The sequence below is a fragment of the Desulfovibrio sp. 6_1_46AFAA genome (assembly GCF_000224635.1).
Classification (GTDB): Bacteria; Desulfobacterota; Desulfovibrionia; order Desulfovibrionales; family Desulfovibrionaceae; genus Desulfovibrio; species Desulfovibrio fairfieldensis.
This window is the reverse complement of the sequence record NZ_JH114300.1, coordinates 567200-623411: the sequence shown is the minus strand read 5'-3', so window position 1 is coordinate 623411 and position 56212 is coordinate 567200. Positions and strand designations below refer to the sequence as shown.

Annotated in this window: 49 protein-coding genes and 1 tRNA gene; 22 read left to right on the top strand and 28 right to left on the bottom strand. The window is 61.3% G+C overall.

The genetic code is table 11. From position 1 onward, the window contains the following. Window positions 1–9 precede the first annotated feature (9 nt). Together HMPREF1022_RS02555 and HMPREF1022_RS02550 are read right to left on the bottom strand one after the other, a co-directional pair. Window positions 10–1746 carry a YcaO-like family protein gene (locus tag HMPREF1022_RS02555; RefSeq protein ID WP_008684384.1) on the bottom strand — a complete coding sequence of 579 codons (1737 nt, stop codon included), beginning with the start codon at window positions 1744–1746 and terminating at the stop codon, window positions 10–12. Next, the gene (locus tag HMPREF1022_RS02550; RefSeq protein ID WP_008684382.1) at window positions 1743–2462 is read right to left on the bottom strand and encodes a class I SAM-dependent methyltransferase; all 720 of its coding nucleotides are present in this window, start codon (window positions 2460–2462) and stop codon (window positions 1743–1745) included. Before HMPREF1022_RS02550 ends, HMPREF1022_RS02555 begins: the two co-directional genes overlap by 4 nt. Window positions 2463–2702: 240 nt before the next feature. On the opposite strand from HMPREF1022_RS02550, the gene HMPREF1022_RS02545 reads away from it, so the two are divergent. Beyond that, entirely contained in the window at window positions 2703–3551 is an 849-nt protein-coding gene (locus tag HMPREF1022_RS02545) for a 50S ribosomal protein L11 methyltransferase (protein WP_009301706.1), read from the top strand. Between the two features lie 112 nt (window positions 3552–3663). After that, window positions 3664–4167, top strand: a complete 504-nt coding sequence (gene tpx / locus HMPREF1022_RS02540; protein ID WP_008684378.1) for a thiol peroxidase — start codon at window positions 3664–3666, stop codon at window positions 4165–4167. Window positions 4168–4282: 115 nt separating this feature from the next. On the opposite strand, the gene HMPREF1022_RS02535 is transcribed toward tpx, so the two are convergent. The 16 genes from HMPREF1022_RS02535 to HMPREF1022_RS02465 form a co-directional block, all read right to left on the bottom strand. After that, window positions 4283–5131: a hypothetical protein gene (locus HMPREF1022_RS02535; protein ID WP_008684376.1), complete on the bottom strand. Its 849-nt coding sequence runs from the start codon at window positions 5129–5131 to the stop codon at window positions 4283–4285. A 73-nt stretch (window positions 5132–5204) separates the two neighbouring features. Further along, the gene (gene rho / locus HMPREF1022_RS02530) at window positions 5205–6500 is read right to left on the bottom strand and encodes a transcription termination factor Rho (RefSeq protein ID WP_008684374.1); all 1296 of its coding nucleotides are present in this window, start codon (window positions 6498–6500) and stop codon (window positions 5205–5207) included. 242 nt (window positions 6501–6742) lie between these two features. Next, window positions 6743–7258: a CarD family transcriptional regulator gene (locus tag HMPREF1022_RS02525; RefSeq protein ID WP_008684373.1), complete on the bottom strand. Its 516-nt coding sequence runs from the start codon at window positions 7256–7258 to the stop codon at window positions 6743–6745. Window positions 7259–7564: 306 nt separating this feature from the next. Next, window positions 7565–8182: an aminoacyl-tRNA hydrolase gene (gene pth, locus HMPREF1022_RS02520; RefSeq protein WP_008684372.1), complete on the bottom strand. Its 618-nt coding sequence runs from the start codon at window positions 8180–8182 to the stop codon at window positions 7565–7567. A 48-nt stretch (window positions 8183–8230) separates the two neighbouring features. Beyond that, a complete protein-coding gene (locus HMPREF1022_RS02515) occupies window positions 8231–9109 on the bottom strand; it encodes an alpha/beta hydrolase (protein WP_008684371.1) in 879 nt (292 codons plus the stop codon). A gap of 585 nt (window positions 9110–9694) precedes the next feature. Continuing rightward, window positions 9695–10312 (bottom strand): 50S ribosomal protein L25/general stress protein Ctc, encoded by a 618-nt coding sequence (locus HMPREF1022_RS02510; protein WP_008684370.1) that lies wholly within the window; start codon window positions 10310–10312, stop codon window positions 9695–9697. A 105-nt stretch (window positions 10313–10417) separates the two neighbouring features. After that, window positions 10418–11365 carry a ribose-phosphate diphosphokinase gene (locus HMPREF1022_RS02505; protein ID WP_008684369.1) on the bottom strand — a complete coding sequence of 316 codons (948 nt, stop codon included), beginning with the start codon at window positions 11363–11365 and terminating at the stop codon, window positions 10418–10420. Window positions 11366–11569: 204 nt separating this feature from the next. Then, window positions 11570–11644, bottom strand: a tRNA-Gln gene (locus tag HMPREF1022_RS02500). After that, the gene (gene ispE / locus HMPREF1022_RS16925) at window positions 11635–12537 is read right to left on the bottom strand and encodes a 4-(cytidine 5'-diphospho)-2-C-methyl-D-erythritol kinase (RefSeq protein WP_009301705.1); all 903 of its coding nucleotides are present in this window, start codon (window positions 12535–12537) and stop codon (window positions 11635–11637) included. Before ispE ends, HMPREF1022_RS02500 begins: the two co-directional genes overlap by 10 nt. After that, window positions 12534–13067, bottom strand: coding sequence for an ATP-dependent protease subunit HslV (gene hslV / locus HMPREF1022_RS02495; RefSeq protein WP_008684366.1), 534 nt, complete (start codon window positions 13065–13067; stop codon window positions 12534–12536). Before hslV ends, ispE begins: the two co-directional genes overlap by 4 nt. After that, window positions 13067–14479 carry a beta-barrel assembly-enhancing protease gene (locus tag HMPREF1022_RS02490; RefSeq protein ID WP_008684364.1) on the bottom strand — a complete coding sequence of 471 codons (1413 nt, stop codon included), beginning with the start codon at window positions 14477–14479 and terminating at the stop codon, window positions 13067–13069. The genes hslV and HMPREF1022_RS02490 overlap by 1 nt, the downstream gene beginning before the upstream one ends. Before the next feature lie 50 nt (window positions 14480–14529). Further along, window positions 14530–15981 (bottom strand): cysteine--tRNA ligase, encoded by a 1452-nt coding sequence (gene cysS / locus HMPREF1022_RS02485; protein ID WP_008684362.1) that lies wholly within the window; start codon window positions 15979–15981, stop codon window positions 14530–14532. 151 nt (window positions 15982–16132) lie between these two features. After that, window positions 16133–16567, bottom strand: a complete 435-nt coding sequence (gene rpiB / locus HMPREF1022_RS02480; RefSeq protein ID WP_008684360.1) for a ribose 5-phosphate isomerase B — start codon at window positions 16565–16567, stop codon at window positions 16133–16135. A gap of 26 nt (window positions 16568–16593) precedes the next feature. Next, window positions 16594–17382, bottom strand: a complete 789-nt coding sequence (locus tag HMPREF1022_RS02475) for a hypothetical protein (protein ID WP_009301704.1) — start codon at window positions 17380–17382, stop codon at window positions 16594–16596. Further along, window positions 17379–19157: a tetratricopeptide repeat protein gene (locus HMPREF1022_RS02470; RefSeq protein ID WP_009301703.1), complete on the bottom strand. Its 1779-nt coding sequence runs from the start codon at window positions 19155–19157 to the stop codon at window positions 17379–17381. The genes HMPREF1022_RS02475 and HMPREF1022_RS02470 overlap by 4 nt, the downstream gene beginning before the upstream one ends. A 150-nt stretch (window positions 19158–19307) precedes the next feature. Next, complete coding sequence (locus tag HMPREF1022_RS02465) at window positions 19308–20456, bottom strand: sigma-70 family RNA polymerase sigma factor (RefSeq protein ID WP_009301702.1); 1149 nt, start codon at window positions 20454–20456, stop codon at window positions 19308–19310. Between the two features lie 418 nt (window positions 20457–20874). Here HMPREF1022_RS02465 and HMPREF1022_RS02460 point away from each other — a divergent pair, with 418 nt between their 5' ends. The 5 genes from HMPREF1022_RS02460 to HMPREF1022_RS02440 all read left to right on the top strand — a co-directional run bounded on the left by HMPREF1022_RS02460 (window position 20875) and on the right by HMPREF1022_RS02440 (window position 25630). Further along, window positions 20875–23271 (top strand): homocysteine S-methyltransferase family protein, encoded by a 2397-nt coding sequence (locus tag HMPREF1022_RS02460; protein ID WP_009301701.1) that lies wholly within the window; start codon window positions 20875–20877, stop codon window positions 23269–23271. An 81-nt stretch (window positions 23272–23352) separates the two neighbouring features. Next, window positions 23353–23814, top strand: a complete 462-nt coding sequence (locus HMPREF1022_RS02455) for a TlpA family protein disulfide reductase (RefSeq protein WP_008684347.1) — start codon at window positions 23353–23355, stop codon at window positions 23812–23814. Continuing rightward, a complete protein-coding gene (locus HMPREF1022_RS02450; protein ID WP_008684346.1) occupies window positions 23814–24332 on the top strand; it encodes an N-acetyltransferase in 519 nt (172 codons plus the stop codon). The genes HMPREF1022_RS02455 and HMPREF1022_RS02450 overlap by 1 nt, the downstream gene beginning before the upstream one ends. Window positions 24333–24340: 8 nt before the next feature. Beyond that, the gene (gene hpt, locus HMPREF1022_RS02445; RefSeq protein WP_008684345.1) at window positions 24341–24883 is read left to right on the top strand and encodes a hypoxanthine phosphoribosyltransferase; all 543 of its coding nucleotides are present in this window, start codon (window positions 24341–24343) and stop codon (window positions 24881–24883) included. A 45-nt stretch (window positions 24884–24928) separates the two neighbouring features. Continuing rightward, window positions 24929–25630 carry a zinc-ribbon and DUF3426 domain-containing protein gene (locus HMPREF1022_RS02440; RefSeq protein WP_009301700.1) on the top strand — a complete coding sequence of 234 codons (702 nt, stop codon included), beginning with the start codon at window positions 24929–24931 and terminating at the stop codon, window positions 25628–25630. A gap of 119 nt (window positions 25631–25749) precedes the next feature. Here HMPREF1022_RS02440 and HMPREF1022_RS02435 read toward each other — a convergent pair whose 3' ends face one another. The 3 genes from HMPREF1022_RS02435 to HMPREF1022_RS02425 all read right to left on the bottom strand — a co-directional run bounded on the left by HMPREF1022_RS02435 (window position 25750) and on the right by HMPREF1022_RS02425 (window position 29606). Beyond that, entirely contained in the window at window positions 25750–26583 is an 834-nt protein-coding gene (locus tag HMPREF1022_RS02435) for an amidohydrolase family protein (RefSeq protein WP_009301699.1), read from the bottom strand. 70 nt (window positions 26584–26653) lie between these two features. After that, window positions 26654–28513, bottom strand: a complete 1860-nt coding sequence (locus tag HMPREF1022_RS02430; RefSeq protein ID WP_008684342.1) for a TRAP transporter large permease — start codon at window positions 28511–28513, stop codon at window positions 26654–26656. An 82-nt stretch (window positions 28514–28595) separates the two neighbouring features. Further along, the gene (locus HMPREF1022_RS02425) at window positions 28596–29606 is read right to left on the bottom strand and encodes a TRAP transporter substrate-binding protein (RefSeq protein WP_008684340.1); all 1011 of its coding nucleotides are present in this window, start codon (window positions 29604–29606) and stop codon (window positions 28596–28598) included. Between the two features lie 563 nt (window positions 29607–30169). Between HMPREF1022_RS02425 and hpsG the strand changes: the two genes are divergently transcribed. The 8 genes from hpsG (at window position 30170) to aat (ending at window position 40854) form a co-directional block, all read left to right on the top strand. After that, the gene (gene hpsG / locus HMPREF1022_RS02420; RefSeq protein WP_008684339.1) at window positions 30170–32665 is read left to right on the top strand and encodes a (2S)-3-sulfopropanediol dehydratase; all 2496 of its coding nucleotides are present in this window, start codon (window positions 30170–30172) and stop codon (window positions 32663–32665) included. Window positions 32666–32753: 88 nt separating this feature from the next. After that, window positions 32754–33722 carry a (2S)-3-sulfopropanediol dehydratase activating enzyme gene (gene hpsH / locus HMPREF1022_RS02415; protein WP_009301698.1) on the top strand — a complete coding sequence of 323 codons (969 nt, stop codon included), beginning with the start codon at window positions 32754–32756 and terminating at the stop codon, window positions 33720–33722. Window positions 33723–33748: 26 nt separating this feature from the next. Beyond that, entirely contained in the window at window positions 33749–35143 is a 1395-nt protein-coding gene (locus HMPREF1022_RS02410; protein ID WP_009301697.1) for a sigma-54 interaction domain-containing protein, read from the top strand. 77 nt (window positions 35144–35220) lie between these two features. After that, complete coding sequence (gene radA, locus HMPREF1022_RS02405) at window positions 35221–36588, top strand: DNA repair protein RadA (RefSeq protein ID WP_009301696.1); 1368 nt, start codon at window positions 35221–35223, stop codon at window positions 36586–36588. Between the two features lie 23 nt (window positions 36589–36611). Next, window positions 36612–37259: a class IV adenylate cyclase gene (locus HMPREF1022_RS02400; protein ID WP_008684335.1), complete on the top strand. Its 648-nt coding sequence runs from the start codon at window positions 36612–36614 to the stop codon at window positions 37257–37259. A gap of 22 nt (window positions 37260–37281) precedes the next feature. Continuing rightward, complete coding sequence (locus HMPREF1022_RS02395; protein WP_008684334.1) at window positions 37282–37602, top strand: ATP-dependent Clp protease adaptor ClpS; 321 nt, start codon at window positions 37282–37284, stop codon at window positions 37600–37602. A 121-nt stretch (window positions 37603–37723) separates the two neighbouring features. Then, window positions 37724–40063, top strand: coding sequence for an ATP-dependent Clp protease ATP-binding subunit ClpA (gene clpA, locus HMPREF1022_RS02390; RefSeq protein WP_009301695.1), 2340 nt, complete (start codon window positions 37724–37726; stop codon window positions 40061–40063). A gap of 8 nt (window positions 40064–40071) precedes the next feature. Continuing rightward, entirely contained in the window at window positions 40072–40854 is a 783-nt protein-coding gene (aat, locus tag HMPREF1022_RS02385) for a leucyl/phenylalanyl-tRNA--protein transferase (RefSeq protein ID WP_009301694.1), read from the top strand. Here the strand turns inward: aat and HMPREF1022_RS02380 are convergent. Then, the gene (locus HMPREF1022_RS02380; protein WP_008684327.1) at window positions 40815–41309 is read right to left on the bottom strand and encodes a hypothetical protein; all 495 of its coding nucleotides are present in this window, start codon (window positions 41307–41309) and stop codon (window positions 40815–40817) included. The two genes, aat and HMPREF1022_RS02380, sit on opposite strands and share 40 nt — an antisense overlap. A 65-nt stretch (window positions 41310–41374) precedes the next feature. On the opposite strand from HMPREF1022_RS02380, the gene uvrB reads away from it, so the two are divergent. The 3 genes from uvrB (at window position 41375) to dapB (ending at window position 46416) form a co-directional block, all read left to right on the top strand. Then, on the top strand, window positions 41375–43414 hold the full coding sequence (gene uvrB / locus HMPREF1022_RS02375) for an excinuclease ABC subunit UvrB (protein WP_009301693.1): 2040 nt from the start codon (window positions 41375–41377) through the stop codon (window positions 43412–43414). A gap of 78 nt (window positions 43415–43492) precedes the next feature. Then, complete coding sequence (gene ligA, locus HMPREF1022_RS02370; protein ID WP_009301692.1) at window positions 43493–45628, top strand: NAD-dependent DNA ligase LigA; 2136 nt, start codon at window positions 43493–43495, stop codon at window positions 45626–45628. 8 nt (window positions 45629–45636) lie between these two features. Then, a complete protein-coding gene (gene dapB, locus HMPREF1022_RS02365; RefSeq protein WP_008684324.1) occupies window positions 45637–46416 on the top strand; it encodes a 4-hydroxy-tetrahydrodipicolinate reductase in 780 nt (259 codons plus the stop codon). Window positions 46417–46582: 166 nt separating this feature from the next. Here the strand turns inward: dapB and HMPREF1022_RS02360 are convergent, their stop codons facing one another. Further along, window positions 46583–47464, bottom strand: a complete 882-nt coding sequence (locus HMPREF1022_RS02360; RefSeq protein WP_008684322.1) for a DMT family transporter — start codon at window positions 47462–47464, stop codon at window positions 46583–46585. A 658-nt stretch (window positions 47465–48122) separates the two neighbouring features. Between HMPREF1022_RS02360 and HMPREF1022_RS02355 the strand changes: the two genes are divergently transcribed. Both HMPREF1022_RS02355 and HMPREF1022_RS02350 read left to right on the top strand, forming a co-directional pair. Then, window positions 48123–48545, top strand: coding sequence for a hypothetical protein (locus HMPREF1022_RS02355; protein WP_008684318.1), 423 nt, complete (start codon window positions 48123–48125; stop codon window positions 48543–48545). Window positions 48546–48682: 137 nt separating this feature from the next. Next, window positions 48683–49102, top strand: a complete 420-nt coding sequence (locus tag HMPREF1022_RS02350; RefSeq protein ID WP_008684313.1) for an aspartate 1-decarboxylase — start codon at window positions 48683–48685, stop codon at window positions 49100–49102. A 24-nt stretch (window positions 49103–49126) separates the two neighbouring features. Here the strand turns inward: HMPREF1022_RS02350 and HMPREF1022_RS02345 are convergent, their stop codons facing one another. The 3 genes from HMPREF1022_RS02345 to HMPREF1022_RS02335 are packed head-to-tail and all read right to left on the bottom strand — an operon-like array spanning window position 49127 to window position 51006. Continuing rightward, window positions 49127–50104 (bottom strand): J domain-containing protein, encoded by a 978-nt coding sequence (locus HMPREF1022_RS02345; protein ID WP_009301691.1) that lies wholly within the window; start codon window positions 50102–50104, stop codon window positions 49127–49129. A 5-nt stretch (window positions 50105–50109) separates the two neighbouring features. Next, window positions 50110–50562, bottom strand: a complete 453-nt coding sequence (locus HMPREF1022_RS02340) for a YkgJ family cysteine cluster protein (RefSeq protein WP_008684309.1) — start codon at window positions 50560–50562, stop codon at window positions 50110–50112. Window positions 50563–50574: 12 nt separating this feature from the next. After that, window positions 50575–51006 (bottom strand): CoA-binding protein, encoded by a 432-nt coding sequence (locus HMPREF1022_RS02335; protein WP_009301690.1) that lies wholly within the window; start codon window positions 51004–51006, stop codon window positions 50575–50577. 208 nt (window positions 51007–51214) lie between these two features. Between HMPREF1022_RS02335 and HMPREF1022_RS02330 the strand changes: the two genes are divergently transcribed. After that, window positions 51215–52918 (top strand): hypothetical protein, encoded by a 1704-nt coding sequence (locus HMPREF1022_RS02330; protein WP_009301689.1) that lies wholly within the window; start codon window positions 51215–51217, stop codon window positions 52916–52918. 63 nt (window positions 52919–52981) lie between these two features. Here the strand turns inward: HMPREF1022_RS02330 and HMPREF1022_RS02325 are convergent, their stop codons facing one another. Next, on the bottom strand, window positions 52982–54994 hold the full coding sequence (locus HMPREF1022_RS02325; protein ID WP_008684301.1) for a cation:proton antiporter domain-containing protein: 2013 nt from the start codon (window positions 54992–54994) through the stop codon (window positions 52982–52984). A 141-nt stretch (window positions 54995–55135) separates the two neighbouring features. On the opposite strand from HMPREF1022_RS02325, the gene HMPREF1022_RS02320 reads away from it, so the two are divergent. Next, entirely contained in the window at window positions 55136–55645 is a 510-nt protein-coding gene (locus HMPREF1022_RS02320) for a nitroreductase family protein (RefSeq protein WP_009301688.1), read from the top strand. A 106-nt stretch (window positions 55646–55751) separates the two neighbouring features. Here HMPREF1022_RS02320 and HMPREF1022_RS02315 read toward each other — a convergent pair whose 3' ends face one another. Beyond that, entirely contained in the window at window positions 55752–56171 is a 420-nt protein-coding gene (locus HMPREF1022_RS02315; protein WP_442852256.1) for an IS5 family transposase, read from the bottom strand. Between the last annotated feature and the right edge of the window lie 41 nt (window positions 56172–56212).

Sequence of the window (56212 nt, the reverse complement as noted above, 5' to 3'; positions counted from 1 at the left end):
CAATCCTGTTCAGCTCTCCAGCTCCGCCAGATGCTTGCGGGCGAAATCCAGGGAGGGGTCCAATTCCAGCGCGGTGCGCAAATGCCGGGCCGCTTCTTCCTTTTGGCCCAGGAATTTCCGGCAGAGGCCCAGGTTGGCCAGATCCAGGGCCGAGCCCTTGTCCACTCTGAGCACCGCCGCAAAGGCTTCGGCGGCTTCGGCGTAACGCCCGGCCTTGAAGCGGGCAACGCCCAGAAGATTGCCGTATTCCTTCATTTCCGGGCAGAGTTCCACGGCCCGGACCAAGGCGGGCAGGGCTTCCTGCCAGCGGCCCTGCAAGGTCTCCGCGTACCCGGCATAAAAAGCGGCCAAGGCGGCGGCGTCGTTGTCCGGCTGCAAGGGCAGGGCGGCGTTGAAGAGATCGCGCGCCGCATCCCACTGTTCCGCGCGCAGGGCCAGCATACCCCGGAAAAAAGGCAGGAAGTGCGCCTGCGGATAGCATTCCTCCAGCACCGCCAACCCGGCCAGGGCCTGATCCGCGTCGGCTTCCTCGGCCAACTTGCGGCCCACAAAGAGCCCCAGGCTCTGGTTGCGGTCCCGTTCGCGAAAGGACAGGCCCGGCGCAATGCTGTAATGGGCCGGAATGCCCAGATCGGGGTGGGTCGTCTCCACCGCATAGACTTCCAGCGGCGCAAGGCCGCGCAGGGCTGCCAGCAGCTCATCGCGGATATCGCCGCTTTCCACGCCGGGCAGGCTGCTCAGCGCCGCTACCGGGCCTTCCAGCAGCCAGGCGGCCTGCTCCAGGCTGGTGAACTTGGGCAGGCCCGAGGCTTCATAGCAGGCCTGGGTACAGAAATCACCGGCCAGCTGGGCCACTTCGGTAACCGCGCGGATGGCCGCCTTGGCCGGAGACGCCGCTGTGCCCGCCGTAAAAATAATTTCCGAACTCTGCGGAAAGGTGGCCGGATCCCAGGCCAGGGCCGCCACAGTGGGCAACGGCATGCCCAGGGAAAAATCTTTGAGGACCAGGCGCACGCCTTCCCGTTCGAAGGAGGAGAGCAGTTTCTTCAAAATCGGGTCGTCGCAACCGGCCGGGTCAATGGTCGGCGTTCGCGGGCGCTCGCGGTCCGCCCGGCAGCAGGCGTGCCGCTCCACCAGTTCGCTCAGGCCCTGCAAAAGGGACTCCTCGGCGCTGTTGCCCGCCGAGGTGCCGTTGAATTCGCTGAGCAGCTTGAACCAGTCCAGGGGCAGCCAGACCGTGCGCCCGCTCAGCAGATGGGTGGCCGGGTAGAACTGCCAGGGCGTCAGGTCCAGCACACGCCGGGCCTGTTCCGGGGCAAGCCGGTCGTCCACGGAGCGGAGCATGGCTTCCAGAGGCAACATTCGGTCGCCGAAACGGGCTTCGGCTTCGCTCCAGGTGGCCCGGATCATGTGCGGGCGCTCCTGCCAGAAGCTGAAAAAGGCGAAACGCTCCATAAGCTCCATCAGGGCCGACGCCCGCGCCTGTTCCGGCGAGGATCCCTTGCCCATTTGCTTGCGGGTGGGCATGATCTCGCGGGCGTCCGCGCCGCAGACGCTGAGATAGACCGGAATGCCCAGACGGCCCACGTCCACCCGGCGGGTTTCCGCCAGAATGTCCAGATTCACGGCGGCCAGGCGCTCCTGCACATGGGCGATGGTCTGGGCCGGGCTGACGGCTTTGTCCAGATCCTTGGTGTAGCCCTTGGGGCAGGGGGTCAGTCGGATGATCGGCAGGGTTTCGCTCATGGCCGCTCCAGAATCAGGATGCTGTAGATGCGCCGTTGTTCCTCGCCGTCTTCGTCGCGGCTTTTGACGCCGATACGGCCTTCCATGAGTTTGAAGGATTTGGTCGCCAGTTTGGCGAAATGGGGCTTGGCCCGGGCCAGGTCCGTGCAGAACAGGGCTTTGCCGCCGGGGGCCAGATGACGGTCCACGAATTTAAGCAAAGGCCGGTGCAGTTCGTCCAGATAAAGGAGTTCCGAGGCGGCGATCAGATCAAAGCCCTCGCTGAAGCGCGGGTCGCGGCCCGGCGTGGTCACATCCACAAAACGGACTTCCACCTGATCCTGAAGGTTGTTGCGCAGTACATTGGCCTTGGCGAAGCGCAGGGCGTCCTCCACAATGTCGCTGAGGACGATGCGCTTGAAACCGTAGCGCGCGGCCACCATGCTGAGGATGCCGCAGCCCGCGCCCAATTCCAGCAGATTTTTGCCCTCGGGTTCATACTTGCGCAGCAGACGGCCCAGTACAAAAGAGCCCGGCCAGACTTTTGCCCAGAGCGGCAGATCCTTGAGCGGATTATGGATGGCCTTGCGTTGCAGCAGACCGTCCAGATGGGCCTGCATATTGCGGATGGTCAGCACTTCCAGAGCGCCGTCGTCCACCTGGAGGGGCTCGAAATCCACATCAAACGTCGTGCGGATGGCCGCAAGAAGGCTGTCGAGATCGTCAGTCTGGGGCATGGGTATTCCTTGGCGCTGTGATTGTAATATGCGGTGGGATGAACTGGGTATGTACAGCGAGTTCGGCCACAAATCAATCCGTGGCGGCGCGACGGACAGGGCGGCCGCGGCTCCGGCGTGAGCCCGTCCTTGTTTTTCCGCACGGTGGCGGCTACCATGGTTTGTCCGTAGCGGGCAGGGGACGGCCCCGGCCTGGCGCGGAGGCGGACAAGCCGCGCACGACAGAAAGGAATGGATCGGATGAAACAGATTTTCCGTCTGGATATTGTGGCTCAGGAAGGGGATTTTGACCGCATCAGCGGTCTGCTGACGCTTGGGGTGTCTTTCGGCTGGGCGGAGGAAAGCTTGGCCACAGGTGAAACGCGCTTCCGCGTGCATTGCGAACAGGAAGACTTTCTCCAAAAATTGCGCGAAAGCGTGTCGCGCGCCGCGCCCGAGACGCGTTGCACCCTGGAGGCGCTTGAGGTCCAGGACTGGCTTTCGGCTTGGCGGCAGTTTTTCACGCCGGTCTGCTGCGGCTCGCGTTTTGTGGTATTGCCGCCCTGGCTGGCCGAAAGTCCGGACTTTCCGGGCCGCACGCCCGTTCTCATCGAGCCCAAAAGCGCCTTCGGCACCGGACATCACGCCACCACGGCCCTGTGCCTGGGGGTTGTGAGCGATCTGCTGGATCAGGGACGTATCGCGTCCGGCCAGACCTTTCTGGATCTGGGTACAGGTTCCGGCGTGCTGGGCATAGCCTGCTGCAAAAGCGGGCTCAGCGGCCTGGGTTTGGACATTGATCCGCTGGCTGTGGACAATGCCTTGGAAAACCGGGAACTCAATCAAGTGCGCGGTTTTGACGCGGCACTCGGCGGCATAGAGGCTGCTGTGGGCCACAGCTTTGACCTGGTGCTGGCCAATATCCTGGCCCGTCCCTTGATGGAACTGGCTCCGGCCGTGGCCGCCGCCCGCAAGCCCCACGGCTGTCTGGTGCTTTCCGGTCTGCTGGAGATCCAGGCCGACGGCGTGGAGGCCGCCTACAAGGCGCAAGGCCTGCCGACAGCCCGGCGGGTCATTGAGGGAGAATGGTGCGCCCTGGTCTGGGAGTAATCCGGGGCCGCTGGCTGCCGTCAACTTCAACTTGTCAGGAATAATTATTGACAAATTAAAGGGCCTGAGGCAGGCTGGTCTCATCTAAAGTATAATATAAGGAGTTCTTCATATGAATACTGTCACGTTTCAGGGCAATCCCCTGCATCTTGAGGGCGAACTGCCCGTCGTGGGCCAGAAAGCTCCGGATTTTGTTCTGGCCGCCAATGACTTGAGCCCGCGCGGGCTCAAGGATTATGCCGGTAAAGTGCTGGTTCTGGTCAGCGTGCCTTCGCTGGACACGCCGGTCTGCGATATGGAAGTGCGCCGCTTCAACACGGAAGCCGCCGGACTTTCCGACAAGGTGCGCATTGTGGCCGTAAGCTGCGATCTGCCTTTTGCCCAGGCCCGCTGGTGCGGCGCCGCCGGTGTCAAGTCCGTGGAAACTCTTTCCGATTACAAGGACACGAGCTTCGGAAAAAATTACGGCGTGCTGATCAAAGAATTGCGTCTGCTGGCCCGCGCCATCTTCGTGGTGGCTCCTGACGGCAGTCTGGCGTACAGCCAACTTGTGCCCGAAGTGACCAATGAGCCCGATTACGATGCCGCCCTGGCTGCGGTAAAGAAGCTGGTTTAAGACGGGGAAAGTTCATCCGTCCGTGCAAAAAAGCCCCGCATCAAGCGGGGTTTTTTTGCGTCAGTCTGACAAAAAAGGCTTCTCCGTTCAGGAAAACGGCTTTGGGTGAAGCGTTTCAGGAGCGCTTGTCGCGCCCGCATGTCGTGTCCCGCAACTCTCCGGCACGCCGGATTTCCGGCTGCCGGGGCGCCGGACGGTTGACGGCTTCCGCCGCCTGACGCCGGGCGGCAGGGCCGGGTGAATCCCCGTCATCCAACGTTTCGTCCTTGTTTCGCGCCGGAGCGACGTAGCTGGGGCTGCCTCTGAAAGATGCGGGCCGCGCCCAGGCCTCCACTTCCGGCGGAAGCTCCCTGCCGTTGAGGGCCGCCGTATATTCCTCCGCGTCGCCGGACTCCGGAGCTGAACCGTGCCGCAGCCATGCACGCAGCATATCTGAAATAGGCCCGGCGTCGGCGCGGCAGGTCAGAAGCATGCCCGCCTGCCAAGCTTTATCCGAAACGTCCAGAGGATGGCTGCTGCCGTTCACAAGCGAACGCCCGCCGGCGCTGTTTCCAAGGCGCGGAACAATTCGCAAGCGGCAGAATGAACCATTCCGTTCGGCGCGCAGATCAATTTGGTCCGCCGGAAAAGCGCGGAATTTCAAACGGCCCAGCCAGCGGCGGGACAGCAGGATTTCTCCTTTTTCCCGGTTCAGCAGCAAGACCGGACGCGCCGGACGGGAAGCGGCAAAACAGGACGCGGCGGCCAGCAGAAATCCGCCTGCCCCGGCCAGTGCCGCATGGTGCCGCTTGGACAGGCCCACCAACAGAAACAACAGGGCCAGAGCCAGAAATGACGCGGCCAGAAAACGCGCCAAGCCGGCGGATCGGGAGGAGCCGGCGGCCACAATGCGCAATGTGGCCTTGTCCGCCATAGACGGCCAGGGCAGTTCCCTATCGGCCATATTCTGTGTTTGCTCGTCCATGCCCGTTCAGTGATGAAAAAGCCTTTCTCCGGTACCGGGAAAGGCTTTTGCGTTGTTGCGGGAACGTGGGCCGCTATTTGCCCATGGCGTTCATAAAATCCTTGTTCGACTTGGTGCCGCGCATCTTGTCCAGTAAGAATTCCATGCTGTCGATGGGCGACATGGGAGCCAGGATCTTGCGCAGAATCCAGACCCGGTTGAGCACGTCGTCGGCCAGCAGCAGGTCTTCCTTGCGGGTGCCGGTGCGGTTGATGTCGATGGCCGGGAAGACACGCTTTTCCGAAAGGTGGCGGTCCAGGTAGATTTCCATGTTGCCGGTGCCTTTGAATTCTTCAAAGATCACCTCGTCCATGCGCGAGCCCGTGTCGATGAGGGCAGTGGCAATGATGGTCAGGCTGCCGCCTTCCTCAATATTGCGGGCCGCGCCGAAAAAGCGCTTGGGACGTTGCAGGGCGTTGGCGTCCAGACCGCCGGAAAGCACCCGGCCCGAGGAAGGCGTTACCGCGTTATAGGCCCTGCCCAGGCGGGTGATGGAGTCGAGCAGAATGACCACGTCACGCTTGCGCTCCACCAGGCGTTTGGCCTTTTCCAACACCATTTCACAGACCTGCACATGGCGCTGCGGCGGTTCGTCGAAGGTGGAGCTGATGACTTCCGCCTTTTTGACCGTGCGTTCCATGTCCGTGACTTCTTCCGGGCGCTCGTCGATGAGCAGCACGATGAGGTAGACTTCGGGATTATTGGCGTTGATGGCGTTGGCCAGAGCCTGGAGCAGAATGGTTTTACCGGTGCGCGGCGGGGCCACGATAAGGCCGCGCTGGCCGCGTCCGATGGGGGCCATGAGGTCGATGACCCGGTTGGAAAGATTTTTCTCGCCATTTTCCATGACGAGCTGATTATCAGGATAAATGGGGGTGAGGTTGTCGAAAAGAACCAGGTTTTTGGCGTGTTCCGGGGGTTCAAAGCCTATTTCGGTCACCTTGAGCAAGGCGAAATAGCGTTCCCCCTCTTTGGGCGGCCTGATCTGGCCGGAAACGATATCCCCCTTGCGCAACGAGAAACGGCGGATCTGGGAAGGAGAGACATAGATGTCATCCGGCCCCGGCATGTAACTGCACAGAGGCGAACGCAGAAAACCGAAACCGTCGGGCAGTATTTCCAGCACGCCGTCGCCGTAAATGGCGCCGTTTTGCGAAGCGCAGGTCGATAGGAGCGCGAAAATAAGCTCCTGTTTGCGCATGGAACTCGCATTTTCGATTTCAAACTGTTCGGCCAGCTCCATGAGTTCCTGCATGCTGCGGGTCTTTAAATCCGTAAGACTCATGACGCTGTCGGTCAACAGTGCGGGGGTCGTTTTCTTTTTACGCATAACGGTCCGATTTTTTGAAGCAACTACGTGAAAAAATATCTACAATGTCAAAAGGCATTGTAGTACTGCAGGCAGAGTGTAAGGGAACGAAAAAGACGTGTGCCAATGCGATTAGCGTATCTTTGGCATTATGGCAAGGAAAAAATATAGGATATGCCGCTCAAACCTTGCGCCTTGCTTGTGCCCGTGAGGGAAAAAACCGCTTTAACGGCTGCGGTTGCCATATGCTGCCGCAACGCCCGTCAGTTGGCTGCTGCCTCGGCTTGGGGCGGCGGTGCATAGCGTTCAAGCAATTCCTCGCGCAGGGAGTCTTCCGTCAGATGCAGCACTTCGGCCAGTTCACCGGTCACCAAGCCCATTGCCTGTTCCTGCAGACGGCGTTCGCCGAAGGAGAGCTCCTTGCTGCGGCTGATGAGCAGCAACTCGCGCAGGACTTCCGTAACAACGGCAAGGTCCGGACTTTTGAGGCGCTCGGAATATTCGCGGAAGCGTCGGTTCCAGTTCTGTCCGGTATAGATTGTCTTATCCGTGTCGCCGCGCAGGGTCTCAAGAATGCCTTGAGCGTCGGCCTCGGGAGTGAGGGTGCGCAAACCCACATTGGCGGCGTTGTTCACTGGGACCATCAGCGTGATATTATTGGCGCGGATGCGGACAATATAGAATTCGCACGCGATGCCGCCGATATTCTGGCGGTCGATGCGCTCTATTTTGCCCACGCCCTGGGCCGGATAAACCACGAGATCGTCCGGTGCGAACATTATTTCACCACGCGTCCCACGGGGACGCCGTTGCGCAGGGTTGCTCAACTACTTGAGAAGCCTCACAGACGAGGCAAAATACGCGCGGAAAGCGGATTTCCGGCGAATTTCCGCCGCCTTGGGCAATGCGCTGGCTGCGCCCGGCCTGCCGATTCCCACAGGGAAAAGGGCGGAAAAGAGAACGAAATATGCATGAAGAGGCATGGATATAAATATCCACTCTCCAAAACAGATATCCCATTTGCGAACGGGTGTCCAGAGAAAGGGAAATTTTACTTGTCGCCGTGTCAGCCTCAGCGGGTGGATTCAGTCTTTGGCTGCCTTGGGCGGATTTGCCGCGCGGGCCTCGCGCACGGCGGCTTCCAGCCCCTTGTCCGCAAAGGCAAAAAGAGTATCAAGAGCTTTGGGCAGAACAGCGCGCAGGCGTTCGGCGTCCTCCGCGTCGGGGCGCCCAAGAACCCAGTTGATGACGTCGCCCTTGTGGGGCGGGCGGCCGATGCCCAGGCGGAGCCGGTAAAAATCGGGCGTGCCCAGCAGTTCGGTGATGGATTTGAGGCCGTTGTGCCCGGCATTGCCGCCGCCGCGCTTGAAGCGAAGTTCTCCGGCCGGGATGTCCAGTTCGTCGTGGGCCACCACCAGTTGTTCCGGCTTGAGTTTGTGCCAGACCAGCAGCGGCTGCACGCACTGGCCGCTGAGGTTCATGAAGGTCTGGGGCATGGCCGCGAGCCAGGTCCCATTCAGTTGGGACAGGCGGACCCGCCAGAGTTCGCAGGAAAATTTGCCGCCGTTGAGAGAACTGAGGCCGCCCTCCTTGTCCGCCAGCTCCAGCAGGGCGGAAACCAGGGCGAAACCGCAGTTGTGGCGGGTGCCTTCATAGCGTGGGCCGGGGTTGCCGAGGCCCACCAGAACGCCTGTATATTCCATGAGAGAGTTCCTCTTAATGGTTGAGACGCAAAAACCGCGGCAGCCTCTTCAGGGCGCGTCCGTGGCTTCCAGCCGCAGGGGCAGGCCCAGGCCCGAGCAGGCCGCAGCGGTCGTCCGGGCTATATAGCGGCAGAGCAAAGGGTTCATGGCGGCCAGATGGCCGCCGTTGGGCAGCCAGATCAGGCGTTTGTACGGCGCGCGCAGCAGGTCGAAGGTGGACAGGGCCAGCGTCGGGGTGAACAGGGCGTCGTCCTCGGCGTTGAACAGGTACAGCGGGCAGTGCAGGCGCGGGGAAAGGCGGGCGTTGAACAGGCTGGCCAGGAAGGCCAGAGGATAACTTGAACGGCTTTTGCGCCGGTTGACGCGGATATGGCGCGCTCCGGCACTGATCCGGCACAGGGAAAGATAGGCAGGCACCGGCAGGGGCAGGCGCGGCACGCGGCGGGCCAGGGCGTTGATGGCGGCCATCAGCTTCTCGCGCCGTGCGGCCAGCGGACGGAACAAGGTCAGACTGATGGCTTCGTCCTGCTGGGGCAGAACGCCGCAGATGGGAAAAGCAGCGGCCAGCCGCCGGGAGGACGCTGCATGGGCCAGGGTCAGGATGCCGCCCTGGCTGTGCCCACAGGCCGCCAACGGTCCCAGACCGGCGTCGTGCAGCCATTGCTCGGCTTCCAGGCCGTCGTGCAGCAGGTCGTCAAACGTGAAGCTCACATTGTGCGGATTAAGACCGTGCCCGGTCAGATGCAGGGCGGCCACGGCAAAGCCCGCTTCGCGCAGGGCGGCCAGCAAAGGCCGGTACTGAAAGGGCGAGAGCATGGTGCCGGGGTAAAACAGCATGGTTCCGGCACCCGGATTGGGCCAGAGCTCAAGAATCAGGCCCCGGCGGCCGTGCCGCAGCCGATGGTATTGGATTGCATAGTTGCGCATAAAAGATCACTGCCGGTAAAGCGCGCGGCGTACAGGACGACGGCTCTCCCGAATAAAGGGAACGCTGAGTAGTGAGGATTTTTGCCAAGACCGCTGCCGTTGCCGCCCCGGCAATTTGTTTGAGCGGCTCACGACGGAGTTGTATTGCGGATCAAGACAGCGGCATTATGGATGGCGACAGCGATTATATGGAGCGAGCTGTGTCGCTATCCATGCTTGTCCCCAAGCATGATTTTCCGTCGCACAGCTCAAAGGCATTCATGCGGCCCACAAGCTCGCCTTACCAGTGCTTCCTAGAGCAGATTAGCTTTGAAATCGTGCCAATTTCAAAGCTAACGCTGCCCTCAACCTATCGTTGCTGTCGTCATCCGTAGCGCTGCTGTCCTTATCTGTACGGATCCTGCGTCGCCTACAGCTAAAGCAACCCTCGCTTTGCTCACGAGCGGCTAAAGGCACCTCGGCTTCAGGCGCAGGCGTCCGCTTTCGCGGCCGCCAAGGCATTTCAACATTTTCAAAGTTGAAATACCCTAAAAATGAGGCCGGTCCCAGCGGACCGGCCCCAAAAAACACGGCGGAAAAACGGGCTTATTCCGCAGCGGCGGTCGCGCCTTCCTCGCCGCCTTCTTCCCCATCATCCTTGGCCTTGGCCAGCACGCTGACCACGGCGAAGTTTTGGTCATAGACGGCGGTCACATTGGCGGGCAGCTGCAGGTCGGCCATGTTGACGGTGTCATTGATGTCCATATCGCTCACGTCAATGGTGATCTTCTTGGGCATATCCAGGGGCTTGCTGCTCAGGCGCACGCTTTCGCGATAGGTCTCCAGCACGCCGCCCAGCTTCACGCCGCGCGAAACACCCACGAATTCCAGAGGCACGTCAACCTTAACTTCCTTGTTCAGGTCCACACCGTAGAAGTCGATGTGGGTGAAGCATTTCTTGTAAGGGTGGCGCTGCACCTGCCAGATCAGCACAGGGTGCGTGCTCTTCTGGCCGTTTTCGTCGATTTCGAGATTGAACACGGTGGTGTGGCCCACTTCCTCATAAAGCTTTTCCAAGGGCAGGGTAGGGGCCTGCACGGTGATGTTTTCACCCTTGCCCGTGTAGAACACGCCGGGGATCAGTTCCTGGGAACGCAGACGACCGCTGGGACCCTTGCCGCAATCTTCGCGTTTCTGCACGCTCAACGTTTTTTCAATGTCCATGATCCACTCCTTGCTGGCCGCCGCCTGAAACGTGCGGAAAAAGTTCGTATGAGTTGCTTGCCATTCCCTTGCGGGACTTATTCGCTTTTGTCCGGCGCGCGCCGGCTACACAAACAACACGCTTACCGAAGAGCCGGTATGAATGTTGTGAATGGTTTTGCCCAGCAGCGCGGCCACAGAAATGACCTTCAGCTTGGGGCAGCGCTCCAGTTTGTCGCCCAACGGGATGGTGTCGGTGACAATGACCTGGGAAAGGGCCTCGGTTTCGTTGATGCGGTCGATGGCCGGGCCGGAAAGCACCGGATGTGTGGCGCAGGCCACAATTTTGGTGGCCCCGTACTTGAGCAGCACTTCGGCCCCGGCGCAAAGCGTGCCCGCGGTGTCGATCATATCGTCCACCACAATGGCCACGCGGCCTTCCACTTCGCCGATGACGTGCATGGCCTGGGCCTGGTTGGGCCGGTCACGGCGCTTGTCCACAATAGCCAAGGGGGCATTGAGCCGTTTGGCATAGGCCCTGGCCCGCTCCACGCCGCCCGCGTCGGGCGAGACGATGACGATTTTGTCTTCATTAAGCTGGCGCAGGCTGTCCAGCATGACCGGCACAGCGAAAAGATTGTCCACCGGACAGTCGAAAAAGCCCTGAATCTGTCCGGCATGCAGATCAATGGTGACCACGCGCTCGGCCCCGGCCACACTGATGAAGTCCGCCACCATCTTGGCGCTGATGGGCGCGCGGGGGCTGACTTTGCGATCCTGGCGGGCATAGGCGTAATAGGGGATCACCGCCGTGATGCGCCCGGCGCTGGCCCGCTTGAGCGCGTCCAGCATCAGGCAGAGCTGCACGAGATTGCGGTTGACCGCGGGCGGACAGGTGGGCTGGACCACAAAAACGTCGTCCCCGCGCACATTGTCGCCGATTTCAATGCGCAGCTCGCCGTCGCTGAACGTGGTAGCCAGCGTGGGCGTGAGCTGACAGCCCAGGTGATCACAAATGGCCTTGGCCAGATCCGAATTGGAAGAACCTGTGACTATTTTCAGGTCGCTGAACATGAGGCCGCCTTGCTTTACGCGTTCACGGGCAATGAACGTGTTTTCACCTTTTAGAAGCGCCCGTTAATACATACCGGCGCTCTTGAAAAAGCACCGTTCCGCCACCGGCAACGCCAATAACAATTACGGATGGTGACAGCATTGCTCTTGTTGCAAGGCGAACCAGCTTCGCCGCTGCGCAACAATTTCAAAGCGAAATTCTGGTGGCTGGGATGGAAGGGTTCGAACCTTCGAATGACGGAGCCAAAACCCGTTGCCTTACCACTTGGCTACATCCCAGTATTTCCCAAAGGGAGCAGATAAACGTGCCTTTTATCCTTGCGCAACGCCGTTACGGCGTCTTCGGCCCTGGCAGCAGCCGCGCGGCTGAACAGACCCAGCACGCTGGACCCGCTGCCGCTCATGCAGGCAACACCGGCCCCCAGGCGCAAAAGATCCGCCTTGATGGCGGCCAGTTGCGGATACTGGGGAAAAACCACGGCTTCCAGGTCATTGCGGATGTCCCACACGGACCACACGCTGTCCCCTGCTCCAGAGAGAAAAAATCCATTAGCCTTGCACGGGCTCTTTGTCAAGTCGTTTTGCCTTGCTACCTGCCCTTTTCCGGGGAAAAGAACGTCATAGCGGGCAAAAGCCCAGGCGGTGTCCACATGGATGCCGGGGCAGACCAGCACAAGGTTGAGGCCGGAAAAGTCGTAACCCATGGGCGTCAGCACTTCGCCGATGCCCTGGACCCGGCAGGGCTGATTGTACAGAAAGAAAGGCGTGTCCGCGCCCACGGCAAGCGCCGCGCGGGCCAGGCAGGCGTCATCCAGCGGTTGAGCGGCACGCTGGTTGAGCCAGAGCAGCAGGGAAGCGGCGTCGCTGCTGCCGCCGCCAAGACCGGACCCAAGCGGAATGCCCTTGCGCAGTTCCACCGTAATGCCGGGCGCGCTGCCCGCGGCCTTGACAAAGGCCGCGTAGGCCTTGGTCAGCGTATTACGCTCCGGGTCCAGGCCAGGCTCGTCACAGCGGACGGCAATGCCCTGTCCGCCAGTTTCGCTGATCTCCAGATGGTCGCAGGGGGTCGACAAAGGGTAAAACAGGGAGTCCAGCTCATGATAGCCGTCAGCCCGCACGCCGGTCACGTGCAGCCCCAGATTGACCTTGCAACCCGCCGTGAGCCGGGTCATAGGGTTTCCACAGTCAGATGGCCGTTAGTGTACACGCAGATTTCCGAGGCGATGCGCATGGACTCGCGGGCCACGCTTTCCGCGTCGAGATCGCTGTGCCGGGTAAGGGCCCTGGCCGCGGCCAGGGCATATGGGCCGCCGCTGCCGATGGCCGCCACGTCGTCGTCGGGTTCAATGACGTCGCCCGTGCCGGAAACCACCAACAGGTGTTCGTTATCGGCCAGCAGCAGCATGGCTTCCAGCTTGCGCAGGTACTTGTCCTTGCGCCACTCCTTGGTCATTTCCACGGCGGCGCGCAACAGATTGCCGTGCACTTCCTTGAGCTTGGTCTCGAACAGCTCAAACAGGGTGAACGCATCCGCCGTGGCACCGGCGAAACCGGCCAGAATGCGCCCCTCATAGAGACGACGCACTTTCTGGGCCGTATGTTTCATGATCATGGTCTGGCCCAGAGTCACCTGGCCGTCACCGGCCATGGCCACGTGGCCGCCTTTTTTCACTGCCAGTATGGTTGTCGCGTGGGTATCCATCAGCTTTTATCCCAGATTTCCTTGCGTTCCTTGTAAGCCGCTTCCAGCCGCTGGAACTGCCGCTTGTCCGGCGAGCGGTTGGCCAGGGCCTTGGCCTGATTGAAGTAGCGTTCGGTTTGTTTTTTATTGTTGGAGTACAGGGCGCTGTAGGTCATATGGATGTAGGCGTCCAGGTTTTTTCCCGCCTTGCCCAGGGAGCGGGCATAGGACTCGTGCACCTCGGCATCTTCCGGCACATAGCGCAGTACCTCGGTGTAGTACTTGTCCGCCTGGGCCTGGCGACCGGTTTCATCCAGCATTCTGGCGTAGAAAAAGGATGCCATGTAATCGCGCGGGTCCAGGCGCATGGCCTGGCGCAACAGGCCGTCCGCGCGGCTCATGTCACCCTTGCGGTAGTGGAAGGCCCCGGCTTCGCGCAGTACCAGCGGGTCCGAAGGGGCGGCGGCCAGGGCCTGGTCGAAGGCCGTACTGGCTTCATTGATTTTGTTCTGGCGGGCCAGCACGATGCCCCGGCCCATGGACGAGAGGCCGTCCTTGCCGGAGAAGCGTTGCAGGGCCGCCTGCTCGTCGCCGTAACGGGCCCACAGCAGGGTTTTGACGCGGGTGAAGCGCCGGTTGTCCAGCTTGCGGTCGCGGATGTCGGCGGGCATGGTCTGGATGCGGGCCTGCAATCCGTTGATGCGGTCGCCGATGGCCGGGTGGGTGGAGAGATAGGTGGGCACGCTGGTACCGCTCATCCAGCTTTTCTGGCGCAGCACCTTGAAGCCGCCTACCATGCCGCTGGGCGGGTACCCGGCGGCTGTCAGGTATTGCAGGCCGATATGATCGGCTTCGCTTTCGTCCACACGGCTGTAATTGAGCATGGCCGACTGCCCCGCGCCCATGGCGCCTATGGCCAGAGCGCCGCCGCCCGGTCCGCCGGCGGCCACGCCCGCGATAGCCAGCAGGAGCGAACCCACTGTCAGGTACTGCGCCCGTTCCAGGCGGGCGGCCACATGGCGCTGGGTCACATGGGCCAACTCATGGGCCAGCACGCCCGCCAGTTCGTCCTCACGGTCCAGATTCATGATCATGCCCGTGAAAACGAAAACATATCCGCCGGGCACGGCAAAGGCGTTGAGGGAATTGTGCAGGACTACCGTGGCCTTGAAGCTGTACGGCTGGGGCGGCAGGGCCTTGACCAGGCGGTCCAGCAGATACTTGACGTACTGGCTTACTTCCGGGTCTTCGACCACCGGCAGACTGGAGCGGACCATGACATCGAACTTGTGGCCCATCTCCTTTTCATCTTTGATGGACACGCCGCCGAAAAAGAATGCCCGCGCCGGTACGGGGCAGAGCTGCGGCAGCAGAAAGGCCAGCAGAACCAGCAGGGCCGTCCAGCGGCGGGCGGCGAAACAACGAAACGACATACTATCCTCTCGGCAAAGCCGGGCCGGGAGTCGGCGTCCGGGAATGCTGGCTATTCCAGATCCCAGGCCTGTCCTTCCGGCGTATCCCGCACGTTTACGCCCAGGTCGAGCAATTCCCGGCGCAGGGCGTCGGAGCGGGTAAAATCCTTCTGCATGCGGACTTCCCGCCGCTGGCGCAGCAGATCTTCCACACGGTCCATATCCAGGTTTTTACGAGCGGCGCGCATGGCGCGCAGTTCGGTCAGAAATTCGACGGGATCCCTGCCGAACAGGCCCAGCTGAGCATCCCAGTCGCGGGCGCGGGCCAGAAAATCCTCCAGCAGATCCCGCGTGCTTTCAGCCGCGCGCAGATTTTTTTCTTCCAGCAGGCGATTGACGATGCGCACCTGGGAGAAGATTTGGCCCAAGGCCTGGGCCGTGTTCAGGTCGTCGTCCAGCGCGGCTTCAAAGGCCTGGGGCAGGGCAGCCCATTCCGCCGACAACTCGGCGGGCAGAGGCGTCTTTTTCCATGAGGCGCGCTCCAGAGCCTTGCGGGCCTCCATCAGGGAAGAATAGACCCGGTGCTGGGCTTTTTCCGCCTCGTCCATGCCTTCGGCGGTAAAATCGATGGGGCTGCGATAGTGCTTGCCCAGCAGGAAAAAGCGGAGAGTTTCGGGCAGATAGCTTCCCAGAATGTCGCGGATGGTTTTGAAGTTGCCCAAGGATTTGGACATTTTTTCCGCATTGACCTGCACAAAGCCGTTGTGCACCCAGTAGCGGGCCAGCTCGCAACGGCACACGGCTTCGGACTGGGCAATTTCGTTTTCATGGTGCGGGAAGACCAGATCCTGGCCCCCTCCGTGGATATCCAGGGGCAAATAGGGGCTGCTCATGGCCGAGCATTCAATATGCCAGCCGGGACGGCCCTTGCCCCAGGGGCTGTCCCAGGAGGGCTCGCCGGGCTTGGCGGCCTTCCAGAGGGCGAAATCCAGCGGATCTTCCTTTTCTTCGCCCGGCGCCACGCGCGCGCCCGAAAGCAGTTCATCCAGGCTGCGGCCGGAAAGTTTGCCGTAGGGCGGGTAAGAGCGCACCCGGAAGTAGACGTCGCCCGACGGCGTGGCGTAGGCCGTGCCCTCGGCGATCAGCTTGGCGCAAAGCTCCTGGATCTGGGGGATATATTCCGTGGCGCGCGGTTCCAGGTCCGCGCGCAGCACGCCCAGGCGGTCCATGTCTTCATGAAAGGCGTCGATATAGGTTTGGGCCACTTCCTGCCAGTCGCGGCCTTCCTTGTTGGCGCGGTTGATGATCTTGTCGTCCACATCCGTAAAATTGCGCACAAAGGTGACTTCCAGGCCCAGATGGCGCAGATGGCGGACCAGTGCATCGAACACCAGGGCGGAACGGGCGTGGCCGATATGGCAGTAGTCATAGGCGGTGATGCCGCAGACGTACATATGCACTTTGCCCGGCCGGACAGGAATGAATTCTTCTTTTTGACGGCCCAGAGTATTGTAAATCTGCATGATGATCCTTTAGGGGCTGTTCCTGAATGATTCTTGCTTTTAGAGTAATGCACGTTTGAAAAGAGTGAATTGCTCCAGCAGGAGTCCCAGAGCCGGTCCTTGGTACTGTCCTGGAAAAAGCGGCGGAAACGGCCGTCGGCCAGCCTCCGCCTCAGGCGGGAACCTTGAGCAAATCCAGGCGGCGCTGATGGCGGCCCCCTTCAAACTGGTTTTCCAGAAAGGTTCCCACGATCGCCAAAGCCAGCTCCACGCCCGTGACACGCGCGCCCAGGCAGAGCACATTGGCGTTGTTGTGGCGGCGGCCGAAGCGGGCGTGCAGCTCGGTGGTGCAGAGCGCGGCCCGGATGCCGGGATGGCGGTTGGCCGCCAGAGACATGCCGATGCCCGTGCCGCAAATCAGAATGCCGGGGCAGTTTTCTCGTTCCACGGCTTCGCAGAGTTTATGGGCGAAGACGGGATAATCGCAACTGTCTTTGGAATAGGCGCCGTCGTCGATGACCTCATAGCCGAGTCCGGTCAGATGCTGGGCCAGGGTGGCTTTCAGGTCGAAGCCGGCGTGATCCGAGGCCAGATGGATGCGTTGCATAAACTCTCCTTGCAAAGAAAAATGGACTACTGCGCCTTGTACTGGGAAAGCGGCAACAAAGGCACGCCTTCCGGCAAGGTAAGGCGCATCTGCTCTTCGGTAAAGGCCTTGGCCGGTTTTTCCCTTTCCTTGACCAACAGGATGGCGCGCTTGCCGTTGCTGTGGGTCAGAGTCAGGCGACGGGGCAGCGGCGGCACGGCGTCGTCGTAGGCGATTTCCATGCTCCAGCCCTTGCCGCCCTGCGGAGCTTCGCGCCAAGCCACGGGCAGTCCCTCGGCATTGAGGTTTACGCTGCCGCCGGGCTTGCCGCTCAGCTCGTAGCGCGCCAGGTCGTCGGGCAACAGCGCGGCGGTGGTGTGTTCCGCGCCGAACACCGCGGCATAGCGGCCGTTGAGCAGGTCCGCCAGATGTTCCAGATCAAAGGGCACGGGCACGCCCACCTTGAGCAGCGGTTTGACCGCGCCCTGGTAGAAATAGGCTTTGTTTTCGCCCGGGCTGTAGACCAGAAAATGCTGGCCGTCCTCCAGGATTTTTGCCACCACCGCACCCACGCCGGCCATGACGTCCAGGCGCAGCTGGCGTCCGCCGTTGCCCCAGAACAGGGCCGTGACCCGACGGGTGTCGCCCTCGGTGCCGAAACGCAGGCTCATTTGCAGGCGGTAGGGCGCGAGCGGCGCGGCGTCGCTCGCGCCCGTGAACTTTTGCCAGCGGTTTTCCAGGCGGGCTTGTGCTTCCGGGCCCAAATCGGCGGTGGAAGGCTGCTTGGCGCAGGCGCAGGCCAGAAGGAAACAACAGAGAAGAGCGAGTTTTTTCATAGTGTTGAAAGACGCTGGCGCAATGCTTCGGCATTGGCGGGTTTGAGGTCCAGGGCCTTCTGGTAGGCTTTGCGGGCCTCGTCTTTGAGGCCCGAGCGCAGAGCGATGTCGCCGTAATGCTCCCAAATGGAGGAATCCACCTGATCACCCAGCTTCACGGCCCGGCGGATTTCTTTCAGGGCCTCTTCCTGGCGGCCGGACTTGAACAGGGCCCAGGCCAGGGAATCCACAATATAGGACTGATTGGGCGAAAGTTCGTCGGCCCTGACCAGCAATTTGACGGCCCGTTCCAGATCCCGGTTTTCCTCGGCTAGGGTATAGCCCACATAGTTCAGGGCTTGATAATTGTCCGGGTGGTTGGTCAGAATGCCTTCCATTACCGTGAAGGCGTTCTTCTTGTCGCCGGTTTCGTCCAGCAGGGAACCGAGCAGAAAGGCCAGATCCGTATTGTCCGGCCAGGTCTTGACAGCCGCGCGGGCCACTTTAAGGGCGTCCGCCATCTGCTTCTGGCGGGCCATCAGACGGATTTCAAACTCCCAAAAGTCGGGCACGTCGGCAAAATCCTTCTGGCCCTGGCGCACCACCTTGAGCGCCTTTTCGTTCTGTCCGGCTTCGGCCAGCAACTGGGCGCGCAACAGACGGGAGCGGCCGGCGCTTTTGCTTGTAGGCGGCATTTTGTCCAGCCAGGACAAGGCCATGGGCAGATCCCGGCGCTGCTCATAGGTCAGATCCGCCAGCAACAGGTAGACCTCGCCGGGCGCGCCGCCGTCGGCCACGATCTGCTTGAGCAGGCTTTCGGCCTGGAGATAGTGGCGCGAATCCATGAACATGCTGGCCACCGTGAGCTTGAAGGGCACGGTGTCCGGGCCGAGGCGCATGTACTGGAGCGCCTTCTCGGGCTGTTTCAGGCGCAGGGAGATGTTGACCAGCCTGAGGGCCACATCCTGGGTGGAAAAATTGAGCTTGATCAGTTTCTCATAGACCGTGCGCGCTTCGCGCAATTCCCCGCGCTGCTCGTGAATGAAGGCCAGCTCGGCCAGGGCCTCCACAAAGTCCGGCATTTCCTTGACGGCTTTCTGGAGATAGGGAACGGCGTCGTTCTGGCGGGCCATGCCGATCAGCGCCCTGGCGTGATAGTAGTCCACCAGGGGGGAGCGCTGCTTGGCCGGAATGCTGTTGAGCAGCTTTTCGGCTTCCGTGAACTGTTTGCTTTTGACCAACAGCAGGGCCAGTTCCAGACGGGCGTCCAGAGAATCCGGATGTTTTTGCAGATAGGCGCGCATCAGCGTCACGCCGCGCTCGGGCATGCCGTGCTCCATGAGCGCTTCGGCATAGAGCAGATTGAGCGACATGTCTTCGGGCCAAACGCTCAGGGCCTGTTCCAGCAAAATCACGGCATTGGGGGACTTGCGGCTCATCAGCCAGACGCCGCCCTCCATCCAGACCTTGGCCGGAACCAGAGATTCCTTGAGCATGGACGCGGCCTGCAACAGGGCCGCCTCGTCCTCGTCCAGCAGGGCCTGGGCGTAGAGCAGATAGGCATAGGTGTTCCGCGCTTCGGGCGAGAGTTCAGCTTCCAGCGGACGCACGGGCACGTCCTGCAGGCAGGCTGGCTCCTTCAGCATGGGCGCGGACTTTTCCTCAACGGCGGATTGCCCTGAAGCCTGTGCACCCTGTGGCTTGTTGCCGGCGCAGCCGCCGCAGCCGAGGAGCGAAAGCGATGTCGTGGCGGTCAGCGCGAGGGCGCAGAGCAACGCTATGGTTTTACGTTTCATTATAATTCAATGCCGTTCGGTTAAAAAAGCCGCAACCACGGCGATATTTCTGAAAGCTGGCCCCAACAAGCAATAATGCTTCCTTGTCGCGTCAAAGCGAAGCCTTTTGCACGCCGCGCCGCTGTCCGATTGACGGGCGGACAGCGGCGTTTATGATTGTATCCATGCGTCTGAAAAGTCCTTGATGTCCAGGGTGAGGTGTTGGCGGATTTTTTCCAGAAGCCGGGCCTCAAGCTGGCGGACGCGTTCGCGCGTAACGTTATACCGTTCGCCTATCTCGCGCAAGGTGACGGGCTCGTCGGTGAGCAGGCGGTTCTGCAGGATATACACTTCCTTTTCATTGAGCTTGGGCATGATGGTTTTCAGGCGCGAGCGCACCAAGCCCGCGATCTCGTCCGAGGCCAGGGTGTCCTCAATGCCGGGGCCCAAGGCGGGCAGAAAGTCCATGCGGCTGGCCCCGCCGGAATCCTCGCCCACCTGGACGTTGAGCGAGAGGTCCGTGGAGGCCAGGCGCTGGTCCATCTCATTGATCTGGTCCTCGGTCACGCCCAGGCGTTCGGACAACATGGCCGCGTCAGGGTCGTAGCCCTGGGCGATCAGCTTCTGGCGCTCGCGGTTCAGATTATAGAACAGCTTGCGCTGCACCTGGGTTGTGCCGATCTTGACCATCCGCCAGTTGTCCATGATGAACTTGAGGATGTAGGCCTTGATCCAGAACGAGGCGTAGTAGGAGAACTTGATGCCCTTGTCGGGATCAAATTTGTTCACCGCGCGCATCAGGCCCACGTTGCCCTCCTGCACCAGATCCAGCACGTTCTGCATCCAGCGGCGCTGGAAGTCCATGGCGATGCGCACCACCAGCCGCAAATGGGAAGACACCAGCCGGAAAGCCGCGTCAGGGTCGTTATGGTCGCGCACGCGGAGAGCCAGCTCATGTTCCTCTTCAGGCTTGAGCATGGGAAAGCGGCTTACCTCGCGCAGATAAAGGTGCAGGCTGTCGCGTGTGCCCGCCGGAGAAGGCAGACGCGGCACGCTCGGGGCGGGAAGGGCGCCGTCGCTTCCTTCCTCCAGGGCCAGCTCCGGCTCGGCATCCTTGTCGTCGTCCACATCCAGCACTTCACCCGCTGCCAGTTCTTCGCCGTCCAGCAGATCCAGCGTTTCCAGATTCTGTTCTTCGTCCTCCCCGGCTTCGCGCGGAGCCTCAAGCACTTCGATTTCAGGCTCGACTTTTTTAGGGGCCGTATTGCTTTTTCCACTCTTATGCCGCGTGGAAGGGGCTATCTTATTATTTTTTTTCATTTTATTTATACTCAATCACTGCCGCTCGGAACAGGCGGCAATGCCTTATGCTATAGTTTTGGTTTGTCCTTTTCAATGTTTTTCAGTACTAAAAACTCAGCCGCGACCCGGAAGGCTTTTCCGGTCGGGTAGTGCTGAAAAACGCAAGCCTCGCGTCAAGAGACGCTTGTCGCAACCCCAATAGGGGAATGCGCGCCGCCAATGGCGGCGGAGCGAACCGAAAAGCGTGGTTTTCGGCGTAGCGGCCCCCGTGCCTGTTAAACGCCGCAGGCGTAATTATGACACCGGGCGCTTGTTGCTTATTTTTTTATACAGCCTTTGAAGGCGGAGAGCAAAAAATGCCGGTCCCTCGCCCCGTGCGGGTGATCAGCGTGCCTGTGTCCGCCCGTAACAACAAGAAGTGGATAAAATGGCTGACATGACATTCAGACAGGCGCTCGGCCTCGGGCGTCCTCTGCTGCTCGACGGGGCCATGGGCACCATGCTGCAGGCCTCCGGCCTGCCCGTGGGCATGAGTCCGGAACAGTTTTGCATGGAAAGCCCCCAGGTATTGCGGGGCATCCACAAGGCCTATCTGGACGCCGGGGTGGATCTGCTGACTACCTGCACCTTCGGCGGCAATCCTTACAAGCTGCCCAAGGAACTGGACGTCTTCGCTTTCAACAAGCGTATGGCCGAAGTGGCCCGGGAAGCCGCACACGACGCGGGGCGGCCTGTTTTTGTGGCCGGCAACGTGGGACCCAGCGGCCAGTTCGCCAAACCCCTGGGACCGGTGGAGCCGCGCGAGCTCATCGCCGGTTTTGCCGCCCAGATCCGCGGCTTGGTGGCCGGTGGGGCGGACCTGATTTTTGTAGAAACCCAGTTCGACCTGGCCGAGGCCCGCGCCGCTGTGGTGGCGGCCCGCCGGGAATGCGATCTGCCGGTCATGGTCTCTATGACCTTTGAGCAGGGCGTCAGCCTGACCGGCTCCAGCCCGGCCATTTTCGCCGAAACCATGCAGAATCTGGGCGTGGACGTGGTGGGCACCAACTGCAGCCTGGGCCCGGACCAGATGCTGCCGGTGGTCCGGGAGTTGCTTGAAACCTGCGCCTGCCCGGTTATGGCCGAGCCCAACGCCGGTCTGCCCGAGCTGCGCGGCAATGTGACGGTCTTTCCCCTGGGTCCCGAGGAATTCGCGCAAAAAACAGCAGCCTTTGCCGGACTGGGCGCACGCATTCTGGGCGGCTGCTGCGGTACCACGCCCCGACATCTGGCGGCCCTAGCCCAAGCCGTGCGCGGTATGGACTACAGTCCTTCGGAAGCGGCGCGCCGGGACGGCATTTGCCTGACAAGCCGTTCACAACTGGTGCGCATCGGCGCGGGCGAAGCCCTGGTGATTATCGGCGAGCGCATCAATCCCACAGGCAAAAAAGTGCTCACCCAGGAATTGCAGGAAGGCCGCTTTGACGCGGCCCTGCAACTGGCCGACCAGCAGGTGGAGGCCGGGGCCGGGGTGCTGGACGTCAATGTGGGCGCATCCCTGGTGGATGAAACCAGCCTGCTGCCCGAGCTGGCTCAGCGCCTGATCGGGCGGCTGACTCTGCCGCTCTCGCTGGATTCCTCCAACGCCGAGGCCATTGCCAAGGCTTTGCCGTACTGTCCCGGCTCCTTTCTGGTCAATTCCATCAGCGGCGAGGCCGATCGCATGGATGTGCTGGGTCCGCTCTGCCGGGATTACGGCGCGCCTTTCATCCTGCTGCCGTTACAGGGCGCGAAGCTGCCGGTGCAGGCTTCCGAGCGCATCCGCATTGTGGAAAATCTGCTGGAGAGGGCGGCCGGTCTGGGCATTCCGCGCCGCCTGGTGATGGTGGACATCCTGGCGCTGGCCGTGTCCTCCAAGGCCGAAGGCGGCCGCCAGTGTCTTGAAATGGCGCGCTGGTGCCGTTCTCAGGGCCTGCCCACCACCTTGGGGCTTTCCAATACCTCTTTCGGCCTGCCCGCCCGTGAACTGCTCAACGCCACCTTTCTGTGCATGGCCGCGGGCGCGGGCCTCACGTCCTGCATTGCCAATCCCTCGGCCACGCGCCTGCGCGAAGCCGTGGATGCCATGCGCGTGCTCGGGGCCCATGATCCACACGCCGAATCCTTCATCGCCTCCTATGCGGAATGGAAACCGGCGGGCGGCGTGACCCTGCGCCAGGGCGACAAGGCCGGGGCCGCCAAAACCCTGGGCGAGGCCGTGCTGACCGGCGACAAGGAAAACGTGCTGCCCCTGCTGGAGGCGGAACTGGAGGCCGGAGCCGACCCTTTTGCCCTGGTGCGGGATACGTTGATCCCGGCCATTACTGAAGTGGGCGCGCGCTACGAACGCCGGGAATATTTTCTGCCCCAGCTCATCCGCGCCGCGGAAACCATGCAGACGGCTTTCAGCCATCTCAAACCCCGGCTGGAAGCCAACCGGGGGCCCGAGGAGCGTCCGGTAATCGTCATGGCCACGGTGGAAGGCGATATCCACGACATCGGCAAGAATATCGTGGCCCTGCTGCTGGGCAACCACGGCTTTGACGTGGTAGACGCGGGCAAGGACGTGCCCGCCGAGGCCATTGTGGCTTGCGCCCTTGAGCACAACGCGCGTATCATCGGGCTCTCCGCACTGATGACCACCACTATGGTCCGCATGGAGGACACCATCCGCCTGATCCGGGAGCGCGATCTGCCCATCAAGGTCATGGTGGGCGGCGCGGCCGTGACTCAGGCCTTTGCCGACGCCATCGGGGCCGACGCCTATTGTCCGGACGCGGTGTGCGCGGTGCGCGCGGCCAAAACTTTTGTCTGATTTCGTCCGCCGCGTGTCCCGTTCAGGGCGGCGTCGCGTTGCATTTATTCGCATTCTTCAACTTTCACATTAAGGTTTGTCATGAAAAAAATATTCCTGCCCCTGCTGCTCTGCCTTCTTCTGCCCTGCGCTGCCTGGGCTGAAACGCTGCCCTCGCTGAACCTGGCCGGTTTGACCGATCTGCTGGCCAAGAACAAGGGCAAGGTGGTGATGCTCAACTTCTTCGCCACCTGGTGCCCGCCCTGCCGGGTGGAAATCCCGGAACTGATCAAGACCAGCAAGGCTTACGCGGACAAGGGCGTGGTGATCATCAGCCTGTCCGTTGACGAGGACGCCGCGCCCGTGCTCCCCTTTGTCAAAAAAATGGGCATGGATTATCCGGTCTATCTGGCCGGACGGGACATCACCCGGGCTTATCAGATCAGCAGCATTCCGCATAACGCATTTTACGCCAAGGACGGCACGCTGGTTCTTTCCGAGCCGGGCATGGCCGACGAAAGCATGCTCAAAATGGTTATCGACAAGCTTTTGAGCCAGAAATAATGGAAAACGACTACCTGACCCGCAAGGCCCATCTGGACGATGTGAAGGCCATGCATGGCCTGTTGCTGGCCTGCGCCCAAAAGGGTCTGCTGTTGCCGCGCGCGCTGATTTATCTGTACGGGCACATCCGCAATTTTTTTGTGGTGGAGGCCCCGGACGGCGAAATCGTGGCCTGTTGCGCCCTGGCACCGGTTTGGGAGGACCTGGGAGAGATCTGTTCCTTGGTGGTGCGCGACGATCTGCGCCGTCAGGGCCTGGGGCGGCGGATGGTCGCGGCCTGCATTGGTGAGTGCCGCGAACTGCATCTGAAAAAGATTTTCGCTCTGACCTATCAGGAAGCGTTTTTTACCCGTTTAGGTTTCAGAGTGGTGGAAAAAAGCGTGCTGCCGCAAAAGATCTGGGCTGATTGCGTACATTGCGCCAAATACCCGGATTGTGATGAAACGGCGGTCTTTCTGGACGTGCCCGGCGCATTGGAAACTGTGTCCGCGCGCCCGGCGGCGGCCGGGGAAAGATAGGGGGAAGCATGGCTGAGACGCTGCGGGTCAAGGAACTTAAATCCGTGTTCACCCCGGAACAGATTGCCGTGCGTGTGCGTGAGCTGGGCGTGGAAATCGACGGCCTGTACGGACAGGAACCCTTGGTGGCCATATGCGTGCTCAAGGGGGGCGTTATCTTTTTCAGTGATTTGGTACGTGCTTTGCATAACCAGAACCTGGAACTGGATTTTGTCCGTCTGTCCAGTTACGGCAAGAGCTCGGCCAGTTCCAAGCATGTGATCTTCAACAAGGATGTGGAAGTGGACATCCGCGGCAAGCACGTGCTGATTGTGGAAGACGTGGTGGACAGCGGCCACAGCATGCGTTTTCTGCTGGACCAGTTTGCCGCCCGCCAGGCGCGCAGCCTGCGTCTGGCCGCTCTGGTGGACAAGCGTGAGCGCCGTCAGGCCGACGTGAAGGTGGATTTTGCCGGTTTCGTATTGAATAAGGGTTTTATTGTCGGCTACGGCCTGGATTACGCCGAACGTTATCGGACGCTGCCCGGCGTCTGTGAGATCATTCCTGAATAGCCTTGTTTCGGCTCCGGCGGCCGGACCGTTTTGTGGAGTATTGGCATGGAAGTAAAGTGTCCGCATTGTACCAGCCGTTTCAATCTGCCTGACAACCTGGCCAAGCCGGGCGTCAAGCTGCGCTGTTCGGTCTGTAAGACCGTATTTCCCTTTGCGCCCGAGCCCGAAGCGGTCTTGCCCGGCGAGGACGAACTGCCGGATATGCAGGAACGGCCGTCCGGCGGCCGCCGCAAGTTCTGGGTGGCCCTGGCGCTCATTCTGCTTTGTCTGGGAGGCGGCGCGTACTGGTATTTCGGCGCGCGGCATCCTGATACGCCGCCCACGGAACAGGAACTGGCCAAAAAGGTCGAGTTGCTGACTATGCGCAATGTGCGCCAGTATTATGTGGATAATGAAAAGGTGAAGGGCAGGGTTTTTGTGATTGAGGGCCGGGTGGTCAATGAGTTTCCGCAACCCAAGGAACTGATCACCGTGGAGGCCGCCATTTACGACAAAAACAAAAAGCCCCTGGCTACCAAGACGCAGCTTGCGGGTACCCAGCTTTCACTTTTTCAGTTGCAGGTGCTCAGTGAGAAGGAGATGGAATCCTTCCTGAACAACAAGGTGGAGATTCTTGCCAACAACACCAATGTGCGGCACGGCGGCGAAGTGCCCTTCATGGTGCTGTTCTATGCGCCGCCCGAGGATGTGGCCGAGTTCGGCGTGAAGATCGTGGACGTGAAGGATGTGCCTGAAGCGGAAAAATAGCCGGGCCGCGCTCAACGTTGTTTCCGGATGTTTATATCCCGGTTGCCGCCCGAGAGGGAGACAACCGGGATATTTTGCGTTCAGGTTTTTTCTGCCGCGCCCGTTACGGATTTTTTGATTCATGCCAGGCGCAGCACGCGCCGGGCGTTTTCGTACATGACCTTGTTGCGGACATCCACGCTCAGCTCAAAGCCCGCATAGGCGTCCAGCGCGTCGGCCAGCTCCACAAAGGGGTGGGCGCTGGCGAACAGAACCTTGTCGCTGATGAGATCGTTCATGGCCCGCACATAGACATCCACCATGGGCGCGCGCTCGTATTCAGAAATATCCATATATACGTTGGCGTTACGCAGGCAAGTGTAGATGGCCTCGTTGACGAAGGGATAACCGCCGTGGCTCATGATCAGGGTCAGCTCCGGGAAGTCGCGGGCCACCTTATCCACGTCGCGCGGGTCGGCGTATTCCAGAATCGCGCCCGGTACCTGCGGCGGCGGGGCCATGGTGATGAAGGCCGGCACGCCCAGCTCACAGCACTTGCTGTAGAGCGGATAAAAACGCGCCTCGGAGGCGGGCATGCGCGCCAGATAGGGGTCGATGGCGATGCCTTTCATGCCGTAGTCCTTGACCACGTGTTCGATTTCACGCACGGCGGCCATCTTTTTATGCGGGTCAATGCCCCAGAAGCCTATGAATTTCTGCGGATAGGCCCGGCAGAATTCCAGCACGCTCTTGTTATTGGCCGGAAAGCCGTAGGTGGTTTCGCAGTCCCTGCCTGTGATCACGCCCAGCTCCACGCCCAGGCGGTCGAGGTCCGCCACAATATCGGGAAGGGGCTGGGCCTTGCGGGAGTCAAAGCCGATGGCCTTGCAGGCCGCCTTGAACATAGCGCTGTTTTTGATGCCGTTGATGATTTCAGGCGTGTTGGGCCGGAAGCGGAAATCAATGATTTTCATACTACAGTCTCCTGAGCCGTTTTATTTATGATTTTAAAAGCGGTTCCGGGGCGGCCCGGATACACCTTGCTCACTTGCCGCCCACAAGACAGAGCGGTACCTGCGGGAAGTAGGTGCAAAGCAGCAGAACCAGCAGCATCAGGCCGATCATGGGCAGGGCCATGCCGGCGATTTTTTCCAGTTTGGCTTTGGCCACGCCGCTGGCCACAAAAAGGTTCACGCCCACCGGCGGGGTGACAAAGCCGATGGCCAGGTTGATCACAATGATCACGCCGAAATGCAGGGGAGACACGCCCACGCCCGTGACCACCGGCAGAAGAATAGGCGTAAGGATCACGATGGCGGCCAGGGCTTCCATGAAGGTGCCCACGATGAGCAACAGCACGTTGATGAGCAGCAGGATGACGATCTTGCTTTCCGTGAAGCTCAGGATGGCGCGGGCGATGGTGCCGGGCACGTCCTCGAGGGTCATGATGTTGCCGAACAGCGTGGCCATGGCCATGAGCACGATGATGACGGAGGAGGTTTCGCAGGCTTCCTCACAGGCGCGGGCCACGGCCCGGCAGTTCATTTCGCGGTAGAGAAACACGCCCACGATGAGCCCGTAAAACGCCGCGATGGCCGCCGCCTCGGTGGGCGTCATAACGCCGCCGTAAATACCTCCCAGCACGATAACCGGCACCATCAGCGCCCACTTTGCCTCCCAGGCGGCCCTGCTCAAGGTGTCCACGGTGCGTTTCTTCTGTTCCCCCCGCCAGCCGCGCCTGCGGGAATAGAAAAAGCAGTAGCCCATGAGCACCAGGCCGGTGAGGACGCCGGGCACAATGCCGCTCATAAACAGATCACCGATGGAAACCTGGGCCGAAACGCCATAGACCACAAAGGGATTGCTGGGCGGGATCATCACGCCCACGCAACCGGCGGCGGCCACCAGGGCGGCGGCGAAAAACTTGTCGTAGCCGCGTTCCACCATGGCCGGAATGGTCAGCGCGCCGATGGCCGCCACCGTGGCCGGTCCAGAGCCGCTGATGGCCCCGAAAAACATGCAGGTCACAATGGCCGTGAGGCCCATGCCGCCGTACAGGCCCCCCACAATTTCGTCGGCCAGTTTGAGCAGGCGGCGGGAAAGTCCGCCCGCGCCCATGAATACCCCGGCCGCGATGAAGAAGGGGATGGCCATGATCGGGAAGCTGTCGATGGAAGTGAAGGCCACCTGAGCCATATACTCAATGGGCAGGGTGTCGGCGCTGATAATGGTGGCTAGGGTGGACAGGCCCAGGGAAATGGCGATGGGCACGCCGATGACGCAGAGCAGCACGAAATAGCCGAACAGCGCGTGCAGGGGTTCGATATAGTCGCAGATGAAACAGGGCGCGATGACGGCCCCCGTCAGGGCGAAGCCGATCAGGGAATCCGAGAGGCCGCAAAGCCGGACCTGCTTATACAGGGATTCCAGCAGGCGCAGGCACATCAGGCCGAAGCCCAGAGGCAGAATCAGGTAAGGAACGAGATAGGGAATGCCCAGGGCCGTGGTATGCTGCGGAAATTCCAGCAGCCTCTCAATCTGACCCCAGCCGTACCAAGCGATGACGGAGGTAAGGCAGAGAAAAAGGCTTTCCACCACAATCCAACTAATTTGCTGGAGACGTGGGGGCAGATGGTCATAGAGCATGTCCACGCGGATGGACGAACGTTTACGGATGGCCACGGAAACGGCCAGATAGGAAATCCAGATAAAGATGTACCGTGAAAGTTCCTCGGTCCAGACGGCGGCTCCGGCCCGGTCGATAAATTTTGTAATAATATAGCGGTAGATGACCTGCCAGGTGATAAAAAATATGATGCTCAGCAGGCCCGTCACCATGAAAATGCTTTCAAAATTCTGATCCAGCCAGTGGAGCGGCCTCTTTTTCCCGTCAATGGCGTCCATGTATTTCCCCGTGGGTAGCTGCGAGACCTCTTGCCAAAGCGGGCCGAAAGCGTGCTTCCGGCCCGGACCTCAATAACAGCTCCTAGTTCTGGGTCTCGGCAATCAAAGCCAGCAATTCCGCCGGGATTTCCTTGGAGAACTGGTCCCGCACAGGCTGGGTCTTCTGCTTCAGCTCCGCGCGTTGCTCGGGCGTCAGCCTGGTAATGGTGATGCCCTTGTCGCGGAAAGCCTGCCAGGCCTTTTCCTCGAGCCTGACGCTTTCGGCACGCTGCCAGATCAGGGCTTCGTGCGCTGCCTCGGTGATGATCTTCTGCTGTTCCGGCTTCAGGCTGTCCCACTTTTTCTTGTTCATCAGCAGCATGTGCATGGAATAATTGTGCTGCGAATCCATGGCGTGCTTGAGCACTTCGCTGTGCTTGGCGTCATTGAGCAGGGAAAAAGTGTTGCCCTCGGCGTCCACGGTGCCCTGTTGCAGGGCGGTATAGGTTTCTCCCCAGGCCACGGGCGCGGGGTTCATGCCCAGCTCTGTGGCCACGGCCACCTCCACCGGAGAGTCGGTGGTGCGGACCTTGAGGTTCATAAGATCTTTGACCTCATTGAGGGGATGCTTGGTCGAAACGAAGTTGCGGTAGCCGTATTCGCTGAACATGATGGTTTTCAGGCCCACGCTCGCGGCTACCTTGTCCAGGGCTTTGCCCAGTTCGCCCTCGTCAAGGGCCTTGTAGAGTTTTGCCTGGTTTTTGGGGTCTGTGACGTAGGGCAAATCAATGGCCATGTAGGCCTTGGAGAAGCTGGCCAGATTGGGCGTGGAGCTGGAGGACATGTCCAGGGTGCCCGCCTGGGCCGCTTCAGTGGTCACGCGGTCGCTACCCAGCTGACAGTTGCCGAAAATCTGGATGCGTATTTTGCGGTCGCTCTTTTTTTCCACCAGTTCCTTGAATTTTTCATATCCCACGGTCACGTTGTTGCCCGGAGCCATGGGATGTCCGAGACGCAAGGTAAGAGGTTTTTCCGCACGGGCCTCAGGCGCGAAGACGGCCAGAGACATGCAGGTCACGGCCGTACACGCCGCCAGCAAAAATACGTTACGCATCGTCATCCTCTCTTGGGTTGGAAAGTGGCGAAACACAAACCCCCTGATGCGGCCAACCGTTGGCCATCTCTTTGTGATTTTTTTGTTTTGCACGATGCGTGCCAGCTCGGAATACTCTGCGATTGAATTATAATTATTCTTTTCAGTTAGTTATATTATGCAATAAGTATCGAAGCGAGGCCATGCGCCGTTGATGTCGCAATTGTGCGACATTTTCGGCGGTTGCAGATTAAGGACTTGGCCGCTGTTTGTGAAAAGAGATCCATATAGGCCTGACAGGCCTTGGAAAGGGAAAGTCGCGAGCCGTTCCACGAAGCTGTCGCAGATTTGCGTCGCAAGTTTTCGGCTGTTTTTTGGAATTCATTCCTGAATGATGCAAATTTGCGCCTTTTTTCGGAGAACAGCCGACCAGCGAAAACAGAGAAAGGTAAATTTTCTTTATTTTTTATATATATCAGTATGTTAAAAATATGGCATGCCCCATGCAGAGGGCGGAGGGAATGAGAACTACCGCCTGTTCATGGCGTTCCCCACGCCCCACACATATTATCAGGAGTTGGATGATGAGCATGACCACCTGCGAATGCCGGTCCCCCCAGGAACAGCGTCTCTATGATCGGATCGAGGGCAAAGAGGACAAATTCCGCAAAACGCACGCCCGCGTTTTCAAACTGCTGGAACGCTTCGACGGGCAGAAGCCGCGTATCGATATTGAACGCGCCCTGTACTTCACCCAATCCATGAAGGAAACCGAAGGCCAGCCCCTGGTGCTGCGTTGGGCCAAGGCACTCATGCACATCGCCGAAAATATTTCGGTCTGTGTGCAGGAAGATCAGCTTCTGCTGGGCCGTGCCGGTTGCGACGGCCGCTACGGCATTCTCTATCCCGAACTGGACGGCGACTTTCTGGACATCGCCGTGCGCGAGCTGCCCACCCGCCGGACTTCCCCGGCCACTATCACGCCCGAGGACGCCAAGCGCGTCATTGAGGAAATTGCGCCGTACTGGAAGGGCAAGACCTATCATGAGGACCTTAATGCCGCCCTGCCGCCCGAAGTGCACAAGCTGACCTACGACGATCCCGAAGGCCTGATTTCCCGTTTTATCGTCAATGAGACCTCGTCCTTCCGTTCTTCCATCCAGTGGGTGCACGACTATGCCAAGATCCTGAAGCGCGGCTTCAACGGCATCAAGAAGGAAGCCCAAGAGAAGCTGGCCGCCCTGGATCCCATGAGCGCCAGGGACGACCGCGAAAAGCGTCCCTTCCTGGAGGCCGTGGTCATCGTTTGCGACGCCATAGTGCTCTGGGCCAAACGTCATGCCGTACTGGCCCGCGAACTGGCCGAAAAGGAGCGGGACCCCACGCGCAAGGCCGAGCTGCTGCGCATGGCCGACAATGCCGAGCGCGTGCCCGGCGAGCCGGCCCGCGACTTCTGGGAGGCCTGCCAGAGCCAGTGGTTCACCCAGATGTTCTCCCGCATTGAGCAGAAAACCGGCACCACCATTTCCAACGGCCGCATGGACCAGTATCTCTACCCGTATTACAAGCAGGATCGCGCGGCCGGTACAATCACCGACAAGCAGGCCATGGAGCTGCTGGAATGCATGTGGGTGGGCATGGCCGAGTTTATCGACATGTACATTTCCCCCACCGGCGGAGCCTTCAATGAAGGATATGCCCACTGGGAAGCCGTGACCGTGGGCGGCCAGACTCCGGACGGCCGCGACGCCAGCAACGAGCTGACCTATCTGATCCTCAAGTCCAAGCGCGAATTTCCGCTGCATTATCCGGATCTGGCTGCGCGCATCCATTCCCGCGCGCCGGAACGCTACCTTTGGGATGTGGCCGAAACCATCAAGGACGGCTCCGGCTTCCCCAAGCTGATCAACGACGAGGAAGTGGTGCCCCTGTATGTCTCCAAGGGCGCGACCTTCGAGGAGGCCTTGGACTATGCCGTGTCCGGCTGCACCGAGGCCCGCATGCCCAACCGCGACACCTATACCTCCGGCGGCGCGTACATCAATTTCGCCGCGGCTGTGGAGATGGCGTTGCGCAACGGCCGGATGAAGAAATACGGCGACCGGGTGCTGGGCGTGGAAACCGGTGACCCGCGTTCATTCAAGACTTGGGAGGAATTCTGGAACGCCTATGTGCAGCAGCACATGCTCTTTCTGAAGACGGCCTTTACCCAGCAGTATATCATCAACAAACTGCGCGCCCGGCATTTTGCCCAGCCCATGGGTTCGGCCATGCATGATTTGTGTATGAAGCACTGCATGGATTTGCATCAGGAGCAGATCCCCGAGGGCATCAATCTGGGATACTTTGAATACATGGGCCTGGGCACGGTGGTGGATTCCCTGGCGGCAGTGAAGAAACTGGTCTTTGAGGAAAAGAAACTGAGCATGGACAAGCTCCTCGAAGCACTCGACGCCAATTTTGAGGGCTATGACGACGTGCGCGCCCTGCTGCGCTCCGCCCCCTGCTACGGCAACAATGACGAATACGCCGACGCCATCGGCCGCGACATTGACAGGATCTCCGTGGAATACGCGGGAAAATACGGCATGCGGGATCTGGGCATGCACAACGACGTGCGTTATGTGCCCTTCACCTCCCACGTGCCCTTCGGCAAGGTGGTTTCCGCCACGCCCAACGGACGCACCGACGGTTTTCCGCTTTCCGACGGCACCTCGGCCTCGCACGGCGCGGATGTCAACGGTCCCACGGCCGTGCTGCTTTCCAACTACAACACCAAGAATATGGGCATGCGCGACCGCGCGGCCCGCATGCTGAACATCAAGTTCACGCCCAAGTGCCTGGAAGGCGAGCAGGGCACGGAAAAACTGGTCTCTTTCATCCGCACCTTCTGCGACCTCAAGCTCTGGCATGTGCAGTTCAACGTGCTCAACCGCGAGACGCTTCTGGCCGCCCAGAAGGACCCGCAGAAGTACCGTAACCTTATTGTGCGTATCGCCGGTTACAGCGCGTATTTTGTGGATCTTTCCCCGGATCTGCAGAATGACCTCATCGCCCGGACGGAACACGACGCCATGTAAACGCCGTGGTTGCGCGCGGGAGGGGCGGACCTCTTTCCGGCTCTCCCCGCGCCCTTTATTCTCCCCCATAGCCCCAAGGACAGGCGGTATGTGTCTGGAAGACGACGAACAACGGGATCTCGAACAGCAAGGCTTTGTTTTCAATATCCAGAAATATTCGGTGCATGACGGGCCGGGCATCAGAACCATTGTATTTCTTAAGGGCTGCGCGTTATCCTGTCGCTGGTGCAGCAATCCCGAGTCACAGCATACGCGCCCCGAGCTGGCCTACAATGCCGGGCGCTGTCTGGAGCTGGACAAGTGCGGCCACTGCCTCATGGCCTGCGAACGCGGTGCCGTCAGCCGGGGCGGGGACGGCAAGCCCCGTATCGACCGCTCGCTCTGCGCGGATTGCGCCACGTCCGGGGCCATGCCCTGCGCGGAAGCCTGTCCGGCCCAGGGCCTGCTGGTCTACGGCAAAAAGCGCAACGTGGATGATGTGCTGTCTTCCGTGGAGCAGGACGCGGCCTTTTATTCCCGCTCCGGCGGCGGTATGACCCTGTCCGGCGGCGAACCGCTGTTGCAGGCGGATTTTGCCCTGGCCCTGCTGCGTCAGGCGCGTGTCCGGCGGCTCAAGACAGCCGTGGAAACCTGCGGCATGGTGCCCGCGGCCACGGTCCGGGCTGCGGCCCCCTACCTGAACTTTGCCCTGTTCGACATCAAGCAGATGGACAGTGCCGTGCACGAGGCTCAGACCGGCCTGCCCAATGCGCGCATTCTGGAGAACTTCCGCATCCTGGCCGAGGAATTCCCGGATCTGCCCATTCTGGCGCGCACCCCGATTATTCCCGGCTTCAACGACAGCGAAGAGGCCGTTGCCGCCATTGCCGCCTTTCTGAAACCCTATGCGCGGGTCAACTACGAAATGCTGCCGTACCACCGCCTGGGCACCCAGAAATATCATTTTCTGGGCCGCCGTCCGCCCATGGGCGACGTGACGCTGGGCAAGAATGTCATGCCCCGGCTACAGCGCGCGGCGCTGGACATTCTGGGCGCGAGAGTGCAGATTCCACGCTGACGCCTCTTTCAACCCGGATGATGCCCATGGCCGGACGTTCCCCGGAAGTCCTTTCCAGATATGTCGAACGCATTCTTGACGCCCTGCCCGACGGGGTGTTCATTTCCGACGCCTCGGGCACTGCCCTGCACATTAACCGCATGTACGAACAGCTGACCGGCCTGAAGCAGGAAAGCGTGCAGGGCAGGAATGTGCGCGCTCTGATGGAGGAGGGGATCTTTGATCATATCCTCAATCCGGAGATCGTGCGCACGGGCAAGCCCGCTACCCACGTGCAGCAGCTTAAGAACGGCAAAAAGCTGGTGCTCTCCGGCTTCCCGGTTTTTGACGAGGCCGGGGGCATCCGTCTGGTGGTCACCTTCGCGCGCGACATCACCCTGCTGGCGAATCTGCAGGAACAGATTGCAGGGCAATGCCGCCTCATTGATCAGATCAACGACCAGCTGGCCCATATGGCCCACGAAAGCAGGCCGCAGGAACCTGTCTTCGCCAGCCCGGCCATGGCCGAGGTTCTTTCCCTGCTGCGGCGTTTCGCGGCCACGGACGCCACGGTGCTGATTCTGGGCGAGACCGGCGCGGGCAAGGACGTCTTCGCCCGCCTGACCCACAGGCTGAGCGGACGCAAGGACAAAATCATGCTCAAGGTGGACTGTGGCGGCATTTCCGAAACCCTGACCGAATCCGAGCTCTTCGGCTATCTGCCCGGCGCGTTTACCGGAGCTTCCAGCAAGGGCAAGGCGGGCTATTTTGAAATCGCCGACGGCAGCACCATTTTTCTGGACGAGGTGGGCGAACTGCCCCTGTCCATGCAGACCCGCCTGCTGCGCGTTCTTCAGGACGGGGAGATCATGCGGGTGGGCTCGTCCAGCCCGCGCAGGGTGGACGTACGGGTCATCGCGGCCACCAACCGCAACCTGGCCGAAAGCGTGGAGGCCGGTACTTTTCGCCGCGATCTCTATTATCGGCTCAATGTCGCGAGGGTACGCATTCCGCCTCTGCGCGAGCGGCCGGAAGACGTGCGTCCCCTGGCCGAGCATTTTCTGCACCAATACACGGTCAAATACCACAAGGCCCTGGCCTTTATGGGTGTGACCCTGGACATGATGAGCTCCTATGCCTGGCCCGGCAATGTGCGCGAGCTTCAGAACCTGGTTCACAGCCTGGTAATCACGCTCAACGGCCCGCTGATCTCGCCCAGGGACCTGCCCGCGCAGATTTCAGGCGTGAGCCGCGACGTCTCCTGTTATTCCGAGGAAATCCTGGCCGCCCGGCGGCCGCTGAAGGAAATCATGGCCGAAATGGAGCGGGATTTTCTGCTCAAGGCCATTGAGGCGCACGGCTCGGTACAGAAAGTGGCGGAGCTCTTCCAGGTCAACCGCAGCACCATCTTCCGCAAACTCCAGAGTGGGCGGCAGGCCTGAGCCGTTCCTGTTTGCCGTCCGGCCCTTCCTTGCATCGCCGCCTTGCGCCTTGCCTTCTTTTTCCGTAGGTTTCGGGCATGGCGAAAACGCGTGAAGTCTATATCTGTTCGGTGTGCGGGGCCCAGACCCTGCAATGGCGCGGCCAGTGCCCCAATTGCCACGAGTGGAACACCCTTGAGGCCTCGGCCCAGGCCCGCCCGGCGGCGGGCCGTCGGTCCTCCGGTCTGGGCGGCACCGCGGGCGTTCGGGCCGACCGGCCTGTACCCCTGCGCGATGTGGCCGATGCCGGGCATACGCCCTACGGCAGCGGTCTTAAGGCCCTGGACCGCGTGCTGGGCAAGGGCCTGGTGCCGGGCGCGGCCATTCTGGTAGGCGGTGAGCCGGGCATCGGCAAATCCACCCTGCTCTTGCAGGTGGCCGGGCTGGTGGCGGCCCAGGGCAAAGCGGTGCTCTACGCCAGCGGCGAGGAATCTCTGCCGCAGATCAAGGCCAGGGGCGAGCGGCTCCGGATGCTGGACCCCCATCTTCTGGCTCTGTCCACCTCCAAGGTTGAGGACGTGCTGGACGCCCTCAACGGCGTCGGCGGTTCCAGACCCCCGGCCCTGGTGATCGTGGACTCGGTACAGACCGTGACCAGTCTGGAGGCCGAAGGCCTGCCGGGCAATGTCAGCCAGGTGCGCGCCGTGGCCACGGCCTTGCTGGAGGCCTGCCGCCGCGTGGGCTGCACCCTGATCCTGGTGGGCCATGTGACCAAGGACGGCGTCCTGGCCGGGCCCCGTCTGCTGGAACACATGGTGGACACGGTCATCTCCCTGGAGGGGGACCGCCGCCAGATGTTCCGTCTGTTGCGCGTGTTCAAGAACCGTTTCGGCCCCAATGAGGAATTGCTGGTCTTTCGCATGGGCGAGCGCGGCATGCAGGTGGTGGACGACCCCTCCACCTTTTTTCTGGGCGCGCGCGACGCCTCCCTGTCCGGCACGGCCGTGGTCATGGCTGTGGACGGACAGCGCCCCTTGGCCGTGGAAGTCCAGGCTCTGGTGGCGCGCACGTTTCTGAGCATTCCGCGCCGCGCGGCGCTGGGCTTTGACGCCAACCGCCTGCATCTGCTCCTGGCCGTGCTGGAGAAACGGCTCAAACTCAATTTCGGCCAAGTAGATATTTACGCCAAGGTGGGCGGCGGCATGCGCCTGCAGGAGCCCGGCCTGGATCTGGCTCTGGTGGCCGCCGTGCTGTCCTCCTATTATGATGTGCCCCTGCCGGAAAAATGCGTGCTCTGGGGCGAAGTGGACCTCAACGGCCAGGTGCGGCCCGTGGCCGCGCAGGAATTGCGCCTTTCCCAGGCCCGGCGGCTGGGTTTCGAGCCTATCGTCTATCCGGACGGCGGCCAGGGCGGCGGCATCGCCACCATCGCGGCCTTGCAGCAGCGCCTGTTCCATCGTCAATGAGCGGCCAGCGGAGGAAGAGAAGCATGCCTTTGGAAGTGGAACGCAAATATCTGCACGTGGATTTCGCCGCCTTGCGCCGGACGTTGTACGATCTGGGCGCGCGCACTTCGGGCGCGCATTTTGAAAGTAACTGGGTTTTTGACACACCCGACATCCAACTGTTTGAAAGCCGCCGCCTGTTGCGCCTGCGCTCGCAGGAATGGCCGGACGCCGTGCGCCATGTGCTGACCCTCAAGCTGCCCGCGTCGCAGAGCGGTCACTTCAAGGTGCGCGAGGAACGCGAACTGGAAGTGGCCGACGGCGCGGCCATGCGCGCCGTGCTGGAAGGCCTGGGCTACGCCGTGGGCGCGTGTTATGAGAAAATCCGCGAGCCGTGGCGTCTGGAGGATGTGGAAGTGGAATTGGACGTGCTGCCCTTCGCTGAAGTGGTGGAGTTGGAGGGCGAGGCCGCGCATATTGAGCGGGCCGCGACGCGTCTGGGCCTTGACAAGGCCGAAATAAGCACCAAAAGTTATCATCAGCTGCATCAGGATTGGCGTCGCCTGCACAACCTGCCGCCGGATTTTTCCTTTGTGTTCGACGCGGAGCGACGGAGCGACTGGCGGCGGAAGCTGGGCCTTGCGGGCAATGAACCGCACGGCGGCGACCGGCCCAACGCATCCAAAGCCTGAACTGTTTTCGGGGGATTACTCCATGCCGCTATACAATCAGGGCGAAGCCGACGGTGAAAGCCGGACCATTGTCGTAAAAAAGCTCAAGGAGCCGGACCGCTACCGCGTCCTGCTGCATAATGACGATTATACCAGCATGGACTTTGTGATCAATATCCTCTGCGGCGTGTTCCACAAGCCCCTGGAAGAAGCCACGGCCATTATGCTGGCCGTGCACCAGCAGGGAGTGGGGCAGTGCGGCATTTATACCCGCGAAGTGGCTGAAGCCAAGGTCAGCCGCGTCCACCGCGAGGCGCACGGAGCGGGCTTCCCCCTCAGATGCACCATGGAAAAAATTCATTGATCGTCCTTGCCGCCAGCGCGGCAACGGCGCGGCGGACCGCCGTAGTTTGGACACGGCATGTGGCCGGGCCGCCGGAACAGCTCCCCGCAGTCGACTTCGGCTGTGGCGGGAGGGAGAAAATATGCTGAGTAAAAGCGTGCAAAGCGTCCTGAGGGACGCCCTTATGGAAGTGCAGCGGCGCAGGCATGATCTGCTGACAGTGGAACATGTGCTCTACGCCCTGACCAACAGCATGAAAGGCCGGATTATTCTGGAGGGCAGCGGGGCCAGCGTGGCCGTGCTGCGCGAGCAGTTGGAAGGTTTTTTCCGTACGGAACTGGAAGTGGTGGACCAGCCCGGCAAGTATGAAGTCACCCAGACCGACGGCGTGCAGCGCGTGCTGGAACGCGCGCTCAACCATATCCGTTCTGCGGGCCGCGATACAGTGGAGCTGGGCGACCTGCTGATCGCCATCATGGACGAAGATGAGAGCTACGCGCTCTTCTTCCTGCGCAAGCAGGGGGTGGAGCGCCTGGACGTGCTGACCTTCATTTCGCACGGCCTGGACGAAGGCGGCGGCTCGCGCGGCGTGGAGGAAAAAGAAACGGACGGCGCGTCCGGCGATGCCCGCGCGGCCAAGGGCGATCCTTTGGCCCAGTATACCGTGGACCTCACGGCCCGCGCCAGGGAAGGCAAGATTGACCCCTTGGTGGGCCGGGAGCAGGAACTGGACCGCGCCATTGAGGTGCTTTGCCGCCGCCGCAAGAACAATCCGCTTTTTGTGGGCGATCCGGGCGTGGGCAAAACCGCTCTGGCCGAAGGTCTGGCCCTGCGCATCGCCGAGGGCCGGGTGCCGGAGATGTTTGCCGATACCCGGCTGTTTGCCCTGGACATGGGCCTGGTGCTGGCCGGAACCCGCTACCGCGGTGATTTCGAAGGCCGCCTCAAGGCCATAGTGCAGGCCCTCAAGGCCATGCCCGAGGCCATTCTGTTTATCGACGAAATCCATACTATCGTGGGGGCTGGTTCCACGTCCGGCGGCTCCATGGATGCCTCCAATCTGCTGAAACCGGCGCTTGCCGGCGGTGAGATCCGCTGCATCGGCTCCACTACCTATGAAGAGTTTCGCAACCATCTGGAAAAGGACCGTGCCCTGGCCCGGCGTTTTCAGCGCATAGATCTGCATGAGCCGGACGTCACGGATTGTCTGGCTATCCTGCAAGGCCTGGAAGGCCGCTATGCGGAACACCATCGGGTGCGTTACAGCCCTTCTGTTCTTAAAGCTATGGTTGAGCTTTCCGCTCGCCACGTGCGGGACCGCCTGCTGCCGGACAAAGCCATTGACGTAATGGATGAAACCGGGGCTGCCGTGCGCCTGCGGCAGGGCGCTCTTCCCGACGCCCCCCAGGGCAGGGAAACGCGCCCGGCCGTGAGCATGGCCGATGTGGAGCGGGTGGTGGCCCGCATGGCGGGTATTCCATTGCGCACGGTCTCCGGGCGGGAACGCGCGCGCCTGGCGAATCTCGAACGGGACCTGAAGCATCTGGTCTTCGGCCAGGGCGAAGCCATTGAGCTCACTGTGCGGGCCATTCTGCGCGCCCGCGCCGGTCTTGGGCAGGAACAGCGCCCGGCCGGAGCCTTTTTGTTCTACGGGCCCACGGGCGTGGGCAAAACCGAGGTGGCCCGCAGTCTTGCCAAGCTCATGGGCGTGGAGTTTCTGCGTTACGACATGAGCGAATACATGGAAAAGCATTCCGTGTCCCGGCTGATCGGCTCGCCTCCCGGCTATGTGGGTTTTGATCAGGGCGGCCTGCTGACCGAAGCGGTACGTAAGGCTCCGTATTCCGTGGTGTTGTTGGACGAGGTGGAAAAGGCCCATCCGGACATCTTTAATGTACTGCTTCAAGTTATGGACTATGCGACCCTCACGGACAATACGGGCCGCAAGACCGACTTTTCGCATGTCATTCTGATCATGACCTCCAATGCCGGGGCCTTTGAGATGTCGCGTTCGGCCATCGGCTTCGGACAGGCCGCGCCCGAGGATGCGGCCCGCAAGGGCCTCAAGGCCGTGGAAAACCTGTTCACGCCCGAGTTCCGCAACCGCCTGGACGCACTGGTGCCTTTCCACAGCCTGTCTCAGGAAATGATGCTGCGCATAGTGGACAAGTTCCTGGCCGAAATCCGCGTCACCCTGACCCCGCGCAAGGTCAATCTCAGCGTGACGGACAAGGCCCGGCAGTGGCTGGCCCTCAAGGGCTTTGATCCGGCCATGGGCGCGCGGCCTCTGCGCCGCCTGCTGCGCAACGAGCTGGAGGACCGCCTGGCCCACGAGCTGCTGTTCGGAACTCTGAAAAAGGGCGGCAGTGCCCGGCTGACGCTCAAGGACGACGCCCTGTCCCTTGTCACTTCGGCCTCGTCGCCCGCCGCGCGTCCCACGCGCGCCGGAGCCAGGGCCGCGCGCGCGCCGGTGGAGGCCTGAACGGGAGCATGAGCGGCACGTTCGCGGATCTGGCCGCACAGTTTCCTCCTTTGGAGGCCGCCCGCGCGGACGGTTTGCTCTGCGCGGGCGGTGATCTGCAACCCGCGCGGCTGCTGGCGGCCTACAGCCTGGGAATTTTTCCCTGGTACGAGGAGGGCTTGCCCATTCTCTGGTGGTCGCCTGATCCGCGTTGCGTGCTGCCCCTGGAGGATTTTTGTCTGCCGTCCCGCAGCGCCCGCGCGTTGCGCCGCCGTCCCTTTGAGCTTACCCTGGATGCGGCCTTCGGCGAGGTCATCCGGGCCTGCGCCGGATTGCGAGCAAATGGGCACGGCACCTGGCTCACGCCGGAGATGATCGCGGCCTATGAACGTCTGCACGCCCTGGGTTATGCACATTCCGTGGAGTCCTGGCGGGATGGCGCACTGGTCGGCGGTCTGTACGGAGTGGCCTTGGGCCGGGCCTTTTTCGGCGAGTCCATGTTTCACCGTGAATCCGAAGCCTCCCGCGCGGCCCTGGCCGGGCTGGTGGCCCTGTTACGGCTGCGCGGGGCCGTAGTGCTGGATTGCCAGCAAGAGACCCCGCACATCATGCGGATGGGCGGGGTCATGCTGCCGAGGGCGGCGTTTCGGGAGCGGCTGGCAAGGGCGCTGGCCGCCGAGGGATGGCGGGAAGAGCGAGAGGCAAGGGAGCCGGACGCCCTTCGGCGAGAAATCCGCGCCGTTCCCTGGGCCCCCTGGAAAACGGCCTACGCCTATTCCGCCATCAACGGTTCGTGGATCGCCAGATCATAAAAGCCGCGCGCCACAAAGGGCAGGGGATAGTTGGGCACGGCCTCGAAGCGGATGAAGCCCGTGCTCTTGCCCTCGGGAATGCCGCTCAGCGGGGCCACGCCCAGCGGCACCGGCAGATCCAGCGGGCAGACGGTGATTTTTTCAATGTGCTCGGCATAGCGCTGTTCGAGGTAGTCCACCAGGGCCCGGCTTTCCTCTTCAGTAAAGGCTTCCAGAATGCAGCGCAGGGCGGCTTCCTCGGTGGCACCCTGCAACACCTGGGGCGGCACCGCCGGATCGGGCGGGCCCACCAGATTTTTGCCTTGCAGGGCCGCCAGCTCCTCTTCCGTGGCCCCGTGGCGGAAAATGTGCACTTCCACATGGCGGCGGCCCTTGAAGGCGCTCAGGGTGGCGGCCACAATATAAACCCTGTCCAGCAGGGCATCGGACGGCGCGGCAATACTCTGTTTTTCCATAATCGTTCCTGTCTTGTTTGTGTGGCGTGTTCCAACGCCTCCCTTTTACCCCAAAAGCCATCTCTATGGAAGATAAGTCAACCACTCCTTTCAGTTTGCAGACCGGCTACACGCCCATGGGCGACCAGCCTGAGGCTATAACCGCCCTGACTGACAATATCCGGGCCGGTGTGCCCGCGCAGGTGCTCCTGGGCGTGACCGGCTCGGGCAAAACCTTCACCATGGCCAATGTGATCGCCCGCTGCAATCGCCCGGCCCTGGTGCTTGCGCCCAATAAAACCCTGGCCGCTCAGCTCTACAATGAATTTCGCGAGCTTTTTCCGCGCAATGCCGTGGAATATTTTGTGAGCTATTACGACTACTACCAGCCCGAGGCCTATGTGCCCGCCTCGGATACCTACATCGAGAAAGATTCCTCCATCAACGACAATATAGACAAGCTGCGCCATGCGGCCACTCACGCCCTGTTGACCCGGCGCGACGTGGTCATCGTGGCCTCGGTGTCCTGTATTTACGGCCTGGGTTCGCCGGAATACTACGCCAAGATGGTCATTCCCGTGGAAGTGGGGCAGCGTCTGCCCATGGACGATCTGATCACCCGTCTCGTGGAAGTGCATTACGAGCGCAACGACTATGACTTTCACCGCGGCACGTTCCGGGTGCGCGGAGACGCTCTGGAAATCATTCCGGCCTATCATCACGAGCGGGCTCTGCGTCTGGAGTTTTTCGGCGACGATATCGACGCCATGCGCGAAATCGACCCGCTCACCGGCGAAGTGCTGGCCGAAGTGGGCAAAACCGTGCTCTACCCGGCCAGCCACTTCGTTTCGGCCCAGGACAACCTGAAGCGCGCGGCCGGGGACATCCGCGATGAACTGACCGCGCGGCTCACGTACTTCAAGGAGCACGGCAAGCTGGTGGAGGCCCAGCGCCTGGAACAGCGTACCCAGCTGGATCTGGAAATGATCGAGGAACTGGGCTACTGCAACGGCATTGAAAACTACACCCGCCATCTGGACGGCCGCAAAACCGGCGAGCCGCCGTCCTGTCTGCTCAATTACTTTCCGCGCGATTTTCTGCTCTTTGTGGACGAATCGCACATTACCATTCCCCAGGTGGGCGGCATGTTCAAAGGCGACCGTTCGCGCAAGCAGACCCTGGTGGAATACGGCTTCCGCCTGCCCTCGGCCCTGGACAACCGGCCTTTGCAGTTCGACGAATTTACCTCCCTGCTCAATCAGGTGGTGTATGTTTCCGCCACGCCGGGCCGCTACGAGATGGACCAGGCCCAGGGCATCGTGGCCGAACAGATCATCCGGCCCACCGGTCTGGTGGACCCGGAAGTGGAGATCCGCCCGGTCAAGGGCCAGATGGAGGATCTGCTCAGCGAGTGCCGGGCCAGGGTTACGCGCGGCGAGCGCGTGCTGGTGACCACTCTGACCAAGCGCATGGCCGAGGATCTGACCGAATACTGTTGCAATATGGGCGTAAAGGCGCGCTATCTGCATTCGGACATCGAGACCCTGGAGCGTCTTCAGATTATCCGGGCCCTGCGTATGGGCGAGTTCGATGTGCTGGTGGGCATTAACCTGCTGCGCGAAGGCCTGGATATTCCGGAAGTTTCCCTGGTCTGCATTCTGGATGCGGACAAGGAAGGCTTTCTGCGTTCCACAGGCTCGCTGATCCAGACCTTCGGCCGTGCCGCGCGCAATGCCCAAGGCCGGGTGATTCTCTATGCCGACAAGGTGACGGCCTCCATGAAGGCAGCCATGGACGAAACCGGCCGCCGCCGCGCCAAGCAGACGACCTACAACGAAGAGCACCACATCACTCCCCGGAGTACGACAAAAAGTCTTGAATCTCCGCTGGATACGCTGTATGTGGATAACGATGCGGCCAAGGGCCGGGGCAAGGGGCGCGGTAACGGTAAAGCCAACGTCAAGGCTGATGCCGCGCCGCTCACCGCCGAAGATACGGCAGCCCTGGTGCTCAAGCTGGAAAAGGAAATGCGCCAGGCCGCGCGCGATCTGGAATTTGAACAGGCCGCGGAACTGCGTGACCGCATCCGCGCTTTGCGCGTCCGGCTTATTGCCCTTCCCGAATAAAGGAAGTGCTGATTAATGCTCTGACCTTGGCAACGGCCAGAAATCCTTATTAGTCAGTACGTGCTAAAGGCTTTCCCTATGTCCCCTCAGAACAAGCCCCCTGTCGAGCAGCATTCGCTTCTCGCACCGCAGCCTTCGGCGCAGGAGCGCGAGCGCGCCCGTCGGCTCAGCGCCGAGCTGGAGCGCCATAATTATCTCTATCACACTCTGGACGCGCCGGAGATCAGCGATGAACAGTACGATGCCCTGTTCCGGGAGCTGACGGAGCTGGAAGAGCGCTGGCCCGGCCTGCGCAGCCCGCATTCGCCCACCTTGCGGGTGGGCGGCAGGCTGCTTGATGGTCTGGCCAAAAAGGCACACCGCCGCCGGATGTACGGCCTGGACAACGTGTTTTCCGACGAGGACTGGCGCGACTTTGTGGAGCGCATGCAGCGCGCCTGGGATGCGGAACTTAACGGCCCTCTGCCGCTGGGCTTCTGGTGTGATCCCAAGCTGGACGGCCTGGCTCTGGAAATCATCTATGAGAACGGCCTCCTGATTGAAGCCCTGACCCGCGGCGACGGCGAAATCGGCGAAGTGGTCACCGAAGCCGTGCGCACCATCCGCACCGTGCCCCTGCGCCTGAGAGGGGAGGGCCCCTTTCCGGCCCGCCTGGAAGTACGCGGTGAAGTGGTCATGTTCAAAAAGGACTTTGAGGCCCTCAACGCCCAGCAGGAGGCCTTGGGCCGAAAAACCTTTGCCAATCCGCGCAACGCCGCCGCAGGCACCTTACGGCAGCTGGACATTTCCGTTACCGAATCCCGTCCCCTGCGCTTTCTGGCTTACAGCCTGGGCGAGGCGGACTGGGCTCCGGCGAAACCCTGCCTGTTTCAGCATGAACTCATGGCGCGTTTAACGGCCTACGGTTTTCTGACTCCCCCCGACGGCAGGCTCTGCGCCGGAGCGGACGAGGTGGAAGCCTACGCGGCCTGGGTGCGCGAACACCGTCAGGATTTTTCCATGGAAATCGACGGAGCTGTGGCCAAAGAGGATAATCTGGAAGCCCAGGAGGCGCTGGGCTTCACGGCACGCGCGCCGCGTTTCGCCGTGGCCTTTAAATTTCCGGCCATGCAGGCTGAAACCCGGCTCACGGGCATTGACATTCAGGTGGGCCGTACCGGCGTGCTTACGCCCGTGGCCGTACTGGAGCCCGTGCCCGTGGGCGGGGTCATGGTTTCGCGGGCCACCCTGCATAATGAGGATGAGATCCGCGCCCGCGACGTGCGCGTGGGTGATACGGTCATTGTGCAGCGCGCCGGGGACGTGATCCCCGAAGTGGTGGGGCCGGTGCTGTCCAGGCGTCCGCCCGACGCCGTGGAATTCGTCTTTCCGCACACCTGCCCGGCCTGCGGCGAAGCCGTGCACCGCGAGCCCGGCGAGGCTGCCTGGCGCTGCGACAATCTCTCCTGTCCGGCGGTGCGCCTGCGCGCCATCAGCCATTTCGTGTCCAAAGCCGGTTTGGATATCCAGGGGGTGGGCCAGAAATGGATCGCGCAACTGGTGACCTCGGGCCGGGTGCAATCTCCGGCGGACCTGTTTACACTGAAGGCGGAAGAGCTGCTGGACTTTGAACGCATGGGCGAGGTGCTGGCCCGAAAGTTCGTGGATGCTCTGGACGAGGCCAGGCATACGGCCACGTTACCGCGCCTGATCAGCGCCCTGGGCATCCGTCATGTGGGCGAGCAGACCGCGCGCCTGCTGGCCGGACATTTCCGCGATCTGGACGATCTGGGCCGGGCCGACGCCGAAACCTTGCAGGCCTTGCCCGACGTGGGGCCGGAGGTGGCGGCCTCCATCCGTAACTTTTATGAAAGCCCGGCCAACCGGGCGCAGCTGGAGCGCTTCCGCGAGATGGGGCTCTGGCCCCTGAGCCCGCTGGCGGACGCAAACAGCGCGGAGACGGCACAAACGCAGGTCGGGCCGTTACAGGGCAAAAACATACTTTTCACCGGCACGCTCTCTCTGCAGCGCGGCAAGGCCCAGCATCTGGCCGAAGCCGCCGGGGCCATTCCGGCGGGAAGTGTGAATAAAAAACTGGATTTTCTGGTCGTGGGCGACAAGCCGGGCAGCAAGCTGGACAAGGCGCGTACCCTGGGCATCGCCGTGCTGGACGAGGCGGGCTTCCGCGAACTGCTCGCCGCTTCGGGAATACCCCTGGACCATGCAACAGAGTGAGGCCACACATGAGCACAGCCATTATCGTCGTGGGCGCCAACGGGCGCATGGGCAGAACCATCAGCGGTCTGGCAGCCAACGATCCGGCATACACGCTGGCCGGTCTGGTGGACAGCAAGGAACACCTGGACGCGCTGTCCGGGGCAGGCTGCCCTGTGGCGGATTCGCTGGAGGCTTTGCTGCCGCAGGTTCCGGGCGCGGTGGTCATTGACTTCACGGTTCCGGCCGTCAGCTTGCACTCGGCGCGCGTGGCGGCTCGTACCGGGCACGCCCTGGTCATCGGCACCACGGGCCTCACCGGGGAGCAGAAGGACGAACTGCGTGCTCTGGCTGAAAAAGCGCCGCTTTTCTGGTCCTCCAACATGAGCATCGGCATCAATGTGCTGCTGAAAATTCTACCGGAACTAACCAAGGCTCTGGGCGAAAGCTATGACATCGAAATGGTGGAACTGCACCATAACCGCAAAAAGGACTCTCCCAGCGGCACGGCTCTGACCTTGGGCGAATGCCTGGCCGAGGCGCGCGGCTGGAAGCTCCCGGACGTGCGCTGTTCCTCCCGCGACGGCATTATCGGAGAGCGGCCCAAGGCCCAGATTGGTATCCAGGCCATCCGGGGCGGCGATGTGGTGGGCGTGCATACCATTTATTTCATGGGACCCGGCGAGCGCATCGAAGTGAGTCACCAGGCCCATTCGCGCGAGACTTTCGCCCAGGGGGCCCTGCGCGCCGCCGCGTGGCTGTCCCGACAAAAGCCGGGGAAGCTTTACGGCATGCAGGATATGTTTTGACGACATCGACACACGAGAGCTTTTGAAAGGCAGTCCAATGGGGCTGCCTTTTTGCTGTGCCGGGTATTAAAAATATCCAAACGCTTTTGCGGATTTTCCATGAAAGTATCGTAAGGCGAATTCGCTTCACGCGATACTTTCAAGCGCAACATGCCCGACTTCCCCCTTACGCCCGGTTCATGCGCAGCACCGTACCCACGATCAGCAGGCCGCCTGCGGTCATGCGCGGGCCCGGCGTTTCGCCGAACAGCAGCCACGCCGCCAGGATAGCGTACACCGGCTCAAGGCTGATGATTACGGCCGCCCGTCGGGCTTTGAGCGCGGCCAGACTGCTGACGTACAGGCTGTAGGCCAGAGCCGTGCAGATCAGCCCGAGGCAGGCGATCCAGAGCCAGTCTAGATCGGAAACGGACGAAAACTGTTCGGCGGTAAAGGGCAGCAGGCAGACGATAATGACCAGATTCTGCCACCAACAGGCCTGGGTGCCGGACATATTGGTGGCTGTACGGCGGTTGGCGATAGCCACCAGGGCGTAGACCGCGCCGGAAAGCACGCCCCAGGCCAGACCGGCGGTAGTGGCGTCGGCCAGGGAAAAACTGGGCGTGATCAGCGCCAGACCGCAACTGACCAGAAACATGCAGGCGTATTCGCGCCCGCTGGGCTTTTCCCGATAGGCCAGCGCCTCGAACAGGGTTGTGAAGCCCGGAAAGCAGGCAAAGCCCAAGGTGCCCACGGCCACGCCGCCCAACTGAATGCCCATGAAGAAGGTGACGAAGTGGACGGTCAGCAGCGTGCCGCTCAGGGCAAGCCCCGCCAGCTCCCGGCAGCGCAGCCCCTGCCAGGGCGCATGACGGCGAGCCAGGCAGAGCAGGCTCAGCGCGCCCACGGCAAAAAACGCCCGACCGCAGACCAGCATGGCCGGGGTGCAGGCGCAGAGTTTGCCGAAAATGCCGGACAGGCCGAAAAGTACTGTGGCGGCGTGCATCCGCAGCAGGGCGGATTTGAGCGCGCGGGAAGCGTCCGTTTCTCCTTCGGATCGGGGCGTCATGGCTCCTCCTCAAGTCCGCCTTGGGCAGGGTTCTGATCGTGTGCGCTGAAGCTCCGCGCTGCGCAAGCAAGTGGGCCGCAAGTGGGCCGTCCGCCGTACAGGCGGAACCAACTGGAAATGTTTCTGAAATCATGTCTAGATCATGTCTTGAATTTTTCTGCAAGGTAGTGTAGCCACTAAAACAGATGCGTTTTGAAAGTGTTTATTTTCAAAGCTGTGACGCTGCCCTTACCTCATCGCTGCTGTCGCCACCCACAAGCCGCACTGCGAGAATGGCTGGCGTTCTAGAGCAGATTACCTTTGAAATTTTACAAATTTCAAAGGTGGCATTCCGGCGAAAAACGTGGTTTTCGCCAGAATCCACGCCGCTTCGCGGCGCGCCGCACCGTGTGCGGCGTTAGAGCAATTTCAAAGTGAAATTCTCTAAAAAAGCGATTTTCATTGGGGTCGGGCGCGGGTGTCTGCATCTCTGTTCCCGATGCCCGTAAGCCCTTCGGGCCAACGGACACGGTCCTACGGCCGCTCTTCGGGGCAGTCTCGCAGTCGCCGGGCATGTTACATTTTCAATGTAAACATGCTCCAAGAAAGCAGGTGGCGCATAACATAAAAATGATACCCGGTTCACAGGCCGGGCCGCACGTAAGTATCGGGGGCATCCATGCCGCAGGTTGCAGCACGCATCAATGATGATCAGGAACGCTGGCTCAAAGATTATTTTCGCACCAAAAGCGCCGGAGCGGAATTTATTCTGCCTTGGGCGGTGGATACTTTTTTTCGGGCCATTACCAGCATCAAACACATGTTCAGCGCGGCCGAGCTGAAAACCATCGTGGAAGCCCACAAGGACATGAAGCTGATGCCCGATCACACCCGGCTGTCCTACCTTTTGCTGCGGGTGACGGATGCCTGTGACGTCAATAATGTGCATCTGCGCCATGGGGCCAGCAAATCCAGCCTGGAATCAAAACTCAAAGGGCTGGACGACACGCAGGCCACGGCCCTGATGGTCTGGGCCTCGGCCTTCTGGGTCAGCCGCAACTGCTCTGCGGAAAATATGGACGAATACATCCGGGCCTATTGAGCTTCCAGCCCGCCGTTATCCCTTCAGGAACAGACAGAAATATCCCAGAATTTTCCAGGCCGCCCGCGCGGCCTTTTTTCAGATCGCGGCCTCTCGGCATTGTTGCGCGCCTGAGCGGCCAAGCCAAAGGCGGAAATATGCTTCAGATTCTGCGGGCCAAGCTGCACGGCATTCACGTGACCGGTTGCGTGCTGGATTATCACGGTTCCATTACGCTTGATCCCGAGCAGTGCGCCCTGGCGGGCATCTACCCACTGGAATTTGTCAATATCTGGAACAAGAACAGCGGACAGCGCATTTCCACCTATGTGATCTACGGCGAGGCCGGTTCCCGCTGTTGCATCCTCAACGGCGCGGCCGCGCGTACCTGCCAGCAGGGCGATGAACTGATCATCAGCGCCGTGGAGTACGTCAACGGCCCCAAAGATATCTATGCCAGAAAGCCTGTGGTGCTGACTTTCGACGCCGGTAACGCCGTGCTTGAGCGTTTGCGCTATGTGGTGGGAGGCGAGGAAAGCGGGGAATTTACCTTCAACGTCGTTGAAGAGCCCATGTAGAACATTGCCCTGTTACGGGCTTGGCTATTCATTGTACAGGGTCAGATAGAGGTCGCCCTGCCAGGGGCCTACGCGCTTGCCCAGACCGCGCAGGCGCACGGGCTTGCCCACCGCGAAATCCGGCGGCAGGGTGATTTCCACCGTATGCAGTTCGCCGGAAAGTCCCCGGCGGATCTGCAGGCGCACGCGCCTGCCCGGAGCAAGCCGGGCTGTGGGCAGGGTCAGGCTCTGCTCCTCGTCAATCTGGCGGCGCAGCCAGTCTTTGACCACGCCCTTGACGCCCTTGTTGAAGTCCAAATTCCATTTGGGTGTGCCCCAGGCCAGATTGCCCTGGTGCAGCTTGGTGCTTTTCTTCTCTTGGGCTGCCGGGCGGGGCTGGGCCGCATTCTTGGGGGCTTCATTCTGATGCTGGTCGGCCTGCTGGCGGTTCAGCTCGCTGTAAATGTCCTCAAAGACACGCCGGGCAAAAGGATCATTAAGCAGATCCCGCAGTACATCCTGTTCGGCGTAGGCGTTGGAGACTTTTCCGGCTTGCTGAGCAGTCGGTTCGTTCCGGGGCTCCGTCTGAGATTCATTCCGCGTGTCCCGGGAGGTGCCGGATGCCGCCTGACTGTTCGCTTGTGCCGAAGTCCGGGCTTCCTCGCGCGGCGCTCCCTGGCTGTTGCCCGAGGGCGCGCCGGTCGGCTGTTCCGTCTGTTCGCGGCGCTCTTCCGCCTGCGCTTCGCCGGAGGCCGCCGGGCCTTCCGCCCGGGCCGCGCGGCGGGCCTGATCCTTGCGTCTGGCGTCCTCGACCGGTTTGAATACGGCAGAAAGAGCCACATAAGCTTCATTGAGCAGCTGGAACTGACGGCTGGCGTCGGCATTGCCGGGGTTCAGATCCGGATGGAGCTCAAAGGCGCGACGGCGGTAGGCCCGTTTGACGGCCTGCAGATCCGCGCCCTTATCGAGCTTGAGGATTTCGTAGCATTCCTTGAAGGAGAGCTGGCGGGGGCGGCGTCGCATCGTAGTTACTTAAGGATCAGCGCGTTGGCTTCACAGGAAGGGTCATGGGCCAGCAGGCCTTCTTCGCGCAAATAGGCGAGGCCCCGGCGGGCGAATTCGGCATGACGCACTTCGGGCGCGATGCCGGGGCAGAAGTCCTTGGCCAGGGCCAGACTGGCCGGATCTTCGATATTGCCCCGAAAAAAAGGCCAGGCCCGACAGATGGCAGGCTTGCCTTCATGCACGCCGCAACCCTGGCCGTCCCGGAAAAAGATACAGCGGCCGTCGTCGCCCGTGCGGATTTTGAGTTTTCCACCCGAGTGTTCGCCGTAGCGTTTAACGGCCTCTTCCGGCGCGAGATGCAGAAATGCGGCAAGACGCGTGAGGTCGGCGGGGCTGACCACAATGCCGCCGCGGCCTTCACAGCAGTGGCCGCACATGCGGCATTGAAACACAGTTTCCGTGCTCTCGGAAGCCATGAACAACCAACCTTATGCTTGCTGTTCCGCCGCGCTGCCAAGCAGGCGGGCGTGTTCCACCATCAGGCAGGCGTTTTCCACCACGGCCACGCCCGCCGCCTCAAGCAGTTCCCGCGCTTCGGGCGAGACAATGCCTGACTGCATCCAGAAAACTTTGGGCCGCCAGGGCAGGGCCAGCACTTGGCGCGCGTGCTCCGGGCAATACTGCGGCGCGCGGAAAACATCAATAATATCGACGGGCTTGGGCAAGGTTGCCAAGTCCGGGTAGGCCGCAAGCCCCCAGACCGTGGCGCGCGCGGGATGTACCGGCCATATCTTGTAACCCTGTCCCAGCAGATAGCGGCCCACGCCGTCCACCGGCTGGCCGGGCTTATCTTTGGCCCCCAATATGGCAATATCTTTGGCGTTGCGTAACAGGGCGCGCAACCATATGTCGTCAGTCATGGCAAAATCCGCCGAAGGTGTGACGCTGAAGGCAGCCGTCCGGCAATCCCGACGGCATGTTCCATGTTTGTAATTTATCACCTTAGCTGGCTCCGGCAAAATGCGCAAGCGGACATGCCGCCGCGCCGGGCAGATTGGCGTCTTGCCAGAGAACCGGGCCTGTGGTACGCCGCGCGGCATGGAACTTCGGAAAGAGGAAAACACAACAATGGCGCAATCTACTGGGAAACAAGCGCGCGGCTGGGCCTGGGCCGCCGCCGTGCTGACGCCTCTGGCCTATCTGCTGTTCTACACGCCCTACGGCATGGACACCACGGATTTCGGCTATTTTTACGGTTATGCCTGGCGCATTCTGGAAGGGCAGGTGCCCTATCGGGATTTTTATTACATCAAGCCCGCGCTGCCTTTGTACTGGCATGCTTTCTGGATGTGGCTCACGCCGGAGAACGTCAACGTGCTGGCGGGCAAGGCCGGTTTCGTGGCGGGCATGCTGGCGGCTTCCTGGTTCGCGGCACTTTTTCTGAACAGGCTCTTCCGCCTGGAGGCCTTGGGTCTGCCCTTGCCTCTGCTGGCTACCTGCGGCTTCGTCTGGGGCGTGCACAGTTTCCCGCATATGCCCTGGCATACGGTGGACGGCATCCTTTTCGCCGGAGGGGCCCTCTGGGCCGCCGTGAGCGGCTGGCCCGCAGCCGCCGGACTGCTGGCGGGCTGCGCCATGCTTTGCAAGCAGTCCTTTTTGCTGGTGCCCCCGGCGGTGGTCCTGCTGATCTGGCTGATCCGGCCCCGGTGGCGGGAAGCCGCATACTGTCTGGCCGCCTGGCTGGGCCTCGTGGCTCTGGCCTATGGCCTGCTGTATCATGCCGGGGCCCTGGCCGCGTTTTCGCGCATGACCACGGGCCAACTGGATATCCGCGAAGCCCTGGACGCGGGCATTTTCATTTATCTGCGCCAGAGCTGGTGGCTGCCAGGATTGGCCGTTCTGCCCTGGCTGGCAGCCAAGTTGCTCAAAAAGCCTTTGCCCGCCGCCCCGCAACCGGCCTACATCTATCTTTTGCTGCTGGCGCTCTGGTATATCCGGGAAGTGCTGCGCACGCAGACCTGGATCGGCTATGGCCTGTCCTGGCCCACCCTGTTCGTCGTACTGGGGGGCCTGTGCGTGCTCTTTCCCCAGGTCTTCCTGACGCCCTGGCTGCGCGACGTCGCGTCGCCGCATCCGCGCTGGCGGGCCAGCGTGGGCCTGGGCGCGGGCCTGCTGGCGGCTTGGTCTGTCGCCATCAGCGGCGGCTACAAGATCCCGGCTTTTTTCGCCGTGCCCCTGCTTTTTTCTTTTTTTCTGGTGCACGCCCGTCTGGGCGGCAATGTGCGCGTTCTGGCCTGGGCCAGCCTGCTGACCGGTCTGCTGATCTTTGGGGTCGGGTATCAATACCCCTATGTCTTTCCGGTGCGGCCCATGCCCCGCGCCGCGCTGAACTTGGACGCCGGGCAGATCTACCCCAAGGCCGGCAGCGTCAGGGTGGACGCGGACATGTACGCCAGACTGGCGGAACTCAAGGCTCTGCGGGCCAAATACGGGCCGAACTACAAAACCATACCCGGCTTTTCCTTTGCCTACTACCTCAACAACGATAGGCCGGTCTATGGCTCCGACTGGCTCATCGACTGGGAAATCAACGCCGAGGTGGAAGCCCTGTATCAGGAACTGCTGGATAAGAAGCTCACGGTTTTCATGGAACGGGATCAGCTGGACACGCGCAAGGCCGACGCCTATGACCGCGCCGGGTACTCCGTGCCGCAGCGGGTGCGCCATGAGTGGCGGGTGGTGGAAGAAACGCCCCACTTCGTGGTTTTCCAGCCTCCCCTGCCGCGGGAACAGAGCGCCGGAGCAAAAATCCCAGCACCGTCAAAACCGTAGCTGAAGCAAGGATAAATCAGAGCAGGTTAGCTTTCAAAGTTAATCTGCTTCAGAAACAAGCTTCTAGCTGGCAGCCGCGCTCCTGGCCGGAACGCCGCTTTCCTTCAGCGGGCCGGAGAACAGGGGCTTGACGGCATACAGCTTGTCGGTCTTGCCGAAAAGATAAACGATATCGTCGGCCTCAAAGCGGGTTTGCGGTCCCGGCGAAGCCTCGATTTCGCCCTGGCGGTGGATCGCCACCACGGTCACGCCGTAGCGGGGCCGCAGGCCGCTCTGGGCCAGGGGCTGGCCGCACAGAGGCGAATCCGCCCCCAGCCGCATGGCCTGTACGCCCATGTCCGGCAGACGGCTGACCACCTCATCGAGGGGGTCTACCGCATTGCTCATGCGCCGGATCATCCGGTAGTTCATCTGGCGGATGCGCGCGGCAAAGGCGTCGATATCCTGCCGGGGTATCAGATACTGGGTAAGCACGCGGCTGAAGACCTCAATGGAGGTTTCAAATTCCTCAGCGATTACGTCGTTGGCTCCCAGGCGGCGCAACGGGGCCACTTCGGTCACAAAACGGGTGCGGGCCACGATGTACAGATTGGGATTGAGCCTGCGCGCCTCAATGGTAATGGCCCGCACCGCCGCCGGGTCGGAAATGATGATCGCCAGCACCCGCGCCTTTTCCACGCCCAGGTGTTCCAGCACCACCGGCTGGGTGGCGTCGCCGTGGGTGATGGGCTCCTTGCCGTGATAGCGGTGCACGGTTTCGGGATTCATTTCCAGAATGGTGTAGGCAATGCCCGATTCGTGCGCCACATGGGCCAGATGCTTGCCGCTGATGCCGAAGCCCACGATGATCAGATGGTCTTCCAGCGAACTCTCTTCGCCGGTATTTTCCTCGTTCTCCAGTTGTTTTTTATTGCGCCAGCCCGTGAGCAGGTCGGCCAGGCGCGGAGCTATGGCGATCAGGCCGGGGGTAAGCATCATGGTCAACACGCTTACGGCCAGAAAGTTCTGGTAGGCGGTCATGTCGAAAAGGCCTGCTGCAAGGCCGGAAGCGGCCAGCACAAAGGAGAATTCGCCCACCTGGGCCAGCGACAGGGCGGTGATGATGGCCGCGCGCAGGGGATAGCCCTGGATCAACACCGCGGGCAGGGCCAGCAGGGCTTTGATAAGGACGAACAGACAGGTGCTCAGGATGATATCAAAGAAATGATGCGCGAAAAAGTCCACATTGAGCATCATGCCCACGGAAATGAAAAAAAGGCTCATGAACACGTCGCGATAGGGCAGGATGCCGGAGATGACGCTCATGCTGTACTGAGAGCGGGCCAGCAGTAAACCGGCCAGAAAGGCCCCCAGGGAAAGGGAAAGACCGAGGGCGCTGGTCAGCAGGGCCATGCCCATGCACAGGCCCAGCGTGGTCAACAGCAGGATTTCACGGGTGCGCGTGCGCATGACGGCTTCCATCAGACGATCGAGCCCGAAATGGGCGAAAAGCAGCACGCCGCCCAGTGCCAGGACCACCCAGAGGACGGAAAAAAATGCGTTTTCCAGCGAAAGCTCCAGTGTGCCCGCCAGCAGCGGCACAGAGAGCAGCATGGGGGCCACCATGATGTCCTGGAATACCAGGATAGCCAGAGAAAGACGGCCTGTGGGCGTATTGGTGGTACCGCGTTCCTGCAGGATCCGCAGCACGATGGCCGAAGAGGAGAGGGCCACCAGGCAGCCCCAGAAAATGCCTTTCTGATAGGTGACGCCTTCCAGAAGAGCAAGGCCCATGACGGCCAGCACGGTCAGGCCGATCTGCAGGCTGCCGCCCAGAAAGACGGGGCGTTTGAGCCTGTTCAGGGCATCGCCCGAAAGTTCCATGCCGATGGTGAACAAAAGCATGGCGACGCCGATATCCGCCACCTGATCAATGGCCTCGCGGTTGCTGACGATACCCAGCAAGGACGGGCCGCAAAGCACGCCGGTAAGCAGAAAGCCCACCGTGGCGGGCAGTTTGAGGCGGTTGCAGACAATGGTGACAACGATAGAGAGCAGAAAGATGATGACTATTTCGTAAAGAAAGGGGACTTCCATGCGGCCTCCGAGCCATGCAAAATAGCATCGGCGGCCACCCCGCGCAAGATGCGCGGCCTGCGGCATCGTGAGGCGCTTTTACTTTTCAGGCCCTTGGGGCATACTTGCCGCAGTGCTTTCTTTTTACGAGGAGACATGGAGATGGATATTTTTGAAGCCCTGTTCACCCGGCGCAGCATCCGCAAATATACTCAGGAAGACGTCAGCGATGAAGACCTGAACATCCTGCTCAAGGCGGCCATGCTGGCTCCCAGCGCCAGCAACCGGCAGCCCTGGCACTTTGTGGTGGTGCGTGATCCCGAGGTGCGCGCGGCCCTGGCGGGACGGCATCCCTATGCCAAAATGGCCGCCGACGCGCCGGTGGGGATCGTGGTCTGCGCGGATCTCAATGAAGAAAAAACCCCCGGTTTCTGGGTACAGGATTGTTCCGCCGCCACCCAAAACCTCATGCTGGCCGCGCGCGCCAGAAATCTGGGTTCTGTCTGGTGCGGCCTGCACCCGGTGGAGGACCGTATACTGCCGGTACGGGAAATACTCAATCTGCCGGACAACGTCATGCCTCTGAGCCTGGTGGCTCTGGGCCATCCCGCCCAGCCTTTTTCTGAAGCGGACCGCTTCCGCGCGGACAGGATTCATAACGACCGCTGGTAGGCAGGCGACCGGAGTATAGCGACAAAAAAGCCGCCCGGCGGAAAGCGGGCGGCTTTTGGCGTTGGGGAGGGAACTTGAAGCGTCATCTGACTAGGGCCTGTTAACACTATTTCAGAGCTATAACAATTAACGCAAAGACGACAAAGGCCAGGAACATAACATCGAGCTTATCGAAGCGAGTAAAAACACGGCGGAAGCCTTTGAGCCTCCTGAAAAGCCGTTCTACCTCATTACGTCTTTTGTATAGCTCTTTGTCATACTCCCACGGTTTCAGTCGGTTGGGATTGGGCGGCACCACCGGAGTGAAGCCCAACTCACGTCCCAAGCGAGTCGTTTCATTACCCTCATATGCGCCATCCATAAGCAAGCTGCACGGCGCTGGCATCGGCCCCAACTGGACAAGCAGCCTGCGCCCCTCGGGGGCATCGCCGGCGTTGCCGGGAGTGAGGCTGAAATTCAACGCGCATTCAGCATTCGCGGCAACCATATGAAGCTTGGTCGTCCAGCCGCCTCTGGACTTTCCGATGGACTGCGGACCTGTTTTTTAACGCCCTGTTCCATCGGGAT

Coding starts and splice junctions, on each gene's coding strand:
- tpx (WP_008684378.1), top strand. CDS start 3,664: ATGAATACTGTCACGTTTCAGGGCAATCCCCTGCATCTTGAGGGCGAA.
- HMPREF1022_RS02350 (WP_008684313.1), top strand. CDS start 48,683: ATGCTTCAGATTCTGCGGGCCAAGCTGCACGGCATTCACGTGACCGGT.
- HMPREF1022_RS02510 (WP_008684370.1), bottom strand. CDS start 10,312: ATGGACATTGAAAAAACGTTGAGCGTGCAGAAACGCGAAGATTGCGGC.
- HMPREF1022_RS02395 (WP_008684334.1), top strand. CDS start 37,282: ATGCCGCTATACAATCAGGGCGAAGCCGACGGTGAAAGCCGGACCATT.
- HMPREF1022_RS02410 (WP_009301697.1), top strand. CDS start 33,749: ATGGCCGGACGTTCCCCGGAAGTCCTTTCCAGATATGTCGAACGCATT.
- HMPREF1022_RS02320 (WP_009301688.1), top strand. CDS start 55,136: ATGGATATTTTTGAAGCCCTGTTCACCCGGCGCAGCATCCGCAAATAT.
- HMPREF1022_RS02555 (WP_008684384.1), bottom strand. CDS start 1,746: ATGAGCGAAACCCTGCCGATCATCCGACTGACCCCCTGCCCCAAGGGC.
- HMPREF1022_RS02330 (WP_009301689.1), top strand. CDS start 51,215: ATGGCGCAATCTACTGGGAAACAAGCGCGCGGCTGGGCCTGGGCCGCC.
- HMPREF1022_RS02425 (WP_008684340.1), bottom strand. CDS start 29,606: ATGCGTAACGTATTTTTGCTGGCGGCGTGTACGGCCGTGACCTGCATG.
- HMPREF1022_RS02465 (WP_009301702.1), bottom strand. CDS start 20,456: ATGAAAAAAAATAATAAGATAGCCCCTTCCACGCGGCATAAGAGTGGA.
- HMPREF1022_RS02325 (WP_008684301.1), bottom strand. CDS start 54,994: ATGGAAGTCCCCTTTCTTTACGAAATAGTCATCATCTTTCTGCTCTCT.
- HMPREF1022_RS02430 (WP_008684342.1), bottom strand. CDS start 28,513: ATGGACGCCATTGACGGGAAAAAGAGGCCGCTCCACTGGCTGGATCAG.
- pth (WP_008684372.1), bottom strand. CDS start 8,182: ATGGAATATACAGGCGTTCTGGTGGGCCTCGGCAACCCCGGCCCACGC.
- HMPREF1022_RS02435 (WP_009301699.1), bottom strand. CDS start 26,583: ATGAAAATCATTGATTTCCGCTTCCGGCCCAACACGCCTGAAATCATC.
- HMPREF1022_RS02545 (WP_009301706.1), top strand. CDS start 2,703: ATGAAACAGATTTTCCGTCTGGATATTGTGGCTCAGGAAGGGGATTTT.
- uvrB (WP_009301693.1), top strand. CDS start 41,375: ATGGAAGATAAGTCAACCACTCCTTTCAGTTTGCAGACCGGCTACACG.
- hpt (WP_008684345.1), top strand. CDS start 24,341: ATGGCTGAGACGCTGCGGGTCAAGGAACTTAAATCCGTGTTCACCCCG.
- ligA (WP_009301692.1), top strand. CDS start 43,493: ATGTCCCCTCAGAACAAGCCCCCTGTCGAGCAGCATTCGCTTCTCGCA.
- HMPREF1022_RS02450 (WP_008684346.1), top strand. CDS start 23,814: ATGGAAAACGACTACCTGACCCGCAAGGCCCATCTGGACGATGTGAAG.
- HMPREF1022_RS02535 (WP_008684376.1), bottom strand. CDS start 5,131: ATGGACGAGCAAACACAGAATATGGCCGATAGGGAACTGCCCTGGCCG.
- HMPREF1022_RS02505 (WP_008684369.1), bottom strand. CDS start 11,365: ATGTTCAGCGACCTGAAAATAGTCACAGGTTCTTCCAATTCGGATCTG.
- HMPREF1022_RS02355 (WP_008684318.1), top strand. CDS start 48,123: ATGCCGCAGGTTGCAGCACGCATCAATGATGATCAGGAACGCTGGCTC.
- HMPREF1022_RS02525 (WP_008684373.1), bottom strand. CDS start 7,258: ATGTTCGCACCGGACGATCTCGTGGTTTATCCGGCCCAGGGCGTGGGC.
- HMPREF1022_RS02335 (WP_009301690.1), bottom strand. CDS start 51,006: ATGACTGACGACATATGGTTGCGCGCCCTGTTACGCAACGCCAAAGAT.
- aat (WP_009301694.1), top strand. CDS start 40,072: ATGAGCGGCACGTTCGCGGATCTGGCCGCACAGTTTCCTCCTTTGGAG.
- rpiB (WP_008684360.1), bottom strand. CDS start 16,567: ATGCAACGCATCCATCTGGCCTCGGATCACGCCGGCTTCGACCTGAAA.
- HMPREF1022_RS02470 (WP_009301703.1), bottom strand. CDS start 19,157: ATGAAACGTAAAACCATAGCGTTGCTCTGCGCCCTCGCGCTGACCGCC.
- HMPREF1022_RS02515 (WP_008684371.1), bottom strand. CDS start 9,109: ATGCGCAACTATGCAATCCAATACCATCGGCTGCGGCACGGCCGCCGG.
- radA (WP_009301696.1), top strand. CDS start 35,221: ATGGCGAAAACGCGTGAAGTCTATATCTGTTCGGTGTGCGGGGCCCAG.
- HMPREF1022_RS02550 (WP_008684382.1), bottom strand. CDS start 2,462: ATGCCCCAGACTGACGATCTCGACAGCCTTCTTGCGGCCATCCGCACG.
- hslV (WP_008684366.1), bottom strand. CDS start 13,067: ATGGATACCCACGCGACAACCATACTGGCAGTGAAAAAAGGCGGCCAC.
- HMPREF1022_RS02340 (WP_008684309.1), bottom strand. CDS start 50,562: ATGGCTTCCGAGAGCACGGAAACTGTGTTTCAATGCCGCATGTGCGGC.
- HMPREF1022_RS02475 (WP_009301704.1), bottom strand. CDS start 17,382: ATGAAAAAACTCGCTCTTCTCTGTTGTTTCCTTCTGGCCTGCGCCTGC.
- HMPREF1022_RS02345 (WP_009301691.1), bottom strand. CDS start 50,104: ATGCGACGCCGCCCCCGCCAGCTCTCCTTCAAGGAATGCTACGAAATC.
- HMPREF1022_RS02380 (WP_008684327.1), bottom strand. CDS start 41,309: ATGGAAAAACAGAGTATTGCCGCGCCGTCCGATGCCCTGCTGGACAGG.
- hpsG (WP_008684339.1), top strand. CDS start 30,170: ATGAGCATGACCACCTGCGAATGCCGGTCCCCCCAGGAACAGCGTCTC.
- cysS (WP_008684362.1), bottom strand. CDS start 15,981: ATGCAGATTTACAATACTCTGGGCCGTCAAAAAGAAGAATTCATTCCT.
- ispE (WP_009301705.1), bottom strand. CDS start 12,537: ATGACCCGGCTCACGGCGGGTTGCAAGGTCAATCTGGGGCTGCACGTG.
- HMPREF1022_RS02360 (WP_008684322.1), bottom strand. CDS start 47,464: ATGACGCCCCGATCCGAAGGAGAAACGGACGCTTCCCGCGCGCTCAAA.
- HMPREF1022_RS02455 (WP_008684347.1), top strand. CDS start 23,353: ATGAAAAAAATATTCCTGCCCCTGCTGCTCTGCCTTCTTCTGCCCTGC.
- rho (WP_008684374.1), bottom strand. CDS start 6,500: ATGCGTAAAAAGAAAACGACCCCCGCACTGTTGACCGACAGCGTCATG.
- HMPREF1022_RS02490 (WP_008684364.1), bottom strand. CDS start 14,479: ATGTCGTTTCGTTGTTTCGCCGCCCGCCGCTGGACGGCCCTGCTGGTT.
- dapB (WP_008684324.1), top strand. CDS start 45,637: ATGAGCACAGCCATTATCGTCGTGGGCGCCAACGGGCGCATGGGCAGA.
- hpsH (WP_009301698.1), top strand. CDS start 32,754: ATGTGTCTGGAAGACGACGAACAACGGGATCTCGAACAGCAAGGCTTT.
- HMPREF1022_RS02400 (WP_008684335.1), top strand. CDS start 36,612: ATGCCTTTGGAAGTGGAACGCAAATATCTGCACGTGGATTTCGCCGCC.
- HMPREF1022_RS02440 (WP_009301700.1), top strand. CDS start 24,929: ATGGAAGTAAAGTGTCCGCATTGTACCAGCCGTTTCAATCTGCCTGAC.
- HMPREF1022_RS02460 (WP_009301701.1), top strand. CDS start 20,875: ATGACATTCAGACAGGCGCTCGGCCTCGGGCGTCCTCTGCTGCTCGAC.
- clpA (WP_009301695.1), top strand. CDS start 37,724: ATGCTGAGTAAAAGCGTGCAAAGCGTCCTGAGGGACGCCCTTATGGAA.